The organism is Streptacidiphilus sp. PB12-B1b, from assembly GCF_014084125.1.
Lineage (GTDB): Bacteria > Actinomycetota > Actinomycetes > Streptomycetales > Streptomycetaceae > Streptacidiphilus.
In genome coordinates this window covers 6673659-6731329 of sequence record NZ_CP048405.1, presented here as the reverse complement: position 1 = coordinate 6731329, position 57671 = coordinate 6673659, and the positions used below count along the sequence as shown (strand labels likewise).

General features: G+C 72.6%; 49 protein-coding genes, 1 tRNA gene, 3 pseudogenes and 1 riboswitch (2 of these 54 cut by a window edge). Of the genes and pseudogenes, 41 read left to right on the top strand and 12 right to left on the bottom strand.

Translation table 11 applies throughout. From position 1 onward, the window contains the following. Positions 1-363: the 5' portion of an HAD family hydrolase gene (locus GXW83_RS29240; protein ID WP_182446045.1), read on the bottom strand. The gene continues 336 nt to the left of window position 1, outside the view; 363 of the gene's 699 nt are visible here — the first part of the coding sequence; it begins with the start codon at positions 361-363; its stop codon lies off the left edge, out of view. Positions 364-602: 239 nt separating this feature from the next. Between GXW83_RS29240 and GXW83_RS29235 the strand changes: the two genes are divergently transcribed. From GXW83_RS29235 to GXW83_RS29225, 3 genes and pseudogenes are all read left to right on the top strand, one after another. Then, a complete protein-coding gene (locus GXW83_RS29235; protein WP_225447315.1) occupies positions 603-1403 on the top strand; it encodes a DUF1684 domain-containing protein in 801 nt (266 codons plus the stop codon). Positions 1404-1460: 57 nt separating this feature from the next. Next, complete coding sequence (locus GXW83_RS29230) at positions 1461-2060, top strand: GNAT family N-acetyltransferase (protein ID WP_182446043.1); 600 nt, start codon at positions 1461-1463, stop codon at positions 2058-2060. A gap of 174 nt (positions 2061-2234) precedes the next feature. Continuing rightward, positions 2235-3097, top strand: a pseudogene (locus GXW83_RS29225) (fumarylacetoacetate hydrolase family protein). Positions 3098-3194: 97 nt separating this feature from the next. Here GXW83_RS29225 and GXW83_RS29220 read toward each other — a convergent pair. Then, a complete protein-coding gene (locus tag GXW83_RS29220) occupies positions 3195-4082 on the bottom strand; it encodes a TetR/AcrR family transcriptional regulator (RefSeq protein ID WP_182446042.1) in 888 nt (295 codons plus the stop codon). Between the two features lie 97 nt (positions 4083-4179). Further along, the gene (locus tag GXW83_RS29215; protein ID WP_182446041.1) at positions 4180-5088 is read right to left on the bottom strand and encodes a diiron oxygenase; all 909 of its coding nucleotides are present in this window, start codon (positions 5086-5088) and stop codon (positions 4180-4182) included. A 176-nt stretch (positions 5089-5264) separates the two neighbouring features. Here GXW83_RS29215 and GXW83_RS29210 point away from each other — a divergent pair, with 176 nt between their 5' ends. The 4 genes from GXW83_RS29210 (at position 5265) to GXW83_RS29195 (ending at position 11826) form a co-directional block, all read left to right on the top strand. Beyond that, on the top strand, positions 5265-6170 hold the full coding sequence (locus GXW83_RS29210; protein WP_182446040.1) for a rhomboid-like protein: 906 nt from the start codon (positions 5265-5267) through the stop codon (positions 6168-6170). Between the two features lie 15 nt (positions 6171-6185). Further along, positions 6186-7874 carry a DUF885 domain-containing protein gene (locus tag GXW83_RS29205; RefSeq protein ID WP_182446039.1) on the top strand — a complete coding sequence of 563 codons (1689 nt, stop codon included), beginning with the start codon at positions 6186-6188 and terminating at the stop codon, positions 7872-7874. 112 nt (positions 7875-7986) lie between these two features. Then, positions 7987-10134 (top strand): DUF4139 domain-containing protein, encoded by a 2148-nt coding sequence (locus GXW83_RS29200; RefSeq protein ID WP_182446038.1) that lies wholly within the window; start codon positions 7987-7989, stop codon positions 10132-10134. Positions 10135-10137: 3 nt separating this feature from the next. Further along, positions 10138-11826: a DUF4139 domain-containing protein gene (locus tag GXW83_RS29195; RefSeq protein ID WP_182446037.1), complete on the top strand. Its 1689-nt coding sequence runs from the start codon at positions 10138-10140 to the stop codon at positions 11824-11826. A gap of 46 nt (positions 11827-11872) precedes the next feature. Here GXW83_RS29195 and GXW83_RS29190 read toward each other — a convergent pair whose 3' ends face one another. Continuing rightward, on the bottom strand, positions 11873-13537 hold the full coding sequence (locus tag GXW83_RS29190; protein ID WP_182446036.1) for an NRAMP family divalent metal transporter: 1665 nt from the start codon (positions 13535-13537) through the stop codon (positions 11873-11875). 314 nt (positions 13538-13851) lie between these two features. Next, positions 13852-14024: riboswitch (M-box (ykoK) riboswitch) on the bottom strand. Positions 14025-14346: 322 nt separating this feature from the next. On the opposite strand from GXW83_RS29190, the gene GXW83_RS29185 reads away from it, so the two are divergent. Further along, positions 14347-14718 carry an STAS domain-containing protein gene (locus GXW83_RS29185; protein ID WP_182446035.1) on the top strand — a complete coding sequence of 124 codons (372 nt, stop codon included), beginning with the start codon at positions 14347-14349 and terminating at the stop codon, positions 14716-14718. Positions 14719-14740: 22 nt separating this feature from the next. Here the strand turns inward: GXW83_RS29185 and GXW83_RS29180 are convergent. Together GXW83_RS29180 and GXW83_RS29175 are read right to left on the bottom strand one after the other, a co-directional pair. Further along, positions 14741-15518: pseudogene (locus GXW83_RS29180) on the bottom strand (GntR family transcriptional regulator). Positions 15519-15983: 465 nt separating this feature from the next. Then, positions 15984-16055 (bottom strand) — tRNA-Arg (locus GXW83_RS29175). A gap of 137 nt (positions 16056-16192) precedes the next feature. On the opposite strand from GXW83_RS29175, the gene GXW83_RS29170 reads away from it, so the two are divergent. The 27 genes and pseudogenes from GXW83_RS29170 (at position 16193) to murA (ending at position 45859) form a co-directional block, all read left to right on the top strand. Further along, entirely contained in the window at positions 16193-16594 is a 402-nt protein-coding gene (locus GXW83_RS29170) for a PleD family two-component system response regulator (protein ID WP_182446034.1), read from the top strand. 203 nt (positions 16595-16797) lie between these two features. Further along, entirely contained in the window at positions 16798-18459 is a 1662-nt protein-coding gene (gene argS, locus GXW83_RS29165) for an arginine--tRNA ligase (RefSeq protein WP_182446033.1), read from the top strand. Between the two features lie 87 nt (positions 18460-18546). After that, positions 18547-19941, top strand: a complete 1395-nt coding sequence (lysA, locus tag GXW83_RS29160; protein WP_182446032.1) for a diaminopimelate decarboxylase — start codon at positions 18547-18549, stop codon at positions 19939-19941. A gap of 140 nt (positions 19942-20081) precedes the next feature. Then, positions 20082-21365 carry a homoserine dehydrogenase gene (locus GXW83_RS29155; RefSeq protein ID WP_182446031.1) on the top strand — a complete coding sequence of 428 codons (1284 nt, stop codon included), beginning with the start codon at positions 20082-20084 and terminating at the stop codon, positions 21363-21365. A 4-nt stretch (positions 21366-21369) separates the two neighbouring features. Next, a complete protein-coding gene (gene thrC, locus GXW83_RS29150; protein WP_182446030.1) occupies positions 21370-22533 on the top strand; it encodes a threonine synthase in 1164 nt (387 codons plus the stop codon). A gap of 364 nt (positions 22534-22897) precedes the next feature. Continuing rightward, entirely contained in the window at positions 22898-23818 is a 921-nt protein-coding gene (thrB, locus tag GXW83_RS29145) for a homoserine kinase (RefSeq protein WP_182446029.1), read from the top strand. Positions 23819-24397: 579 nt separating this feature from the next. Next, a complete protein-coding gene (gene rho, locus GXW83_RS29140) occupies positions 24398-26545 on the top strand; it encodes a transcription termination factor Rho (RefSeq protein ID WP_182446028.1) in 2148 nt (715 codons plus the stop codon). A gap of 221 nt (positions 26546-26766) precedes the next feature. Beyond that, a complete protein-coding gene (locus tag GXW83_RS29135; RefSeq protein WP_182446027.1) occupies positions 26767-28056 on the top strand; it encodes an LCP family protein in 1290 nt (429 codons plus the stop codon). A gap of 121 nt (positions 28057-28177) precedes the next feature. Then, positions 28178-28402, top strand: a complete 225-nt coding sequence (gene rpmE / locus GXW83_RS29130; RefSeq protein ID WP_182446026.1) for a 50S ribosomal protein L31 — start codon at positions 28178-28180, stop codon at positions 28400-28402. 168 nt (positions 28403-28570) lie between these two features. Then, a complete protein-coding gene (gene prfA, locus GXW83_RS29125; RefSeq protein ID WP_182446025.1) occupies positions 28571-29653 on the top strand; it encodes a peptide chain release factor 1 in 1083 nt (360 codons plus the stop codon). 44 nt (positions 29654-29697) lie between these two features. Then, positions 29698-30564 (top strand): peptide chain release factor N(5)-glutamine methyltransferase, encoded by an 867-nt coding sequence (gene prmC / locus GXW83_RS29120; protein ID WP_182446024.1) that lies wholly within the window; start codon positions 29698-29700, stop codon positions 30562-30564. 130 nt (positions 30565-30694) lie between these two features. Continuing rightward, positions 30695-31345 carry an L-threonylcarbamoyladenylate synthase gene (locus GXW83_RS29115; RefSeq protein ID WP_182446023.1) on the top strand — a complete coding sequence of 217 codons (651 nt, stop codon included), beginning with the start codon at positions 30695-30697 and terminating at the stop codon, positions 31343-31345. A 170-nt stretch (positions 31346-31515) separates the two neighbouring features. Then, the gene (locus GXW83_RS29110; protein WP_225447572.1) at positions 31516-32112 is read left to right on the top strand and encodes a protein-tyrosine-phosphatase; all 597 of its coding nucleotides are present in this window, start codon (positions 31516-31518) and stop codon (positions 32110-32112) included. An 88-nt stretch (positions 32113-32200) separates the two neighbouring features. After that, positions 32201-33483, top strand: a pseudogene (gene glyA / locus GXW83_RS29105) (serine hydroxymethyltransferase). A gap of 202 nt (positions 33484-33685) precedes the next feature. After that, positions 33686-35014 carry an MraY family glycosyltransferase gene (locus tag GXW83_RS29100; protein ID WP_182446022.1) on the top strand — a complete coding sequence of 443 codons (1329 nt, stop codon included), beginning with the start codon at positions 33686-33688 and terminating at the stop codon, positions 35012-35014. A gap of 221 nt (positions 35015-35235) precedes the next feature. Beyond that, entirely contained in the window at positions 35236-35697 is a 462-nt protein-coding gene (locus GXW83_RS29095; RefSeq protein ID WP_182446021.1) for a hypothetical protein, read from the top strand. A 282-nt stretch (positions 35698-35979) separates the two neighbouring features. Further along, a complete protein-coding gene (gene atpB / locus GXW83_RS29090; RefSeq protein ID WP_182446020.1) occupies positions 35980-36786 on the top strand; it encodes a F0F1 ATP synthase subunit A in 807 nt (268 codons plus the stop codon). A gap of 73 nt (positions 36787-36859) precedes the next feature. Further along, positions 36860-37114, top strand: a complete 255-nt coding sequence (atpE, locus tag GXW83_RS29085) for an ATP synthase F0 subunit C (protein WP_182446019.1) — start codon at positions 36860-36862, stop codon at positions 37112-37114. Positions 37115-37157: 43 nt separating this feature from the next. Further along, entirely contained in the window at positions 37158-37706 is a 549-nt protein-coding gene (locus tag GXW83_RS29080; protein WP_182447628.1) for a F0F1 ATP synthase subunit B, read from the top strand. Further along, positions 37703-38518, top strand: a complete 816-nt coding sequence (locus GXW83_RS29075; RefSeq protein ID WP_182446018.1) for a F0F1 ATP synthase subunit delta — start codon at positions 37703-37705, stop codon at positions 38516-38518. Before GXW83_RS29080 ends, GXW83_RS29075 begins: the two co-directional genes overlap by 4 nt. A gap of 161 nt (positions 38519-38679) precedes the next feature. Continuing rightward, positions 38680-40254 (top strand): F0F1 ATP synthase subunit alpha, encoded by a 1575-nt coding sequence (gene atpA, locus GXW83_RS29070; protein WP_182446017.1) that lies wholly within the window; start codon positions 38680-38682, stop codon positions 40252-40254. A 28-nt stretch (positions 40255-40282) separates the two neighbouring features. Next, positions 40283-41194 (top strand): F0F1 ATP synthase subunit gamma, encoded by a 912-nt coding sequence (locus GXW83_RS29065; RefSeq protein ID WP_182446016.1) that lies wholly within the window; start codon positions 40283-40285, stop codon positions 41192-41194. A 2-nt stretch (positions 41195-41196) separates the two neighbouring features. After that, the gene (gene atpD / locus GXW83_RS29060) at positions 41197-42642 is read left to right on the top strand and encodes a F0F1 ATP synthase subunit beta (RefSeq protein WP_182446015.1); all 1446 of its coding nucleotides are present in this window, start codon (positions 41197-41199) and stop codon (positions 42640-42642) included. A gap of 175 nt (positions 42643-42817) precedes the next feature. After that, a complete protein-coding gene (locus GXW83_RS29055; protein ID WP_182446014.1) occupies positions 42818-43189 on the top strand; it encodes a F0F1 ATP synthase subunit epsilon in 372 nt (123 codons plus the stop codon). Between the two features lie 191 nt (positions 43190-43380). Next, the gene (locus GXW83_RS29050; RefSeq protein WP_182446013.1) at positions 43381-43917 is read left to right on the top strand and encodes a DUF2550 domain-containing protein; all 537 of its coding nucleotides are present in this window, start codon (positions 43381-43383) and stop codon (positions 43915-43917) included. A gap of 38 nt (positions 43918-43955) precedes the next feature. Further along, positions 43956-44528, top strand: a complete 573-nt coding sequence (locus tag GXW83_RS29045) for a cob(I)yrinic acid a,c-diamide adenosyltransferase (protein WP_182446012.1) — start codon at positions 43956-43958, stop codon at positions 44526-44528. A 38-nt stretch (positions 44529-44566) separates the two neighbouring features. Beyond that, complete coding sequence (murA, locus tag GXW83_RS29040) at positions 44567-45859, top strand: UDP-N-acetylglucosamine 1-carboxyvinyltransferase (RefSeq protein ID WP_182446011.1); 1293 nt, start codon at positions 44567-44569, stop codon at positions 45857-45859. A gap of 30 nt (positions 45860-45889) precedes the next feature. Here the strand turns inward: murA and GXW83_RS29035 are convergent, their stop codons facing one another. Beyond that, a complete protein-coding gene (locus tag GXW83_RS29035) occupies positions 45890-46213 on the bottom strand; it encodes a hypothetical protein (protein ID WP_182446010.1) in 324 nt (107 codons plus the stop codon). Positions 46214-46378: 165 nt separating this feature from the next. On the opposite strand from GXW83_RS29035, the gene GXW83_RS29030 reads away from it, so the two are divergent. From GXW83_RS29030 to GXW83_RS29020, 3 genes are all read left to right on the top strand, one after another. Continuing rightward, positions 46379-47239 carry a 3-hydroxyacyl-CoA dehydrogenase family protein gene (locus GXW83_RS29030; RefSeq protein WP_182446009.1) on the top strand — a complete coding sequence of 287 codons (861 nt, stop codon included), beginning with the start codon at positions 46379-46381 and terminating at the stop codon, positions 47237-47239. 245 nt (positions 47240-47484) lie between these two features. Further along, entirely contained in the window at positions 47485-47868 is a 384-nt protein-coding gene (locus GXW83_RS29025) for an STAS domain-containing protein (protein WP_182446008.1), read from the top strand. Between the two features lie 155 nt (positions 47869-48023). Then, positions 48024-50618 (top strand): ATP-binding protein, encoded by a 2595-nt coding sequence (locus tag GXW83_RS29020; protein WP_182446007.1) that lies wholly within the window; start codon positions 48024-48026, stop codon positions 50616-50618. 7 nt (positions 50619-50625) lie between these two features. Here the strand turns inward: GXW83_RS29020 and nucS are convergent, their stop codons facing one another. Then, positions 50626-51285 (bottom strand): endonuclease NucS, encoded by a 660-nt coding sequence (gene nucS / locus GXW83_RS29015; RefSeq protein WP_182446006.1) that lies wholly within the window; start codon positions 51283-51285, stop codon positions 50626-50628. Positions 51286-51758: 473 nt separating this feature from the next. Here nucS and GXW83_RS29010 point away from each other — a divergent pair, with 473 nt between their 5' ends. After that, positions 51759-52151 carry an SCO5389 family protein gene (locus GXW83_RS29010; protein WP_182446005.1) on the top strand — a complete coding sequence of 131 codons (393 nt, stop codon included), beginning with the start codon at positions 51759-51761 and terminating at the stop codon, positions 52149-52151. Positions 52152-52234: 83 nt separating this feature from the next. Here the strand turns inward: GXW83_RS29010 and GXW83_RS29005 are convergent, their stop codons facing one another. Next, positions 52235-53335 carry an LLM class flavin-dependent oxidoreductase gene (locus tag GXW83_RS29005; RefSeq protein WP_182447627.1) on the bottom strand — a complete coding sequence of 367 codons (1101 nt, stop codon included), beginning with the start codon at positions 53333-53335 and terminating at the stop codon, positions 52235-52237. Positions 53336-53671: 336 nt separating this feature from the next. On the opposite strand from GXW83_RS29005, the gene GXW83_RS29000 reads away from it, so the two are divergent. Next, positions 53672-54013 (top strand): ATP/GTP-binding protein, encoded by a 342-nt coding sequence (locus tag GXW83_RS29000; protein ID WP_182446004.1) that lies wholly within the window; start codon positions 53672-53674, stop codon positions 54011-54013. A gap of 30 nt (positions 54014-54043) precedes the next feature. On the opposite strand, the gene GXW83_RS28995 is transcribed toward GXW83_RS29000, so the two are convergent. Continuing rightward, the gene (locus tag GXW83_RS28995) at positions 54044-54811 is read right to left on the bottom strand and encodes an ABC transporter permease (protein ID WP_182446003.1); all 768 of its coding nucleotides are present in this window, start codon (positions 54809-54811) and stop codon (positions 54044-54046) included. Position 54812: 1 nt separating this feature from the next. Further along, on the bottom strand, positions 54813-55889 hold the full coding sequence (locus GXW83_RS28990; protein ID WP_182447626.1) for an ABC transporter ATP-binding protein: 1077 nt from the start codon (positions 55887-55889) through the stop codon (positions 54813-54815). 96 nt (positions 55890-55985) lie between these two features. On the opposite strand from GXW83_RS28990, the gene GXW83_RS28985 reads away from it, so the two are divergent. Next, complete coding sequence (locus tag GXW83_RS28985) at positions 55986-56801, top strand: alpha/beta fold hydrolase (protein ID WP_182446002.1); 816 nt, start codon at positions 55986-55988, stop codon at positions 56799-56801. A gap of 113 nt (positions 56802-56914) precedes the next feature. On the opposite strand, the gene GXW83_RS28980 is transcribed toward GXW83_RS28985, so the two are convergent. Continuing rightward, positions 56915-57671, bottom strand: partial view of a cellulose-binding protein gene (locus tag GXW83_RS28980; RefSeq protein WP_182446001.1) — the 3' portion only. It continues 176 nt past the right edge of the window; 757 of the gene's 933 nt are visible here — the last part of the coding sequence; its start codon lies off the right edge, out of view; it ends in the stop codon at positions 56915-56917.

Sequence of the window (57671 nt, the reverse complement as noted above, 5' to 3'; positions counted from 1 at the left end):
CTCCTTGAGCACCGGCTCGGCGTCCGGGTAGGGCCGCCAGGCCTCCGGGGCCAGGTGCCGCAGGTAGAGCGCGGCGGCCAGGGCGTCCGCCCGCTCCGGGCCGGTGACCGGCAGCAGCGCGGCCCGGGCCTGCGCGGTGTAGGCCGCGCGGTGGTGGGCGGCGCTGGTGTCCCGCGCGCCCCAGCCGTCCGGCGCGTGCAGCGGCTGCGGGCCGCCCGGCTGCGCCCCGGCGGCGGTCAACCGCTCGATGCAGCGGGCCCGTTCGGACCCGGACAGGTCCAGGCCGAGGGTGTCGAACCACTCCGCCACCGTCTCGATGCGGAAGAGCGTCCCGGAGAAGTCGAACATCACGCCTTTGATCATGCGATCGATCCTGCCGGTGCGGCGCGGGCCCCGGCAAGGCCGCCTGCGCGGCCCGGCGCGCCCGGCGGCCGGGAATACCGGGAAGCCTGGCGGGTTGGGGAGGTATGGACGAGCACTCCGCCCGGGTAGGACTGGAAGGGCTGCGTGTCCTGAGACGCCGGTTTCCCCCGGGTGGGCCCACTGCGTGGACCGACCCCTTCGTCACCCCTTCGTCGGCCCGATTTTCCGGAGGTTCCGCAGTGAGCAGCAGTCTGGACGATTGGAAGCACTGGCGCGACGACCGCGTGGTGGCGGCCCGTGCCCCGCACGGTCCGCTCGCGCTCACCGGCACGCACTGGCTGGCCGACCTGCGCGGCGGTGTGCCCGGCGTCCCCGGGCGCTGGGAGCAGCAGGGGAGTTGCGTGGTCCTGACCGCCGCTCGGCACGACGGCCTCGAGGTCGACAGCGTCGCGCTGGACGGCTCGGTGAAGCTCTGTCCGGACACCGCCCCCAATCCCTCGCTGATCACCCACGGCGGCCGGCGGCTGGTGCTGATCCTGCGTGAGGGCGAGTACGCCGTGCGCGTCTACGACCCGGCCTCCCGCGCCCGCGCGGCCTTCGCCGGCATAGACGCCCACCCGTACGACGAGCGCTGGGCCCGCCCGGCCCGCTTCACCCCGTACTCCGGCGAGCGCACGGTCTCCGTCCCCAATGCGGACGGGCGCGAGCGCGGCCTTGCCCTGGCCGGGTCGGTCGCCTTCACCGTGCCGGCCGAGGGCGACGGGGGCGCCCCCGGGCCGGAGCACACGCTGCAGGTCGGCCGGGCCGGGGACGGCTCGCTGAGCGCGGTCTTCGCGGACGCCGGTGCGGCCGGGGCCCTCGGCTTCCGCTTCGTCACGCTGCCCGCGCCCGGCCCGGACGGCGCGACCGTGCTCGACTTCAACCGCGCCTACCTGCCGCCCTGCGCCTTCGCCGAGCACTTCATCTGCCCCTTCCCGCCGCCGGGCAACCGGCTGGAGACCGCCGTCCCGGCCGGGGAGACCCGCATCCTGACGCACTGACGCACTGACCCCGGTGCGGGAGGGGCGGGAGGTGCGCCGCCTGGGCAGACTGCGGGCATGGATGAACACGAGCAGTCCGCGCCCCGCCCCGACTTCCTGACCAAGCCGGTCCTGGTCGGGGAGTCGGTCACGCTGCGCTGCGTCACCGAGGCCGACCTGCCCGCCGTGCGGGGCATCTGGGAGGACCAGGAATGCCTCCGGCTGACCGGCAGCCACCCCCGGGGCGTGGCCAGCGAGGAGCAGCTGCGCGCCTGGTACGTCACCCGGGTCGGCCAGGACGACCGGCTCGACCTGGCCGTCGTCGACAACGCCTCCAGCGGCGCCGTGGGCGAGGCGGTGCTGAACCAGTGGGACGCCGCCAACCAGAGCTGCAACTTCCGCATCTCGCTGGCGCCCGGCAGCCACGGGCGCGGCCTGGGCACCGAGGCCACCCGGCTGATCTGCGGCTACGGCTTCGAGAAGCTCGGCCTGCACCGCATCTCGCTGGAGGTGTACGCCTTCAACCCCCGCGCCCGGCGGGTCTACGAGAAGGCCGGGTTCGTCGCCGAGGGCGTGCTGCGGGACGCCCTGCTGTGGGACGGCGCCTGGGTGGACGCGACGGTGATGTCCATCCTGGCGGGGGAGTGGGAGCGGCACCACGGCCGCCCCACCGGGTGAGCGGACGGGCGCGGACCGCGCCGACCGGCCTCCGACTGCGCCGACCGGCCGCCGACCGCCCGCTGTCCGGATGGCGGGCAGCTCTGGACGGTGCCGCTGCCGATTGATATACATCGGATCTCCTGGCGACGGTGGACGACCGGACCGTCTCGATCGCAAAGGTGGTGATGGCAGGTGCGATTCCTGCGCGTGGGGCCCCTCGGGGCGGAGCGGCCGGTGCTGCTGGCCGACGACGGGACGACCGGATACGACCTCTCGCAGGTCACGGCGGAGATCGACGGCCCCTTCCTGGAACGGCTGCTGGACGGCGCGGGCGCGGAGATCGCGGCCCTGGCCCGGCAGGGCCGGCTGCCGCGGGTGGAGCTCGCCGGGCAGCGTCTGGGCGCGCCCGTCGCCCGGCCGCCCAAGGTGGTCTGCGTGGGGCTCAACTACCGTGGTTACGCCGCCGACACCGGGCAGGACATCCCGGCCGAGCCGGTGCTGTTCATGAAGGCCGGCAATGCCGTGGTCGGCCCCCACGACCAGGTGCTGATCCCCAGGCGCAGCGACCGGACCGACTACGAGGTCGAGCTGGCCGTGGTCATCGGCCGCACCGCCCGCTACCTGGACTCCCCGCAGGAGGCGGCCTCGGTCGTCGCCGGGTACGCGGTCAGCAACGACGTCTCCGAGCGGGAGTTCCAGCTGGAGCGCGGCGGCACCTGGGACAAGGGCAAGTCCTGCGAGACCTTCAACCCGCTCGGCCCCTGGCTGGTCAGCGCGGACGAGGTGGCCGACCCGCAGCGGCTGGGCCTGCGCACGCTGGTCAACGCCGAGGTCCGCCAGGACAGCGGCACCCACGACATGATCTTCCCGGTCGACTACCTGGTCTGGTACATCAGCCAGTTCATGGTGCTCGAACCCGGTGACGTGATCAACACCGGCACCCCGGCCGGGGTGGCGATGGCCCTCCCGGGACGCCCTACCTGCGGCCCGGGGACGTCATGGAGCTGGAGGTCGAGGGGCTCGGCCGGCAGCGGCAGGTGCTCGGCGCGGCCTGAGCCCGGGCGCGGGCGGCGGCCCGGACACGTCAGACCCGGGCCGCCGCCCTCTTGGACGATCCACCAAGAACCGTCAGACATCGGATGTCTTGCTTCGTCAGTGGGGTGACCCGCCGGTAGCTTCGGCCCCCAGCAGCAGCCCGCCCAGCCGGGCCACCAGCTGCGCCCCCGGCCCGGTCCCGGCGAACCCGGCGAACATGCCCCGCAGCACCCGCTCCGTCTGCGGATCGTGCAGCGCCGCCGCCGCGAACATCACCACGAACTCGTCCACCAGCCAGTCCCGCAGCTCGGCGGCCGAACCCACGCCGGGTCGGCCGGGCGCGCGGCCCTCGCCCTCCTCGCCGCTCGCGGGCACGCCGCGCCGGGTGTCGTCCAGCCAGGTCAGCGCGGTCACCTCGACCACCGATATCCACGAGCGGACCAGCAGCGTCAGCCTCGGTCCCGGCTGCTCCACGCCCAACTGGTCGACGATGCTGCGGTAGGCCGCCCGGCGCACCTCGTCCACGATGGCGGTGGTCCGCTCGTTCTCGGCGACCGAGCCGCCGCGCAGCAGCGCGCCGTACCCGGCCGCGTGCTCGCCGACGAAGGCGAAGTAGCGGTCCAGCACATGGCCCAGGCGCTCGGTCGGGGTTCCGCGCACCGGCTCCACGAAGCGCGAGGCCAGCTCCTCGGCGGCGGTGCGCAGCGCGGCCTCGTACAACTGCTGCTTGCCGCCGGGGAAGTACCGGTAGACCAGCGGGCGCGACGCCTCCGCCGCGGCGGCCACGTCGTCCAGCGACACCTCCTCCGGCGCCCGCCTGCTGAACAGCTCCAGCGCCACCGCGATCAGCTGCTCCCGGCGCTGCTCCACCGGCAGCCGCCGGTACGGTCCGCGCCGGGCCCGGCGCGCGCGGGCCGCGGGCGCGGCGGCGTCGGCCGCATCCGCCGCCTCGGCGGCGTCCGCCGACGGGGCTGCGGCCAGGGGATCTGCGATGGGGGCGTCCATGCGCCCACCCTACGTGGCCGATCGCCCGCCCCGGCGACTGGTCGGCCGCCCGCTGCCGGGCTCGGCGGCGGTGCTCGGGCGGTGCTCCGCCGTACGGTCAGAGCAGCCCGGAGCGCCGCCAGGCCGCCCGGTCCAGGGCGCTGTGGATGATGCCGATCTCCTGCAGGAAGCCGGTCAGCTTCTCCGCCGACCAGCGCATGGTCTCCTGCCGGTGCCCGCTCTGCCGGACCTGCCGCCGGGCCTCCTCCACGTCCAGGCCGACCGCCGCGTACACGCCCGGGTGGATCAGGGCGCGGGCGACCACCACCGACGCCTCGCCGGAGACGGTGCGGGTGAACTGCCGCTCCCAGGCCGGGCAGGTCGCCATCTGTCGCCGCAGCTCCTCGCGGGCGTAGCGCACGTGCCGGGCCTCCTCCACCACGTGGATCCGGGTGATCCCCTGGATCAGCGGCTGCACGCTCTGGTCCGGGAAGGTCAGCCGCTGGAAGCGGTCGAGTATCTCCTCGACCAGCAGCGTCGCGGTGAACGCCCCCGGCGTGGTCGCGGTGGTCTTCAGGATCCGCCCGAGGAAGCGGGTGACGCCGCCGGGGCCGTAGTACGGCGTGCCCAGCTTGGTCACCGCGCGGGCGAACATCCGCGAGTGGCGGCACTCGTCGGCCATCTCGGTGAGCGCGTACGTGACATGGCTGCTGCGCGGGTCCAGGTCGTAGATGTGCCGGGTGAGCAGCTGCATCAGGATGATCTCGAACCACACCCCGGCCGACGCCATGCTGGCGAACTCGTGCCGGGACAGCTCGATCCGCTGCTCCTCGCCCATCTGCCGCCACAGCGGCGTCCCGTACAGGGAGACCAGGTGCTCGGGCAGGAACCACTTGCCCGGCTCCAGCTCGGCGTCCCAGTCCAGTTCGGTGTCCGGGTCGTAGGAGTGCTTGGCCGAGGCCTCCAGCAGCCGGTCGGCCACCTGCTCACGGTCCTTCAGCAGTGCCGTTCCGCCCGTGCGTTCCATGGTTCCGCCCTCCTTCGGTCGCCGTGCAGCCATGGCGCGGCTACGGCATCGCCATCCTTATGAGACTCCATGTCAGCAACGGCGTCAATCCCCTGCCACGCACGGCCGCCGCCGGTCGCCCGGGAGAAGGGCGGGTCGGGGTCCGGGCGCCCGTCCCGGGACCGCAGAATGGGCCCATGACGACGGCAGACCCCGCAGGGCCCGGCGGCCCGTGCGGCCCGGCGGGCCCGTCCGCCGCGGCCGAAGCGGAAGGCCCCGGCCGGGGCACCCCCGACGGCCCCGACAGCTCGGCAGGGCACGGCAGCTCACCAGGGCGCGGCCGTCCGACCGGCCGCACCGAACCGGCAGGCCGCCCCGAACCGGCAGGCCGCGGCGGTCCGGTGGGGGCCGGCGGGCGTCCGGGACCGCGCCGCCGCGCCGCCCGGATCGCCGCCGCCGTCGGCCGCTATCTGGCGGCCGCCCCGGGCACCTTCGTCTGGCTGGCCATCCTCGGCGTCAACACCTTCCTCCTGGTCCGGATGTCACCCCGGTTCCGCCGGTACTTCCTGATCACCCACAGCACCAACCTGGACGAACTCAGCCACCACCCCATCAAGGTGCTGATCGCCAGCGCCCTGTGGACCGAGACCCCGAGCTTCCTGTTCTGGTTCGTGGTCTTCAACCTGTTCCTCGTCCCCACCGAGCGCTGGCTGGGGACGCTGCGCTGGCTGGCCGTGGTCGCCATCGCGCACATCGGCGCGACCCTCGTCAGCGAGGGGGCCGTCGCCTACCTCATCCACGCCGGAGACCTGCCGCACCGGACCAAGCACACCATCGACATCGGCGTCAGCTACGGCGTCTCCGGCGCGGTGGGCGTGCTCACCTGGTTCCTCGCCCGCCCGCTGCGCTGGTACTACCTGGGCGCGGCCACCGCCTTCTACCTCCTGCTGTTCGGCCTCTCCCGCGACTTCACCAACCTCGGCCACCTGACGGCCTTCGTGCTCGGGGTCGCCTGCTACCCGATCACCAGCGGCGTCCCCGGCGGCAACTGGCGGCCGCGAAAGGGGAGCCCACCCGGCTCTGTCCTCCGCTTTCCCGGGTAGGCCAGGATGAGGACCATGGCTGACACATCAACCCCCCTCACCCCGCGGCAGATCGCCGACGCCTACCTCGACGCGCTGGCCGCGCACAACCCGGTCGTCGCGGCAGGGCTCGGTATCAACCTCGACGACGACCGGCAGCCGGACCTCTCCCCGGCCGGATTCGAGGCCGAGGCCGAGCTGGCCCGCAGAGCCCTCGCGGACCTCGCCGCCGCGACCGGCGGAGCCGAACCGGCCGACCCCGCCGAAGCAGCCTGCGCCCGACTGCTGCACGAGCGCCTCACCGCCGAACTCGCCTGCCACGACGCCGGAGACCACCTCCGCTCGCTCAACAACATCTCGTCCCCCCTGCACTCGGTGCGCTCGGTCTTCACCATCATGGCAACCGCCACTGACAACGACTGGTCGGTCATCGCCGGACGCCTGCGCAACGTCCCCGGAGCCGTCGAGGGCTACCGGCAGACGCTCGCCGAAGGCGTCCGCCGCGGGCTGCTCTCCGGCCCCCGCCAGGTCGAGACCGTCATCGGCCAGCTCGGCAGCTGGATCAGCGAGGACGGCCGGACCGGCTGGTTCGCCGAGTTCGCCGCCGACGGCCCCGAGGCCCTGCGCGCCGAGCTGGACGCCGCCGCCGACCAGGCCGGCGCCGCCGCCGCGCGCTTCCGCGACTGGCTGCGGGACGAGTACGCCACCGCCGCCGCGGACGCCTCCGACGTCGCCGGACGCGAGCTGTACCTGCGCTCCGCCCGCCGGCTCACCGGCGCCGACCTGGACCTGGACGAGGCGTACGGCTGGGCCTGGGGCGAGTTCGCCCGGCTGGAGGCCGAGATGCGCGCCGAGGCCCAGCGGGTGCTCCCCGGAGCCGACCCGATGCAGGCCGTGGAGCACCTGGAGCAGCACGGCCACCGGGTCGGGGGCGCCGAGGGCATCCGCGCCTGGCTCCAGGGGATCATGGACGAGGCCATCGCCGCCCTCGACGGCGTCCACTTCGACCTGGACGGCCCGCTGCGCGAGGTCGAGTCGATGATCGCCCCCGAGGGCAGTGCCGCCGCGCCCTACTACACCGAGCCCAGCCTCGACTTCAGCCGCACCGGCCGCACCTGGCTGCCCACCCTCGGCCGCGAGGAGTTCCCGACCTGGCAGCTGGTCAGCACCTGGTACCACGAGGGCGTCCCCGGACACCACCTGCACCTCACCCAGCGGATGCGCTGCGCCGACCGGCTCTCCCGCTACCAGACCACCATCGGCGGCGTCAGCGCCGAGATCGAAGGCTGGGCGCTGTACTCCGAGCGGTTCATGGACGAGCTGGGCTTCTTCAGCGACCCCGGCCGCCGCCTGGGCTTCCTGGACGAGCAGATGCTGCGCACCATCCGGGTCATCATCGACATCGGCATGCACCTGGAGCTGGAGATCCCGGCGGACGCGCCGTTCCACCCGGGGGAGCGCTGGACGCCCGCCCTGGCGACCGAGTTCTTCGCCACCTACAACGGCTGCCCCGCCGAGATGCGCGAGAGCGAGATCACCCGCTACCTCGGCTGGCCCGGCCAGGCCATCGGCTACAAGCTGGGCGAGCGGGCCTGGCTGCGCGGCCGCGAGCAGGCCCGCGCGGCCCACGGCGCGGACTTCGACCTCAAGGCATGGCACATGAAGGCGCTCTCCCAGGGCGCCACCGGCCTCGGCGACCTGACGGCGCGACTGGCCGCGCTCTGACCGTCCGCACCGGCCCGACCACGGCCCCGGCTCGCCGCCGACGGCGGAACCGGGGCCGTTGTCAGCGGCGTGCTCTACCGTGGCTGCCACGACTCGGCGCAGGAGGGTGGCCATGGCCGAAGACGTCCAACTCGCATCCGTACTCGACTCCGTGACGGTGTACTCCGCCGGCGCGCTGTGCCGCAGGACGGCACACCTGGACCGACCGCCGGGCGACCGCCCCGGCGGCCCGTTCCGGGTGGTGCTGACCGGGCTGCCGCTCGCGCTGGACGAGCAGAGCCTGCGCGCCCGGGTGCTGCACGGGCCGCCGGGCCTGCGGGTGCTCGACGTCCGGCGCGCCATCGAGGTGGCGCTGCCCGCGCCCGAGGACCTCACGCCGCTGCGGCACGTCTGCGACCAGGCCGAGGAGGCGCTGGACGCCGCCCGCGCCGCCCGGGCGGCCGTGGCCGCCCAGATCGAGCACATCGCCGCCCTGCGCGCCGTACCGCCGCCGCCGCGCCGGGGCGATCCGCCGCGCCGCGCCCCGGTGCAGGCGCTGCTCGCCCTCGCCGACTTCGTCGACGCCCGGCTCGCCGGACTCGACCAGCGGCTGTTCGCGGCCGAGGACGCCCTCCGCGAGGCCGAGCAGCAGGCGCAGACCGCGCGCCGACGGCTGGGCGAGGCATCCGCCGCGCTCCCCACCGAGCAGGTCAGCAGCACCACCGGCGTGGTGCTCACGCTCCAGCCAGGCCCGACCGGCAGCGGCGCCGAACAGCCGACGTCCACCGGGCCGGGGCCGGGGCCGGGAGCTGGGCCGGGGGAGCCGGTGCCGGGAGCCGGGCCGTGGGCCGGGCTGGAGCTGGAGTACGCCGTCCCCGGCGCCACCTGGACGCCCGCCTACCACCTGCAGCTGACCGGGGTGGACGGCGACGCCCCCGGCGGCACGCTGGCCATGCGCGCCTGCGTCGCCCAGCGCACCGGCGAGGACTGGACCGGCGTCCGCCTCGGCCTGTCCACGGCCGATCTGCGCCGCCGGACCGACCTGCCGGTCCTGTCGTCGCTGCGCCTCGGCCGCAGACAGGCGGTACAGAGCCCGTCGCCCTGGCGGGAGCCGCCGGAGGGGCCGGGCGCGCTCTTCGCCGGGTACGACGCCTTCGTCCGCGCCTCCGCACCGCCCCCGCCGCCGCAGTCGGCGCCCCCGGCCGACGAGGAGTTCCTGCTGGGCGGCTCCCCGGTCACCGTCGCCTCGGCGGACGTGCCGCTCCGCTCCGCCCGCCCGAGCGGTTCGGCGCCGGTCGTGCACCGGGCCGCCATGGAGCGCAAACGCAGCGCGCCCGCGATCGCCTTCGGCGCGGCGTCGCCGCCCGCCGGGTCCGCACCCGCGCCGTCCGCGCGGCCGGCGGTCCCGCCGACCCCGCCCGGGCCGGGCGCGGCCGAGCGCGACCTGGGCCGGCTCACCCTCGCCGGGGCCGGGGAACCCGGCCCGGAGCGGGGCCGACTGCGCCCCGCCGAGAGCGGGGCCACGGCCGCCGCCACGGCCTCGCGTCACCGCGCCGAGTCCGTCACCGGCCTGGACCTGCCCCCTCGCTGCCTCCCGGTCCGGTACTCCGCGGGTTCCTTCGACTACCGCTACGACACCGCCGCCCGGGTGGACGTCCCGGCCGACGGCGCCTGGCACACCGTCCCGGTGCGGGAGTTCCCGGTCGGTCTGGCGATCGAGCACGTCTGCACCCCGTTCGCGGCCGGTACCGACGCCGAGGCCGCCCAGCAGGTCTTCGCCGCCCTCACCCTGCGCAACACCAGCGCCAACGCCCTGCTCGCCGGGGCCGCCGAGGTGACCGTGGACGGGGAGTACCTGCGCTCGGTGTCCCTGCCGACGCTCGCCCCCGGCGAACAGCGCCAGGTCGGCCTCGGCGTCGCCGAGGGCATCCGGATGGCCCGCCGGGTGCTGATGCGGGAGTCCACCGCCGGGCTGCGCGGCGGCACCACCGTCCTGGACCACGCCATCGAGATCGAGCTCGCCAACCGCCTCGGCCGCCCGGTCACCGTCGAGGTGCGCGAACGCGTCCCGGTCAGCGACGACAAGGACGTCCGGATCGAGGACAAACCCGCCTCACCGGCCTGGACGGCCGTGCCGCCGGAGCAGGACGACCGCCACCAGCGCGGCCTGCGGCTGTGGCGGGTCACCCTCGCCCCGCACTCCACCACGGTGCTGACCGGCGGATTCGAGATCCGCATCCCCGCGGCCAAGGCCCTCGCCGACGGCAACCGGAGGTTCTGAACCATGGACGCCACAACGGCCGCCCCCACCGCAGCCCCCACCGAGGGCCCGCTGCCGGTCACCGCGGTGACCCTGCTGGAGGACCGCGCCGAGGTCGAACGCCAGGCGCTGCTCGACCTCGCCCCCGGCATCCACCGGCTCCGGCTCGGCCCGATCACGCCGCTCGCCGTGGACCACTCGCTGCGCGCCGAGTTCGTACCCGCCCCGCCCGCCGACCGCCCCGACACAGCCGACGCTGCCGCTGGTGCCGTCGACGCCGCGCCGACCGTGGTGGACGCCCGCATCGTCCGCCGCTACACGCCCCCGCCGACCGGCGAGCCGGGCCCCGAGGACTCCGCCCTGCAGCACCGGATCCACGAGCTGACCGGCCAGGTCCGCACGGCCGAGGCCGAGGAACGGCGGGCCGCCGGCCGCCTCGGCGTGCTGGAGCAGCTCCTCGGCGAACTGCTCCGCGACGTCGCCGAGACGGCCGGAGCCGACGAGGGCGAGCCCGACCGCTGGTCGGCCGAGCTGGACCGCGCCTACGCGGCGCACACCGGCCAGGCCGAGGCGCTGCGGCAGACCGGCCGCCGGCTGTCCCGGCTGCGCACGGAGCTGTCCCGGGCGGAGGCGGCACGGGAGGCGGCGGAGGAACGGCCGCCGGTCCTGTCCGCCTTCGTCGACCTGGTCGTCCGGGTGCCGGCCGCGTCCCCGGCCGCCCGGCTGCGGCTGCGGCACCTGGTGCCCTGCGCGCTTTGGCGTCCCGCCTACCGTGCCACCCTGGCCGTCGACGGCTCCGCGCTGGAGCTGGAGTGCGAGGCGGTCGTCTGGCAGCGCACCGGCGAGGACTGGCCGCAGGTCGGGCTCGCCCTGTCCACTGCCCGTTCGGCCCAGGCCGCCGAGCCGCCCGCCTTCGTCGAGGACGCGCTGAGCCTGGTGGACCGCACGCCCGAGGAGCGCCGCACTGTCGAGGTGGACATCCGCGAGGTCGAGATCCAGTCGGTGGGCCCGGCCGAGGGGGCCGAACCGGCCTTCTCTCCGGCCATGTCCCCGGACGCCGGGCCCGGGCCGCTGGCCCTGCCCGGGGTGGACGACGGCGGCGAGACCCGGCTGCTGGCCGCGCCGACGCCGGTCTCGGTGGCCGGCGACGGCCGTCCGCACCGGGTGCGGCTGACCGCCGCGACGCTCCCGGCCCGGACCGAGTACCTGTCCGCCCCGGAGCTCTCCCCGCTGGTCACGCTGGTGGCGCGGTTCCGCAACGGCACCGGGCAGCCGCTGCTGTCCGGCCCGGTGGACCTGGTCCGGGGCAGCGGCTTCGTCGGCCGCGGCGATCTGCGCTTCACCGCGCCCGGCGCCGAGGCGGAGCTGTCCTTCGGCAGCGAGGACAGCTTCCGGGTGACCCGCAGCGTCCAGGAGTCCCGCGACACCTCGGGCCTCAGCGGACGCACCGTCATCGCCCGGACGGTACTGCTGAACGTCTCCCGGTTCGCCCCGCCCGGCGCGCCTCCGGTCACCGTCACCGTCCGCGAGCGCATCCCGGTGTCGGAGATCTCGGCGGTGGAGGTCCGCCTCGCCAAGGAGGGCTGCGAGCCGCCGCCGGAGTCGGCGGACGCCGACGGGCTGCTCCGCTACGAGCTGCGGCTGGCCCCGGACGAGCGCCGGGTGCTGACGCTCGCCTACGAGATAAGCGCCGCCCGCTCGGTGGCGCTCTGACCGGCTGGGCCGGGGGCCGGGCCCGGGCGCGCCGGGCCCGGTGCGCTCAGCCCGCGGAGCCCGACAGGGCCAGCTGCACCAGCCGGACCACCACCAGGACGGTCGCCGCCAGCAGGTAGGACCGCAGCACCGCCATGCCGATCCGGTGGCCGGTGGCGAACACCGGCCGGGTCAGCGTCTCCACCGGCGGCATCCGCCAGTCGTCCCGGCCGGTGCGGTCGATCGGCTCGACCGCCCGTCCGCGCTGCCGCCACAGCCGGAACCCGGCCAGCAGCAGGCCCGCCACCCCGGAGGCGCCCAGGATGTCGAAGATCGCACCGGCGGTGATGTCCGGGAAGACCACCGAGGCGGTCAGGATCAGCGACAGCGCCACCAGCACGCCCACGACCAGCGCGGTGAACGCGTTGGTGCGCGGCCCGTTGGCCCACGGGCCCAGGACCTCGCGGTCGTTGCACAGCATCAGCAGGTAGACCGAGGCGGACGGCAGCAGCACCCCGGCCAGCGCCTGCACGCCCATGGTGAGCAGGCCCAGCGGCGACCCCGGGATCAGCACGATCACGGCCGCCACCAGCACCAGACCGGCGTACACGGCGTAGAAGCCCTTGGCGCCCTCGACGCCCCGGTGCAGCGAGTGCTTGATGCCGAAGACGTCGCCGATGGCGTAGGCGGTGGAGAGCGAGACGGCGAAGGCGCCGATGATCGAGGCGTCCAGCAGGGCGATGGCGAACAGCACCCCGGCGACCCTGCCCGCGTGGGCGGCGATGCCGTGGGCCAGCCCGGCGGCGTCGGTGAAGTGGCCGAAGGCGCTGGTACCGGCGAAGGCCGCGGTCGAGATCCCCATGACCGCCGCCGCACCGACGACCACGATGACGATCCCGAGCCACAGATCGGCCTTCTCGTACGCCATGAAGCGCGGCGTGATCCGCTTGTCGATGACGTACGACTGCTGGAAGAACAGCTGCCAGGGCGCCACGGTGGTGCCCACGATGCCGATGACCAGCAGCATCACGGTGGCCAACTGCCCGCTGCCGCCGGGCAGGTCGGGCGTCACGAAGGAGCGGGCCATCTGCGAGGAGGCGGGGTGGATCAGGAAGTACAGCGGCACCAGCAGCAGCGAGCCGACGCACAGCGCCATGGCGATCCGCTCGAACCGCTTGAAGGAGCCGGTGAACGCGGAGGCGATGATGATGGCCGCCGCGAGCAGCACCGCCGGGATCTTGGGCAGCCCCAGGTAGCCGGTGGCCAGGGTGATCCCGATGAACTCGGTGACCAGCGTCAGCGCATTGAGCAGCAGCAGATCGATGACCGAGAACGCGCCCCAGAACTTGCCGAAGCGGCTGAAGATCAGCCGGGCGTGGCCGACGCCGGTGACCGCGCCCAGTCGCAGCACCATCTCCTGGTTGACGTAGAGCACCGGGACGAGCAGCAGCAGCGTCCACATGAGGTGCGTGCCGTAGTTCTGCCCGGCCTGGCCGTAGGTGGCGAAGGCGCCGGCGTCGTTGTCGCCGACCATGACGATCAGGCCGGGGCCGACGATCGCCAGCAGCGTCCGCAGCTTGGCGGACATGCCGGTCGGCGCGTGGTCGTCGAGCCGGATGGTGCCGAAGGCGCCGTGGATGTCGCCGAGGTGCGCCTCGTCGAGCACGGCGGAGCGGGTTGCGGCGGCGGGCAGCGCCGTGGGCGGTGCAGTGGTGAGAGTGGTCTCGGTCATGACAAGCCTCCCGGCCCCCGAAAGGGGATGGTCGGGACACGAAGCAGCCATCAAAGCCCTGCATGAGGGCAGGGTCGGACAGTCGACGGGGCGCCACGACGCAGTGGTGCCACTCGATGGGTGGTTCGACGTCCGCTGAAGGGTGGTTACCGCGTGCCGGGTGAGAACAGGGACAGGCGGAAGAGGGGCCTATGGTGGCCCGGACTACTGCTGTCGCAGTCCATTGACTTTCGCCTCCTCCCGGCCGGGACGCTGTACGCGTCAGCGGACTCGCAAGGAGCGGACCGGTCCACCGACCACGACAGGCCGGTCCCGGTACACCCCAACTCGTCAGAGCTTTGGCACTCCACGGCGTGATCCCCCGACGGGGGAAGCCACTTGGGATCACCCCTTAGGTCGGGGAGATCTGTCCTGATCCGGAGCGTCTCTCGACGGGTGGGATCAGTGGCCTGTGTCCGTGAAGACGCCTCACCGAACGAGGTGCCAGACACAAAAATAAGAACGGCGTCAGTATAGACCCCGCTGAGGGCGCCCTGTGCCACTTTTCGCGGTTAGGACACGGCCGGGCCGAGTTCGTGAGCGGGCCTTCTGCAGAAACGTACGTCTGCAGAAACGTATCTGTGGGCGCACCCGGTCCGACCCCGCCAGATTCGGACGCGCGTGCTCACCCGCGCGGGCGTCTTCCTCCAGTACCGGTAACTCTCCGTGCCGAACCCCCTACCGGGCCCTAAGCTGTGCCTGCGTGGTCCAGGACCTCGGCCCCGCCTGCAGGGCCACTTCTCAGGCAGGCCAGGTTGGGAGCAGTCACGATGGATGTCGACGTCAACAGCACGGCCACCGGCGAGCGGTGTCGGATCGTCAGCCCCCACGGGGAGCTGGACCTCGCCAACGCCGTCGCCTTCCGCTCCACCCTGGAGGGCGCCGACGCTGCCGACCCCGGCTGGGACGTCCCCCGGGTCATCGTCGACCTCACGGCCGTCACCTTCATGGACGTCAGCCCGCTGCGCGAACTGCGCGCCGCCCAGGCCCGCGCCCACCGCCTCGGCGGCTGGGTCCGCCTGGTCCACGACCAGCCCGGCATCGACCGCCTCCTCCGCGGCACCGGCCTGATCCAAGCCTTCCCCCGCTACGCCACCCACGCCGACGCCCGCACCAACACCCCCGCCCGCAACCGCCCCTGACCCCGGGCGGGGCGGCTGCGGATCACGCGTCGAAGTCGTACTCCAGCACGTAGGAGGCCGCATCCAGGGTCATCTCATTGACCTCCACGGCCTGACCGCCTCCGGTGAACGCGGTGCGGCAGAGCGCGATGACGGGGGTTCCGGCGGCCAGTTCCAGCCGGGCGCCCTCATCCTTCGTGGGCATCCGTGAGCGGATCTCCTCGCGGAAGTGCACGGGCCACGGGCTCCGCACCGACTTCGGCGAGGCGGGCGTACGTGTCGCCGGGGCCGGTGTCGGGCTGGGTGATCCGGGTGCCCGCGACCAGGGCGGCGGGCAGGTACGACGTCGACAGCAGCACCGGCTTGCCGTCGAGCACGAAGCGCCGGCTCCGGATGCAGGCCGGTGCGCCCGGTTCCAGGTCGAGCACCCGGGCGACGTGCTCAGGCGTTCCCCCCTCGGTGACCGAGACCTGGTCGACGACCAGTGTCCGGTCCTCGGTGTCCGCCGACCAGATCGACCGCCCCGACCCCCACTGCTCCCGGGCAAGCCGCTGAATGCCCTGTCGGCGCAGCGGCCGGAACTCGCGGACGAACACCCCGACCCCCTTGCGGGCCTCCGCGATGCCCTCGCTCTGCAGCACTCCGAGCGCCTGGCGTGCCGTCATCCGAGCCACACCGTAGGACGCCACCAGGTCGTTCTCGCCCGGCAGCCGGTTGCCGGCCCGGTACTCCCCGGACGCGACGGCCGCCTTCAACGCCTCGGCGATCCGCTGGTACTTGGGCTGCCTGCGCCGTCGCCGGCCATAGTGCTCCTCCTTCATCTCTAGACGTCCTAGGTCGGACCTCCTGTGGCGGCGAACGACGCAAGGGGCGGCTGGCCCGAGGGCGTAGCTGCGACGCATACGCCGGTGTGCCTGCCCTGCGCCCGGTTGTCGGCCCGGCTCTGCCCGCACCTGCGCGGCGGCTCCGTCGCCGTGCGGGTCAGGGACTACAGGGTCGGGGCGTCTACGGAAGCCTCCACCGGCCGGTCGGCGCCGAGCTCCGGCCCACGGTGGATGCCCTGGTGTCCTCCCGTGACCGCCTGGCACGGTGGATCCTGGCCGCACAGATGGTCAGGATGTTGCGTGGCTGCACCTTCGTGGACCTCGACGCGGACGCACCGCCGGGAGTCGCCGGAGCCGAACGTCACAGATGGGACGCCGGCCATGCGGCGCCCCTGGCATGACGAAGGCCCAGGCTGGCGGGATATCCCGCTGACCTGGGCCTTGGCTGCACTTCTTGCGAAGTGCCCCCGGTAGGATTCGAACCTACGCACCCGCCTCCGGAGGGCGGTGCTCTATCCCCTGAGCTACGGGGGCCTGCCTTGCGACATGCAGAACACTACCAGCCCTGGCCTGCTGCTCGTGCACGGCTTCTTGGTTCGGGGGGTCGCCGGTTCGGGTGGAAGTGGGGAAAGGGCGGACGGGGAGTCACGGTTTCGCCTACCCTCAGTGATGTGTCCGGCGTCTCGGGGCGGGTCCTGGTTGTCGATGACAGCGAGGTGATTCGCCAGCTGATCAGGGTCAACCTGGAACTTGAGGGTTTCGAGGTGGTGACCGCCGCCGACGGCGCGGAGTGTCTGGAGATCGTCGGCGAGGTCCAGCCGGACGTGATCACGCTGGACGTCGTGATGCCGAGGCTGGACGGTCTGCGGACCGCCGCGCGGCTGCGGGCCGATCCTCGGACGCGTCACTATCCGATTGCCATCGTCAGCGCCTGCACCCCGGCGGATCTGGAGCGCGGGGAGTCGGTGGGGGTGGACGGCTACCTGGCCAAGCCGTTCGAGCCGATGGACCTGATCGACCTGGTCCGGCGGCTGGCGCGGCCGTCCGAGCAGCGGCGGAGCGCCGCGGGGTGAGGCTGAGGGCTCAGGGCTGCCGCCGGGCCCGAGGCCGGGCCGGGGCAGAGCCGGGGCAGGCTCGGGGCAGGGGACGCCGGCCCGGGGTTCGCCCTGGGTGAACAGCCGGATGAACAGGCCGGTGGGCAGGGCGTCCGGCGCGCGGCGTCTCAGCAGCCAAGCGGATTCCAAATCGCCCCCCCTTCTCGCCTACCCTTGCACCTGTGACACCCGCAGAGCTTTCCCAGGCAGTCCAGTCCGCCGTTCGCGCCGTCGTGGAGGCGGGCGACCTCACCGTCGCCGTGCCCGAGACGGTGACCGTCGAGCGACCCAAGAACCGGGACCACGGCGACTACGCCACCAACGTGGCCCTCCAACTGGCGAAGGCGGCCGGCAAGCCGCCGCGACAGGTGGCCGAGCTGGTAGCCGCGCGCCTGCGCGAGCTGCCGGGCGTGGCCACGGTCGACATCGCCGGGCCCGGCTTCCTGAACGTCACGCTGGACGCCGCCACCCAGGGCGAGCTGGCCCGCTCCATCGTCGCCGCCGGCGCCGTCTACGGGCACAACGACGCCTTCGCCGGGCAGCGGATCGACCTGGAGTTCGTCTCGGCCAACCCGACCGGCCCGATCCACATCGGCGGGGTCCGCTGGGCCGCCGTCGGCGACTCGCTCGCCCGGATCCTGCGGGCCTCCGGCGCCGACGTCACCAGCGAGTACTACATCAACGACGCCGGGGTGCAGATCTCCAAGTTCGGCGGCTCGCTGCTGGCGTCCGCCAACAAGCGGCCGGTGCCCGAGGACGGCTACGTCGGCGAGTACATCAACGACATCGCTGCCCGGATCGTCGCGGAGAACCCCGGCATCCTGGAGCTGTCCGAGGCCGAGCAGCTGGAGCGGTTCCGCACCGAGGGCCTGCGGCTGATGGTGGCCGAGATCCAGCGCTCCATGGAGGAGTTCGGCGTCCACTTCGACGTCTGGTTCTCGGAGAAGACGCTGCACGACTCCGGCGCGGTCGACAAGGCGATCGACCGGCTGCGCGAGCAGGGCCACGTCTTCGAGCAGGACGGCGCCACCTGGCTGCGGACCACCGACTTCGGCGACGACAAGGACCGGGTCCTGGTCAAGGCCGACGGCGAGAAGACGTACCTGGCGCCGGACGCCGCCTACTACCTGAACAAGCGCGACCGCGGCAACGACATCAACGTCTACATGCTGGGCGCCGACCACCACGGCTACGTCAACCGGCTGAAGGCCGTGGTGGCCTGCGCGGGTGACGATCCCGAGCACAACATCGAGATCCTCATCGGCCAGTTCGTGAAGATGCTGAAGGACGGCCAGGAAGTCCGCATGTCCAAGCGGGCCGGCAACATCATCACCATCGACGACGTCGTCGAGTGGATCGGCGTGGACGCCGCCCGCTACACCCTGTCGCGGTCGTCCACCGACTCCACCATCACCCTCGACATCGACGTGCTCACCAGCACCTCGAACGAGAACCCGGTGTACTACGTCCAGTACGCGCACACGCGTATGGCCGGGGTCGCCCGCAACGCCGCGGACCTGGGCATCGACAAGGGCTCCGCCGAGGACTTCAAACCGGAGCTCCTCAGCACCGAGTGGGAGTCGGACCTGCTGGGCGAGCTGGGCCAGTTCCCGGCCGTCGTCGCCAAGGCCGGCGAGCTGCGCGAACCCCACCACGTGGCGCGCTACTTGGAGAAGCTGGCGGGCAAGTACCACCGCTTCTACGTCGAGTGCCGCATCCTGCCCATGGGTGACGACGAGGTCACCGACCTGAACCGCGCCCGCCTCTGGCTGGCCGAGGCGACCCGCACGGTCATCGCCAACGGCCTGGCCCTGCTGGGCGTCTCGGCCCCCGAACGCATGTGAGCGACGCGAGGGGCGCGAAGGCGGGGGACCGTCCTTCGCGCCCCTCGGCGCTCCCTGCGCCCTAGTGGAGATAGTGGAGATAGTCCTATGAGCCGCTCCGCCCACCCTGCCGGCCCGCGCCACGGGGACGTCATGCCGGAGGGGCACTTCACCGCTCCGCCGGCCGACCTGAACACCCTCGACCCCAAGGTCTGGTCGCGCACCGTCTCCCGCGAGCCGTCCGGCGGCGTCGTCAGCGTCGGCGGCATCGACGTGCTGACCCTCGCCGAGCAGTTCGGCACCCCCGCCTACATCCTGGACGAGCAGGACTTCCGCTTCCGCTGCCGGGCCTGGCGGGACGCGTTCGGCCCGGGCGCCGACGTCTACTACGCGGGCAAGGCGTTCCTCTCCCGGGCGGTCGTCCGCTGGCTGCACGAGGAGGGGCTGAACGTCGACGTGTGCAGCGCCGGTGAGCTGACCGTCGCGCTGTCGGCCGGTATGCCCGCCGACCGGATCGCCCTGCACGGCAACAACAAGTCGACGGCCGAGCTGGGGTACGCGGTCAAGTCCGGCGTCGGGCACATCGTGGTCGACTCCTTCGAGGAGCTGGCCCGGCTCTCCTGGATCGCCGAGCAGCAGGGCGTCCGGCAGAAGGTGCTGATCCGGGTCACCGTCGGCGTCGAGGCCCACACCCACGAGTTCATCGCCACCGCGCACGAGGACCAGAAGTTCGGCCTGTCGCTCTCCGGCGGCCTGGCCGCCGAGGCGGTGCGCCGGGCGCTGACCCTGGACGGCCTGGAGCTGGTCGGCATCCACTCGCACATCGGCTCGCAGATCTTCGACACGGCCGGTTTCGACGTCGCCGCCCGCCGCGTGGTCGGGCTGCTCGCCGAGATCAAGGCCGAGCACGGCGTCGAACTGCCCGAGATCGACCTCGGCGGCGGCCTCGGCATCGCCTACACCAGCGACGACGACCCGCGCGAGCCCGCCGAGATCGCCGCCTCGCTGACCTCGATCGTCCAGCGCGAGTGCGCGGCGGCCGGTCTGACTCCGCCTCGCATCTCGGTCGAGCCCGGCCGCGCCATCGTCGGGCCCACCGCGTTCACCCTGTACGAGGTCGGCACGGTGAAGCCGCTGGAGGGGCTGCGCACCTATGTGAGCGTGGACGGCGGCATGTCCGACAACATCCGCACCGCCCTGTACGACGCCGAGTACAGCGTGGCGCTGGTGTCCCGCCGGTCGGATGCCGAGCCGATGCTGTCGCGGGTGGTGGGCAAGCACTGCGAGTCGGGCGACATCGTCGTCCGGGACGCCTTCCTCCCGGCCGACCTGGCCCCGGGCGACCTGCTGGCGGTCCCGGCCACCGGCGCCTACTGCCGCTCCATGGCCAGCAACTACAACCACGCGCTGCGGCCGCCGGTGGTGGCGGTGTCCGAGGGGGAGGCCCGGGTGATCGTCCGCCGGGAGACGGAGGAGGATCTCCTGCGGCTCGATATCGGCTAGTGAAATTCCCGTCTCAAAGTCTGGAACGGGCGAAGATTTCCCCGCCTTGTCGCCGAGACTAGGGGTGTTGTAGGGCAGAGCAGCACCCAGCACGCACCCATCCCGGAAGCCCCGGAAAGCCAGCAGAGCGGAGTCGGACGATGCGCACACTGAAGGTAGCGCTCCTCGGTTGCGGAGTAGTAGGCACCGAAGTGGCCCGCATCATGACGACGCACGCCGCCGACCTGGAGGCGCGCACCGGCGCCAAGCTGGAGCTGGCCGGGGTGGCCGTGCGCCGCGCGGGCCGCACCCGCCCGGGCATCCCCGACCACCTGCTCACCACCGACGCGGCCGAGCTGGTGAAACGCGACGACATCGACGTCGTGATCGAGGTCATCGGCGGCATCGAGCCGGCCCGCGGGCTGATCCTGACCGCCTTCGAGAACGGCGCCTCGGTCGTCAGCGCCAACAAGGCCCTGCTGGCGGCCGACGGCGCGGCCCTGCACGCCGCCGCCAGCCGGGCCGGGGTGGACCTCTACTACGAGGCGGCCGTGGCCGCCGCGATCCCGCTGGTCCGCCCGCTGCGCGAGTCCCTGGCCGGGGACAAGGTCAACCGGGTGCTCGGGATCGTCAACGGCACCACCAACTTCATCCTCGACAAGATGGACTCCACCGGCGCCGGCTATTCCGAGGCGCTGGAGGAGGCCACCGCCCTCGGCTACGCCGAGGCCGACCCGACCGCCGACGTCGAGGGCTTCGACGCCGCCGCCAAGGCCGCCATCCTCGCCGGGATCGGCTTCCACACCCGGGTGACCGCCGCCGACGTCTTCCGCGAGGGCATCACCGAGGTCACCGCCGCCGACATCGCCAGCGCCAAGGCCATGGGCTGCGTGGTCAAGCTGCTCGCCATCTGCGAGCGCTCGGCCGACGGCGCCTCGGTGACCGCCCGGGTCCACCCGGCGATGATCCCGCTGACCCACCCGCTGGCCTCGGTCCGCGGCGCCTACAATGCGGTCTTCGTCGAGGCCGACGCGGCCGGGCAGCTGATGTTCTACGGCCCCGGCGCGGGCGGCGCGCCCACCGCCAGCGCCGTGCTCGGCGACCTGGTCGCGGTCTGCCGCAACAAGCTGGCCGGTTCCACGGGCCCGGGCGAGTCGGCGTACGCTCGACTCACCGTAAGCCCCATGGACGATGTAGTGACCCGCTACCACGTCAGCCTGGATGTCGCCGACAAGGCGGGCGTCCTGGCCCAGGTCGCCACCGTCTTCGCCGAGCACGGCGTGTCCATCGACACCGTCCGGCAGACGGGACGGGAGGGCGACGCCTCACTCGTCGTAGTCACTCACCGCGCCACTGACGCCGCGCTGTCCGCTACGGTCGCCGCACTGCGCAGCCTGGACAATGTCCGCGGCGTGGCCAGCATCATGCGTGTCGAAGGGGAATGACCCAATGAGCACCATCACCAGCCAGTCCCCCGGTAGCGGGCAGGACGCCGCCCGGAGCGCCCGCACCCACCAGTGGCGCGGCCTGATCGAGGAGTACCGGGACCGGCTCCCGGTCAACCCGGCCACCCCCGTCGTCACCCTGCTGGAGGGCGGAACGCCGCTGGTCCCGGCCCAGCTGCTCTCCGAGCGCACCGGCTGCGAGGTGTACCTGAAGGTCGAGGGCGCCAACCCGACCGGCTCCTTCAAGGACCGGGGCATGACGATGGCCATCTCCCGGGCCAAGGAGGAGGGCGCGCAGGCGGTCATCTGCGCCTCCACCGGCAACACTTCGGCCTCCGCCGCCGCCTACGCGGTCCGGGCCGGGATGGTCTGCGCGGTGCTGGTGCCGCAGGGCAAGATCGCTCTGGGCAAGATGGGCCAGGCGTTGATCCACGGCGCGCGGATCCTCCAGGTCGACGGCAACTTCGACGACTGCCTGACGCTGGCCCGGGACCTCTCCGACAAGTACCCGGTCGCCCTGGTGAACTCGGTCAACCCGGTCCGGATCGAGGGCCAGAAGACGGCCGCCTTCGAGATCGTCGACATGCTCGGCGACGCGCCCGACATCCACGTCCTGCCGGTCGGCAACGCGGGCAACATCACCGCCTACTGGAAGGGCTACCGCGAGTATGCCCACCCGTCGCCCGCCACCGCCCTCGACGGAGGGGCTTCGCCCCGCATCCTTCCGGGCCCGGCCAGTCGGACCCCGCGGATGTGGGGGTTCCAGGCGTCCGGCTCGGCCCCGATCGTGGACGGCGCGCCGGTGCTGCAGCCGCAGACCATCGCCACCGCGATCCGCATCGGCAACCCGGCCTCCTGGGACTTCGCGCTGGCCGCGCGGGACGAGTCCGGTGGGCTTATCGATAAGGTGACAGACCGTCAAATCCTCTCGGCCTACCGGCTGCTGGCCGCGTCCGAGGGGGTGTTCGTGGAGCCGGCCTCGGCCGCGAGCGTGGCCGGGCTGCTGCACGCCGCCGAGCGCGGGCTGGTCGACCCCGGCCAGCGCATCGTCTGCACGGTGACCGGCAACGGGCTCAAGGACCCGGACTGGGCCGTCGCCGGCGCCCCCCGGCCGACGGTCGTCCCGGTGGACGCCGCCGCCGCCGCCGAACAGCTCGACCTGGCGTAACCGCCGCGGCGGCCGCAGTGGCCGCAGCCGACAGCCGCGCAGCCGCCCGCGCACCCCGCAGCAGGGGTGCGCGGGTGGCCCGCTCACCCGTACGGGCGACGGTCGCGGCCGGGCGGGGGCGGGGCGGACGCCGACCCGTCCCGGTCGGCCGCCGCAGGCAGTACGGTCTCAGCAGCCGCACCGGAACCAGCCCCACCAGCCCCACCAGCAGCAACAGCGGCACCACCGGCCGCACCAGCACCACCGGAACCATCAGCCACACCGGCACCACCCGTCACAGCAACACCCGCACCCGCACCACCAGCCACGCCCGCCACACCCGTACCGCCCGCCACCCCGCACCCACGTCAGGAGCGCCAGCGACATGCCCGGCCCCGCCTTCCGCGCCGCCGCCACCCGCGTGCGCACGCCCGCGACCAGCGCCAACCTGGGCCCCGGCTACGACTCCTTCGGGCTGGCGCTGGGCCTGTACGACGACGTCGTGGTCCGGGTGGCCGAGTCCGGCCTGCACGTCGACATCGCCGGTGAGGGCGCCGACAGCCTGGCCCGGGACGAGCGGCACCTGGTGGTCCGCGCCATGCGCACCACCTTCGACCGGCTCGGCGGCCAGCCCCGGGGCCTGGAGGTGGTCTGCGCCAACCGGATTCCGCACGGCCGGGGCCTCGGCTCCTCCTCGGCCGCCATCTGCGCCGGGATCGTCGCCGCCCGGGCGGTCACCGTCGGCGGCGCCGAGCAGCTGGACGACGCGGCGGTCCTGGCCCTGGCGTCCGAGATCGAGGGCCACCCGGACAATGTGGCCGCCTGCCTGCTGGGCGGTTTCACCATCGCCTGGACCGACGGCGACCACGACGCGCACGCGGTGGCGCTCACCCCGTCGGCGCTGGTCGTCCCGGTCGTCTTCGTGCCCTCGACGCCGGTGCTGACCGAGGTCGCCCGGGGCCTGCTGCCCGCGACCGTGCCGCATGCGGACGCCGCGGCCAACGTCGGCCGGGCCGCGCTGTTCGTCGAGGCCCTGACCCGCAGGCCGGAGCTGCTGTTTCCGGCCACCGAGGACCGGCTGCACCAGGACTACCGCTCCCCGGCCATGCCGCAGAGCGCCGCGCTGGTCGCCGAGTTGCGCGCGCAGGGCGTGGCTGCGGTGATCTCCGGCGCCGGGCCGACCGTGCTGGCCCTCGCCGACGCCGCCACCGCCGACAAGGTGACGGCCCTCGCCGGGCCCGACTGGGCCGCCCACCAGCTGGAACTCGACCACGACGGCGTCGCCGTGCTGCCGCTCGCCACCTGAACGGCCCACCGCCCGGCGACGCCCCCCGCCGCCGGGCCCGGTCGGGTCCGGCCGGGCCGCCCCCAGCCACCCCGGCGCGGGGTTGTGCGAAGTGTGAGCCGCAGGACACGATTGACCGACACAGTGCGGGGGAATGTTTGTTGGGTCCAGTAGTGTTAATCTCATGTCTGCACCAGGTGCCCTGCGGGGCCCGGTGCGCCGCGTCCCGATCCTGGCCTGCTCCGCTTCCGTGGGGTGACCGCTCCGGGACAGCAATTCTCCGGGAGCCCGCCACAGCGCGTACGCAGCCTGCCTGCGCAAGTGTGACCGCATCCCGAAGCCGTGTCGGTGCCTCAGTCCCGCATGTGACGCACAGCCCGTGCCGAGACTGCAGTCCGGGGAAGGGAAACCAGACACGCGACGGGGGCCCGGAACGCGGTGTGCATGAGTACCAAGGCACCGCAAGGGGACACCGCACTTTCGTATGACCGCCATCCGGCGGACCACCGCCCCGCACCTGCGAAAACGAGCGCAGATGCGGACAGCACAACCGGTCGCCGAGCCAGACAGGCCGACGTCCGCTCCAGGGAAGGACCCTTCGTGAGCGACACCACCGATCTGATGGGCGCGCGCCCGGACGCTGATGCGTCGGACGCAGACACGGCCTCCGCGCCGAAGCGCCGTCGGACCACGGGCACCGGGCTCAACGCCATGGTGCTCGCTGAGCTGCAGCAGCTCGCAACCGGCCTCGGCATCAGCGGCACTGGCCGGATGCGCAAGGGCGACCTGATCGACGCCATCAAGGCCAAGAGCGGCGGCGACCCGCTGCTCGCTGCGTCCGAGACGCCTGCCAAGCGGGCCCCCCGCGCGGCCAAGGCCGCCGCGGCCGCCCCCCAGGCGTCCGCCGAGCCCGCCGCAGCCGAGGCCGAGCAGGCCCCCGCGCAGGCCGCTCCGGCGCGCCGCACCGCCCGGGCGCGCGCCGTCGAGCAGCAGCAGATCGACATCCCGGTGCAGGTCGCGGGCGACGCCCCGGTGGCGGAGCGCGCTCCGCGCCGCAGCCGCCGGGCCACCGCGCCGGCCACCTCGCTGACCGCCGCGCCGGAAGCCGCGCAGCAGTCCGCCCCCGCCGCAGCGCCCGCCGAGGCCGCCGCCGCACCGGCCGCGGTCGCCACCGAGGTGCGCGAGCGCCCGGCGTCCGAGGGCCGTACGGACGGCGCCGAGGGCCGTGAGGGCCGCCGTGAGCGCCGCGACCGCCGCGGCGACCGCGGCCAGGTCCAGGACGGCGGCGCCGGTTCGGCCGCCGCGCCCGCCGCCGACGCCGAGGGCGGCGACAGCCGCCGCGACCGCGCCGCCGGCAACGAGCGGGGCGAGCGCGGCGAGCGCCGCAACCGCCGTGACCGCGACCGCGGCAACCAGTCCCAGGACGGCCAGGGCAACCAGGGCCGCCAGCAGGGCCAGGGCAACCAGGGCCAGCAGCAGGGGCAGCAGGGCCAGGGCGGCTACCAGGACGACGACGAGTTCGGCGGCCGCCGCCGCGGGCGCTACCGCGACCGCAACCGCCGCAACCGCCGGGACGGCTTCGACGCCCCGACCGAGCAGCAGGTCAACGACGACGACGTGCTGATCCCGGTGGCCGGCATCCTGGACATCCTGGACAACTACGCCTTCGTCCGGACGTCCGGCTACCTGTCCGGCCCGAACGACGTGTACGTGTCGCTGGCCCAGGTCCGCAAGAACGGCCTGCGCAAGGGCGACGCCATCACCGGCGCGGTCCGCCAGCCCAAGGACGGCGAGCGCCGCGAGAAGTTCAACGCGCTGGTCCGGCTGGACTCGGTGAACGGCAGCGAGCCGGACTCCGGCCGCAACCGTCCGGAGTTCAACAAGCTCACCCCGCTGTACCCGCAGGAGCGGCTGCGCCTGGAGACCGACCCGGGGGTCATCACCACCCGGATCATCGACCTGGTGACGCCCATCGGCAAGGGCCAGCGCGGTCTGATCGTCGCCCAGCCGAAGACCGGCAAGACGATGATCATGCAGGCGATCGCCAACGCGATCACCCACAACAACCCCGAGTGCCACCTGATGGTCGTCCTGGTCGACGAGCGTCCGGAAGAGGTCACCGACATGCAGCGCTCGGTCAAGGGCGAGGTCATCTCCTCGACCTTCGACCGGCCCGCCGAGGACCACACCACCGTCGCCGAGCTGGCCATCGAGCGGGCCAAGCGGCTGGTGGAGCTGGGCCACGACGTGGTCGTGCTGCTGGACTCCATCACCCGTCTGGGCCGTGCCTACAACCTGGCGGCCCCGACCTCCGGGCGCATCCTGTCCGGCGGTGTCGACTCGACCGCGCTCTACCCGCCGAAGAAGTTCTTCGGCGCGGCGCGCAACATCGAGAACGGCGGCTCGCTGACCATCATCGCCACCGCGCTGGTCGACACCGGCTCGCGGATGGACGACGTGATCTTCGAGGAGTTCAAGGGCACCGGCAACATGGAGCTCAAGCTCGACCGCAAGCTGGCCGACAAGCGCATCTTCCCGGCGGTGGACGTGGACGCGTCCAGCACCCGCAAGGAGGAGATCCTGTTGGGCTCGGACGAGCTGTCCATCGTCTGGAAGCTGCGCCGGGTGCTGCACGCGCTCGACTCGCAGCAGGCGATCGAGCTGCTGGTGGACAAGATGAAGAAGACCTCCAGCAATGCCGAGTTCCTGATGCAGATTGCGAAGACGACGCCCGGCCAGGGCGACTGACCCCGCTCGCAGCACCGCCGCAGCCCCGGACCCAGCGGTCCGGGGCTGCGGCGTTCTCGCCTGCGGACCGGGTGAGGCTCGCGTACGCTCATTCAAGATCGGACATATCAGTACAAAATCAGTCAGGAGTCACGACCGCAGACCCGCGAGGATGGGCGGCCAGCAGCACGGGCAGGACGAGCAGGCCGACGCGCCGACAGCGAAGGACGGTCCACGCCGCGATGAACGAGCAGCCCAGGGACGACCAGCCGAGCGACGACCAGCCACGCGACGACCGTCCACGCGACGGGCAGCCGGGGCAGCCGCAGCCGTCGGCGCAGCCCGGCAGCGCCCCGCCGCAGCGCGCGCCGCGCACCCGCCGCCCGCTGACCGGCCGCCGCATCGTACGCATCCTCGCCTGGACCACGCTGGGGGTGGTGCTGGTCTGCGCGGCGCTCGGCGGCTACCTCTTCTGGCGGCTCAACCACAACATCAGGACCGTGAACATCTCCGCCGCCCTCGGCAGCGACCGTCCGGCCGCCTCCACCAAGGGCGCGATGAACATCCTGGTGCTGGGCTCCGACTCGCGTTCCGGGGCCAACGGCCGGCTCGCGGGCGGCGCCACCGACGGCACGGCCCGCTCGGACACCGCCATCATCGTCCACGTCAACCAGTCGCACAGCCGCGCCGACGTGGTCAGCATCCCCCGCGACACCCTGGTCACCCGGCCCTCCTGCACCAGCACCGGGGCCACCGACCGGGGCGCCGTGCTGCCCGCCGCCAGCGGGGTCATGTTCAACACCGCGTACGAGGTCGGCGGCCCTGCCTGCGCGGTGAAGACCGTGGAGTCCATGACCGACCTGCGGATGGACCACTTCGTCGAGGTGGACTTCGCGGGCTTCGCCAAGCTGATCGACTCGCTGGGCGGGGTGACGGTCACCACCACCGTCCCCATCGACGACGACCTGAGCGGCCTGCACCTGGCCGCCGGCACGCACCACCTCGACGGCACGGACGCGCTGGCCTTCGTCCGCACCCGGCACGGCGTCGGCGACGGCAGCGACCTGGGACGGATCGAGCTGCAGCAGCAGATGATCAGATCGATCATGACCCAGGCCGAGAGCCTGGACCTGCTCGGCGACCCCGGCAAGCTCTACGACATCGCCGACACCGCCACCAGCTCGCTCACCACCGACAGCGACCTGGGCTCGATCACCTCGCTGATCTCCTTCGCCGAGGCCCTCAAGGGCATCTCCGCCGCCGACGTCACCTCGGTGACCATGCCCACCATGACCGCCCCCAGCGACCCCAACCGGCTGGTGCCGCTCAACCCGCTGGTGACCGAGCTGTGGACGGCCCTGGCGCACGACCAGGCGGTCCCGGCGTCCGTGCTGAACGTCCAGATCACCAACCCGGCCGACAGCACCACCCCGACCCCCACGCCCTCGGCGAGGCCGTCCTCCACCGCGCCGCCGACGCCCTCGGCGGCCGCCTCCGGGGCCGGGCCGGTGGCCGGGGCCGGGCAGGAATAGCCGACCGGCCCGCGCGGTTTTGGGGTATGCGGCCAGTCCTGGCAGACTGGTACGTCGGTCCCGGTTCACGAACGGCAACCCGCCGTCCGACCCGGAGCCCTCCCGAACCTAGGAGCACCCCTTGAGGCCCGAGATCCACCCGACCTACGTGGTCACCCACGTCACCTGCACGTGCGGCAACGAGTTCACCACCCGCAGCACCGAGCCCTCCGGCGTGATCCGCGCCGAGGTCTGCTCCAACTGCCACCCCTTCTACACCGGCAAGCAGAAGATCATGGACACCGGTGGCCGCGTCGCGCGCTTCGAGGCCCGCTTCGGCAAGAAGCACGCCGCCAAGCAGGGCTAGCGCACAGACGGCGCCGGCCGGACGCGTCCCCACTGCACTGCTTCCGTTCAGTCCAGTAGGGTCCGCCCGGTCGGCGTCGTTCGCATTGCCCAGACGCACCGGACGCCCCGCGGCCGGTCACGCCCGCCAGGTCACGCACCCACGCACGTCGGAAGAAGGCACAGCCCCATGTTCGAGGCAGTCGAGGAGCTCCTCAGCGAGCATGCGGTCCTGGAGGAGCGGCTCGCCGACCCGGCCGTCCACGCCGACCAGGGCGAGGCCCGCCGGCTCTCCAAGCGGTACGCCGAGCTGACCCCGATCACCGCCGCCTACCGGGCCTGGCGCCAGACCGGCGAGGACATCGAGACCGCCCGCGAGCTGGCCGCCGACGACCCGGACTTCTACGCCGAGATCAAGCAGCTGGAGCTGCGCCGGGGCGAGCTGACCGAGGACCTGCGGCTGCTGCTGGTCCCGCGCGACCTCAACGACGACAAGGACGTCCTGCTGGAGGTCAAGGCGGGCGAGGGCGGCGAGGAGTCGGCGCTGTTCGCCGGAGACCTGCTGCGGATGTACCTGCGCTACGCCGAGAAGGTCGGCTGGAAGACCGAGATCATCGACGCCAACGAGTCCGACCTCGGCGGCTACAAGGACGTCCAGGTCTCGGTGAAGGCCCGCGGCGGCGTGGTCGAGCCCGGGCAGGGCGTGTGGGCGCGGCTGAAGTACGAGGGCGGCGTGCACCGGGTGCAGCGGGTTCCGGCGACCGAGTCGCAGGGCCGGATCCACACCTCCGCCGCCGGCGTGCTGGTCACCCCGGAGGCCGAGGACGTCGAGGTCGAGGTGAACGCCAACGACCTGCGGATCGACGTCTACCGTTCCTCCGGCCCGGGCGGACAGTCGGTCAACACCACCGACTCGGCGGTCCGGATCACCCACGTGCCGACCGGCATCGTCGCCTCCTGCCAGAACGAGAAGAGCCAGCTCCAGAACAAGGAGCAGGCCATGCGCATCCTGCGCTCGCGGCTGCTGGCCGCCGCCCAGGAGGCCGCCGACCAGGAGGCCAGCGACGCCCGCCGGAGCCAGGTCCGCACCGTGGACCGCTCCGAGCGGATCCGCACCTACAACTTCCCGGAGAACCGGATCTCGGACCACCGGACCGGCTTCAAGGCGTACAACCTGGACCAGGTCCTCGGCGGCGAGCTGGACCCGATCATCCAGTCCGCCGTCGACGCCGACGCCGCGGCCCGGCTCGAAGCGGCCGCCCAGAACGGCTGAAGCCCCGACCACCCGACGCACACCCGGATCCGAGGAGGTACGCAGTGAACCTGCTGCTCGCCGAGGTGGCCCAGGCCACCCAGCGGTTGGCTGCCGCAGGCGTGCCTTCGCCGCGGTTCGACGCCGAGGAACTGGCCGCGTACGTGCACGAGGTCAAGCGGGGCGAGCTGCACACCGTCGCCGACGCCGACTTCGACGCCCGCTACTGGGAGGTCATCTCCCGCCGCGAGGCCCGCGAGCCGCTGCAGCACATCACCGGCCGGGCCTTCTTCCGCTACCTGGAGCTGCAGGTCGGCCCCGGGGTGTTCGTGCCCCGGCCGGAGACCGAGTCGGTGGTGGGCTGGGCCATAGACGCGCTGCGCTCCATGGACGTCGCCGAACCGCTGGTGGTGGACCTGTGCACCGGCTCCGGGGCGATCGCGCTGGCGCTGGCGCAGGAGGTCCCGCGCAGCAGGGTGCATGCCGTGGAGCTGTCCGACCAGGCGTACGCCTGGGCCCGGCGCAACGTCGACGCCAGCCCGGACGCCTCCCGGATCAGCCTGGTCCAGGGCGACGCCACCAAGGCCTTCGCCGACCAGCCGGAGCTGGTCGGCCGTTTCGACCTGGTCATCAGCAATCCGCCGTACATCCCGCTGACCGAGTGGGAGTATGTGGCCCCCGAGGCCCGGGACCACGACCCGGAGCTGGCGCTGTTCTCCGGCGAGGACGGCCTGGACACCATCCGCGGCATCGAGAAGGTCGCCGCCCGGCTGCTGCGCCCGGGCGGGGTGGTGGTCGTCGAGCACGCCGACACCCAGGGCGGGCTGGTGCCGTGGATCTTCCGCGAGGAGGCCGGCTGGACGGACGCCGCCGACCACCGGGACCTGAACAACCGTCCGCGCTTCGCCACGGCCCGCCGAGCGGCGCCGTGAACCGCCGCACCACGACTTACCGCACCACGCACGACCGCACGACGAACGACAGCAACACGCACGACCGCACGACCGCCGACCGCACCGAGACCTGCACCGCCGTGTCCGCCCAGGGAAGGGGCCAGCACCGATGAGCCGCCGCTATGACTGTGCCGATCCGAGCGACCGAGTCTCAGGACTGCGCGAGGCCGCCTCGGCGATCCGCCGGGGCGAGCTGGTCGTGATGCCCACCGACACCGTCTACGGGCTCGGCGCGGACGCCTTCAAGCCGGACGCCGTGGCCGACCTGCTGGCCGCCAAGGGCCGGGGCCGCAACATGCCCACGCCCGTCCTGGTCGGCTCCCCGACCACCCTGCACGGCCTGGTCAGCGACTTCAGCGAGTCCGCCTGGGAGCTGGTGGACGCGTTCTGGCCCGGCGGCCTGACCATCGTCACCCGGCACCAGCCGTCGCTGCGCTGGGACCTCGGCGACGCCCGCGGCACGGTCGCCATCCGGATGCCGCTGCACCCGGTCGCCATCGAGCTGCTGAACACCACCGGCCCGCTCGCGGTCTCCAGCGCCAACCTGACCGGCGGCCAGTCCCCGGCCGACTGCGACGAGGCCCAGCAGCAGCTCGGCGACCGCGTCTCCATCTATCTGGACGGCGGCCGCACCGAGCACGCCGTGCCCTCCTCCATCGTCGACGTCACCAGCAAGGTCCCGGTCCTGCTGCGCGCGGGTGCGGTGACCGCCGCACAGCTGCGCGAGGTGGTACCCGACCTGGTGGAGGCCGGCAGGTGACCGACCCCAGTCGGACCGGCCGCAGCGGCGCGCACGCCATCGGGCCCCAACGGGGGCCCGGGGCGGGTTCTGTCGTTCCCCTGGGCGGTTCGCTGTCGGTCGGACGCCATGCCCGCCCCGCGCCGCGGCCGTACTACGGCGGCGGGGAGCCGAGGCACGGCGCCTTCACCATCCTCTACGTGTGCACCGGCAACGTCTGCCGGTCGCCGATCGCCGAGCGGCTCACCCGGCACGAGCTGGACCACCGGCTCGGCACCAGCGCCGGCGACATCCTGGTGGAGAGCGCCGGGACCTGGGGCCACGAGGGCGCGCCGATGGAGTCCAACGCCGCCGAGATCCTCGGCGAGTACGGCGCCGACCCGCGCGGCTTCATCGGCCGGGAGCTGCTGGACGAGCACGTCATCGGCGCCGACCTGGTGCTGACCGCCACCCTGGACCACCGCGCCCAGGTGATCTCCATGGGCCACGCCGCCGGGCTGCGCACCTTCACCCTCAAGGAGTTCACCCGGCTGGTGCGGGCCATAGACCCGGCCACCCTGCCGGACGCCTCCGACCGCCCGGGCGACGTCGCCGAGCGCGCCCGGGCCCTGGTCCGCGCCGCCGCCGCACTGCGCGGCTGGCTGCTGGCCGCCACCCCGGAGGCGGACGAGGTGGACGATCCCTACGGCGCGCCACTGGGCATGTTCCGCAACTGCGGCGAGGAGATCTTCGACGCGCTCGACCCCATCGTCACCGCACTGACCGGTGTCGCCCGGGTGAGCGTCTAGACCGCGCAGGACCGTTTCTCCCGACCTAGAGTTGCCTCATCCGGACGTTGCGTCGCGCCCCGCCCGGGCCCCCGCAGGGAATGAGGCGATGGCAGTGGTCACCAGGTCTACGGACCGCCCGGCTTCCTCGCTCGCCGAGCGCGACCCCGCGCTCGCCGCGCTGCTCGACGCCGAGGACGAACGGCGCCGCACCCAGATCCACCTCCTCGCCGGGGAGAACCTCTCCTCGCCCGACGTCCGCTCCGTCCTCGGCGGCTCCCTGGCCGACAAGTACGCCGAGGGCTACCCCGGCCGCCGCCACCACACCGGCTGCGAGCAGGCCGACGCGGTCGAGCAGCTGGCCGTGGAGCGGGCCAGGTCGCTGTTCGGCGCCGAGCACGCCAATGTGCAGCCGCACAGCGGCACGGCCGCCGTGCTCGCCGCCTACGCCGCGCTGCTGCGCCCCGGGGACGCGGTGCTGGCCATGTCGCTGGCGCACGGCGGGCACCTGACCCACGGCTCCCGGGCCAACTTCTCCGGGCGCTGGTTCGACTTCGGCAACTACGGGGTCCGCCGCGAGGACGGCCTGATCGACCTGGACCAGGTGCGCGACCTGGCCCGCGCGGCCCGGCCCAAGGCGATCCTGGCCGGGGCCATCTCCTACCCGCGGGGCATCGACTGGCCTGCCTTCCGGGAGATCGCCGACGAGGTCGGGGCCTACCTGGTGGCGGACGTCTCGCAGACCCTGGGCCTGGTCGCGGCCGGGGTGCTGCCCTCGCCGGTGCCGTACGCGGACGTGGTGGTCGGGGCGACGCACAAGGTGCTCGGCGGCCCGCGCGGCGGCCTGCTGCTGTGCCGGGCGGGCCTGGCCGAGCGGCTGGACCGGGCGGTGTTCCCGTTCACCCAGGGCGGCCCGGCGATGAACGTGGTGGCGGCCAAGGCGCTGGCGCTGGGGGCGGCGGCCGGACCGGAATTCACGGCATACGCACAGCACTGCGTGGCCAACGCCCAGGTTCTGGCCGGGGCGCTGGCCCGGCTGGGGCTGCGGCCACTGACCGGAGGCACCGACACCCACCTGGTCACCGCCGACGCCCGGGGCCTGGGGCTGACCGGCAGGCAGGTCGAACAGCGCTGCGAGGCGGCCGGGCTGCTGGTCGGCCGCTGCGCGGTGCCCTTCGAGGACGTCCCCCGGCGGCCGCCTCCGGGGTCCGGCTGGGCACCGCCTGCGTCACCACCCAGGGCATGGGACCTGCGCAGATGGAGCAGCTCGCGGAGCTGGTGGGCCGTGCGCTGCGGGCCGGCGGCACGGGCGGGCCGGGCCGGGACGGGCAGGGCGGCGGGGGAGCGGTGGCGGCCGAGGTGCGGACGCTGCTCGAACGCTTTCCGGCCTGAACGGGGAAGGAGCCCCGGGGCGGTGGGCGCGGCGCTGCCGAGAAAGCATCGCTGTCGACAAAACCGCAATGGTGGTTATCCGCGTCCCTGTAACTAAGGTGGTCCGTCGTGAGGCACCTTCAGGCACATCCCGACCCCCAGTCACTGACGCTATGCTCTGCCGGAGTCACGGGGGTGCCGACCGCGGTTGAGGAGGGCGCTGGTGCGTGAGTTCCTGTTGACGCTGTGCGTCACGGCTGCGGTCACCTATCTGCTGACCGGGCCCGCCAGGAAGTTCGCCATCCTCGCCGGGGCGATGCCGGAGATCCGCGCGCGGGACGTCCACCGCGAGCCCACGCCGCGGCTGGGCGGCATCGCCATGTTCGGCGGGCTGTGCGCCGGCCTGCTGGTGGCCTCCAGGCTGACCACCCTCAGCAGCGTCTTCCACAACAACACCGACGTGACGGCGCTGCTGGCGGGCGCCGGGATCATGTGGGTGATCGGCGTCCTGGACGACAAGTGGGGCGTGGACGCGCTGGTGAAGCTGGGCGGGCAGATGGTCGCCGCGGGCGTCATGGTCTACCAGGGCGTGACCGTGTTCTGGCTGCCGGTGCCCGGTTTCGGCCCGGTGCTGATGCCGCAGTGGTGGGGCACGCTGCTGGCGGTGCTGCTGGTGGTGCTCAGCGTCAACGCGGTCAACTTCATCGACGGCCTGGACGGCCTGGCGGCCGGGATGGTCTGCATCGCGGCGATGGCGTTCTTCGTCTACGCCTACCGCCTCTCCTACGGCTACGGCCTGACCGACGCCACCCCGGCGACGCTGTTCAGCGTGATCCTGGTGGGCATGTGCGTGGGCTTCCTGCCGCACAACCTGCACCCGGCCCGGATCTTCATGGGCGACTCCGGCTCGATGCTGATCGGCCTGGTGCTGTCGGTGTCGATGATCTCGCTCACCGGCGGGGTGGACCCGGGCGCGCTGGCGGCCAACTACAACAACTCGCAGACGGTGGCCACCCACGCGATGGTGCCGGTCTACATCCCGCTGCTGCTGCCGCTGACCGCCATCGCCATCCCGCTGGCGGACCTGCTGATCGCGGTGGTCCGCCGGACCTGGCAGGGGAAGTCCCCGTTCGCGGCCGACCGCCAGCACCTGCACCACCGGCTGCTGCAGATCGGGCACTCGCACAGCCGGGCCGTCATGATCATGTACTTCTGGGGTGCGCTGATCGCGTTCGCCACGGTCGCCTTCTCGGTCAGCCGGACCGAGCTGTACGCGGTCCGGGTCGGCATGGCGCTGTGCGTGCTCGGCATCCTCTTCCTGCTGATGCCCCGGTTCAAGCCGCACGCCCCCCGGATAGCGGAGCGCTTCCTGCCGCCGCGCTACCGCCGTACGGCGGCGGCCGACCCGGAAGCGCTGAACGAGCCGCTCGACCCGGCCGAGCTGGACGCGGCCACGCTCTCCCGTGAGGACGAGGAGATGCTGCGGAGGATCGGGACCGGGGCACACGCCACCGGCCGTCATTCGGGCGTATCCGGGCGAAACGTGCGTTAATCCCTGCGGGTGGGGCTCGTGTGGCAAGAAGCACACCCGAAGAGTAAAGACCTGACCAAATAGCTTGTGATACCGTTCACGACATCAGGAGAAGAGCCGAAGGACCTTATGGGAGAAGGTCGTTCGGTCGCGGTCCGCCTCGCGGGCCTGTGACGCCGTGCTCAGTCTCCGCCTTCACCGGATCATCCTTCTTTCCACCCATCGCGCCGGAGTTGACGACGATGCTGTCCAACGACGCCCGGATTCTCCGGGGAGCCGCTGCCGCGGCCGTCCCTGTGGGAGTCGTCGCCGTTATCGTCAGTGCGCTCGTCGCCGGCGAGAAGGGCCTGATCGGCGGTCTGGTGGCGGTGGCCGTGGTCGCCGTCTTCTTCGGCCTCGGGTTCGCGGTGCTGATGCGCCTGACCCGGGACCGGCCGCAACTGGTGATGACCGCCGGGCTGCTGGTCTACACGGTGCAGATCCTCCTGGTGGGCGTCTTCATCATCGTCTTCCGCAACACCACGCTGTTCAACGGCAGGGCCTTCGCGCTCTCGCTGCTGGCCACTGCCCTGGCCTGGGTGGGTGGGCAGGTGGTCTACACCATGCGCACCAAGATGCTCTACGTCGACCCGCAGCCCTCCGTCCCTGCGAAGGAACGCAAGGAGACGCCTCCGGGGAAGACGGGGTCCCGTGATGGGACGTAAGGGCGGACTAAAGACGCTTCATCCCGATCTGCTATCGTCCGGAATCACATCCGGCCGAGACGGGCACAGCCCCCTCGGTCGGCGACGTGCCCGGATCGAGCGCTGGAGCCACAGCACAGATCACGGGGGTGCCCGGTCCTCGGCCGCGGAGCGCAGTGCTCACGGACGGGTCGACTGCGGCGGCGCCGCCACCCCAACGTCCCCAGTGCCGACCAGCGGCCCCACCAGCCGCGCCGACACCCAAGGTTGCTGTTCCTATGCGTCACGACGAAGGAGTCACGGGTGAGTGCCCACAAGTTGCTCGCTGAGAGCGGGTGCCACATCAATGCGAACTGTGGCTTCCCCGCGCCGGGCCTCAACTCATTCAACTTCAAGCCGATCTTCTCGGTCGGGAGCTTCGACTTCACCAAGCCGATGCTGCTTGCGATCATCTGCCTGGTGGTCGTCGTCGGCTTCTTCTGGGTCGCCTTCAGCAAGCCGAAGCTCGTCCCCGGGAAGATCCAGCTGGTCGGTGAGATCGGGTACAACTTCATCGCTCGGGGCATCGCCCGCGACGTGATCGGCAAGAAGGGCGACAAGTTCGTCCCCTTCCTGACCTCGATCTTCTTCTTCGTGTGGCTCATGAACATCATGTCCATCATCCCGCTGGCGCAGTTCCCGGTGGCCTCGCGGTACGCGTACCCGGTCGCCCTCGCGCTGCTGGTCTGGCTGACGTACATGTACCTGACGTTCAAGACCCACGGCTTCAAGGGCGGCGTCAAGAACCTGGTCTGGCTCGACGGCCTGCCCAGCTACATGGTTCCGCTGATCGTCTTCCTCGAGTTCCTGCAGAACGTGATCCTGCGTCCGTTCACCCTCTCGGTGCGGCTCTGGGCCAACATGTTCGCCGGACACATGCTGATCGTCATGTTCAGCGTCGCCAGCTGGTACCTGCTGACCCCCTCGATCATGTCGGCCTTCGCCGCCGGCTCCTTCGTGATGGCCGTCGGCATGACCGCCTTCGAGGTGCTGATCCAGTTCCTGCAGGCGTACATCTTCACGCTGCTCGCCTCGATCTACATCAGCGGAGCACTCGAAGAGGGTCACTGACCCCGCCCGTCCCCACCAGATTTCCGCTTGGGAAGCCCCCCAACGGACCGCATCACATAGGAAGACAGGAAAAATGTCTGCCGAGCTTCTCGCTGCCTCCACCAGCAACATCAGCATCCAGGGCAACCTCGGCGCCATCGCCTACGGTCTTGCCGCGATCGGCCCCGGCGTCGGCATCGGCGTGGTCTTCGGCCACTCCATCGAGGCCATGGCCCGTCAGCCCGAGGCCATGCCGGTGATCCGCACCAACATGTTCCTGGGCTTCGCGCTCTGTGAGGTTCTGGCCCTCCTCGGCCTGGTCGCGCCGTTCATCTTCCCGGCGAAGTAACCAGACCAGCCAGTAGCCACACTCGACGAAAGGTTCAGACATGATGAACATCCTGGCGGAGGGGGCGAGCCAGAACCCGCTCATTCCCGACACGTCGGAACTGATCATCGGCCTGCTCTGCTTCTTGATCGTCTTTGGCGTCCTCGGAAAGAAGCTCCTGCCCAACATCCAGAAGACCCTGGAGGAGCGGCACGACGCGATCGAGGGTGGCCTGGAACGGGCGGCAACGGCTCAGGCCGAGGCCAACCGCACGCTTGAGGAGTACAAGGCCCAGCTCGCCGAGGCCCGCCACGAGGCGGCCCGGATCACCGAGCACGCCCGCGAGCAGGGTTCGGCGATCATCGCCGAGATGCGCGAGGAGGGGCAGCGCCAGCGCGAGTCCATCATCGTCGCGGGCCACGCGCAGATCGAGGCGGACCGTCGGCAGGTGACGACCGCGCTCCGGCAGGACGTCGGCCGCATCGCCACCGACCTGGCCGGCCGGGTCGTCGGCGAGTCCCTCGAGGACTCCGCGCGCCAGAGCCGGATCATCGACCGCTTCCTCGACGAGCTCGAGGCGAAGGCAGCCGAGTCGCAGGGCGCCGCCAAGTGAGCAGCGCCACGCGTCAGTCGAACGCCGCAGCCCGTGAGCGCCTGGAGGCGCTGACCGACAACGCGTCGGTCGACGTCACCGCCCTCGCGGCGGACCTGCTCGCCGTCACCGGCGTGCTGGACCATGAGGTCACGCTTCGCCGGATCCTCACCGACCCGGCGACCGAGGGCCAGCGCAAGGCCGACCTGATCGGTTCGCTGTTCGGCGGCAAGATCGGGGCGGACGCCCAGGACCTGCTGTCCGGCATGGTCCGCTCCCGCTGGTCCGCCCCGCGCGACCTGGTCGACGGGATCGAGCAGCTGGCCGCCTACGCCGAGATCATCGGCGCGGACCGGGCCGGTGCGCTGGACGAGGTCGAGGACGAGCTGTTCCGGTTCGGGCGGGTCGTCGCCGGCAGCAACGAGCTCCGCTCGGCGCTGACCGACACCGCCGCGGGCAACGCCGCCAAGGCCGAGCTGGTGCAGCGGCTGCTCGGCGGCAAGGCCAAGCCGGCCACCACCCAGCTGGTCGCCTCGCTGGTGACCCAGCCCCGGGGACGTAGCCTGGAAGGCGGCCTGGAGGACTTCTCCCGGCTCGCCGCCGCTCGCCGCGGTCGCGTGGTCGCCCTGGTGACCGTCGCGGTTCCGCTGTCGGACGCGCAGAAGGACCGCCTCGCCGCGGCCCTGGCGCGGCTGGCCGGGCGTCCGGTCCACCTGAACATCGACGTGGACCCCGCGGTCCTCGGCGGCGTCCGGGTCCAGATCGGCGACGAGATCATCGAGGGGACGATCGCCAACCGCATGGACGGCGCCCGTCAGGGCCTCGTGAGCTAGGCAGCAGTAAAGCGGTACAGCAGTACAGCGGGCTAAGCCCCATGCAGCATCCGACCCTCGGTCGGTAAATACGGTCAGTCCATACCGCTGGCCGAGAGTCGAATACTTGCGGCCCTCCACGGGCGGGCCGAGGATCGCAACTAGGAGAGCAGGGAACCCAGATGGCGGAGCTCACGATCCGGCCGGAGGAGATCCGGGACGCGCTGGACACCTTCGTCCAGTCGTACCAGCCGGACGCCGCCTCGCGTGAAGAGGTCGGCACTGTCACCTACACGGCTGACGGCATCGCCCGGGTCGAGGGTCTGCCCTCGGTCATGGCGAACGAGCTGCTCAAGTTCGAGGACGGAACCCTCGGGCTCGCGCTGAACCTCGACACCCGCGAGATCGGTGTCGTCGTCCTCGGCGAGTACAGCGCAATCGAGGAGGGCCAGACGGTCCGCCGCACCGGCGAGGTCCTGTCGGTCCCCGTGGGCGAGGGCTACCTCGGCCGCGTCGTGGACCCGCTCGGCCAGCCGATCGACGGCCTCGGCGAGATCGAGTCCCACGGCCGCCGCGCCCTGGAGCTGCAGGCTCCCGGCGTCATGGTCCGCAAGTCGGTGCACGAGCCGATGCAGACCGGCATCAAGGCCATCGACGCGATGACCCCGATCGGCCGCGGCCAGCGCCAGCTGATCATCGGCGACCGCCAGACCGGCAAGACCGCGGTGGCGATCGACACGATCATCAACCAGCGCGACAACTGGCGCTCGGGCGACCCGAAGAAGCAGGTCCGCTGCATCTACGTCGCCATCGGCCAGAAGGGCTCGACCATCGCCTCCGTGCGCGGTGCGCTGGAGGAGGCGGGCGCGCTGGAGTACACCACCATCGTGGCCGCCCCGGCGTCCGACCCGGCCGGCTTCAAGTACCTCGCCCCGTACACCGGTTCGGCCATCGGCCAGGAGTGGATGTACGACGGCAAGCACGTCCTCATCATCTTCGACGACCTGAGCAAGCAGGCCGAGGCGTACCGCGCCGTGTCGCTGCTGCTGCGCCGTCCGCCGGGCCGCGAGGCCTACCCGGGCGACGTCTTCTACCTGCACTCCCGCCTGCTGGAGCGTTGCGCCAAGCTGTCGGACGAGCTGGGCGCGGGCTCGATGACCGGTCTGCCGATCATCGAGACCAAGGCCAACGACGTCTCGGCGTACATCCCGACCAACGTCATCTCCATCACCGACGGCCAGTGCTTCCTGGAGTCCGACCTGTTCAACGCCGGCATCCGCCCGGCCGTGAACGTCGGTATCTCGGTCTCCCGCGTCGGTGGCTCCGCGCAGATCAAGGCCATGAAGTCGGTGGCCGGCCGCCTGCGTCTGGACCTCGCCCAGTACCGCGAGCTGGAGGCGTTCGCCGCCTTCGGCTCCGACCTGGACGCGGCCTCCAAGGCGCAGCTGGAGCGCGGCGCCCGCCTGGTCGAGCTGCTCAAGCAGGGCCAGTACCAGCCGTTCCCGGTCGAGGAGCAGGTCGTCTCGGTCTGGGCCGGCACCACCGGCAAGCTGGACAACGTCCCGGTCGCGGACATCCGCAAGTTCGAGCGCGAGTTCCTCGACTACCTGCGCCGCGAGCACAAGGGTGTGCTGACCACCATCGTCGAGACCAGCAAGCTCGAGGACGGCACGATCGCCTCCCTGACCGAGGCCATCGCTTCGTTCAAGAAGGAGTTCACCACCTCTGAGGGCGCGCTGCTCGGCGACTCGGCCTGACGAGAGACGGAAAGGACGGTAACGACCCATGGGAGCACAGCTTCGGGTCTACAAGCGCCGGATCCGCTCTGTCACCGCGACGAAGAAGATCACCAAGGCGATGGAGATGATCTCCGCGTCGCGCATCATGAAGGCGCAGCGCGCGGTGGCAGCCTCCTCCCCGTACGCGGACGAGCTGACCCGCGCGGTCACCGCGGTGGCGACGAGGTCCAACGCCAAGCACCCGCTCACCTCCGAGCCGGAGTCCCCGGTGCGGGTGGCGGTGCTGGTGGTCACGGCCGACCGCGGTCTGGCCGGCGGCTACTCGGCCAACGCGCTCAAGGCGTCGCAACTGCTGGTCGACCGGCTCACGGCCGAGGGCAAGCAGGTGCAGCAGTACGTCGTGGGCCGCAAGGGCGTGGGCTACTTCGCCTTCCGCAACCGCGAGGTGGCGAAGGCGTGGACCGGGTTCTCGGACAAGCCGACGTACCAGGACGCCAAGGATGTCTCGGCCGACCTGATCGACGCGTTCGTGACCGACACGGCCGAGGGCGGCGTCGACGAACTGCACATCGTGTCGACCGAGTTCGTGTCCATGCTCACGCAGAACGCGGTGGACGTGCGGCTGCTCCCGCTCCGGCTGGAGGAGACGCAGGCCGCGGCGCAGGAGCAGGGCCCCTTCCCGCTGTACGACTTCGAACCGTCGGCCGAGGGCGTCCTGGACGCCCTGCTGCCGCGGTACGTCGAGAGCAGGATCTACAACGCGCTGCTGCAGTCGGCCGCCTCGGAGCACGCCGCCCGCCGGCGTGCGATGAAGAGCGCGACCGACAATGCGGGAGACCTCATCAAGTCGCTCTCGCGGCTTGCCAACTCGGCCCGACAGGCCGAGATCACCCAGGAAATCAGCGAGATCGTCGGTGGCGCCAGCGCCCTGGCCGACGCGAACGCGGGGAGTGACTGACAATGACTGCCACTGTTGAGACCGCGACGGCCACCGGCCGTGTCGCGCGGGTCATCGGTCCGGTCGTCGACGTGGAGTTCCCCGTCGACGCCATGCCGCCGATGTTCCACGCCCTGCACGTCGACGTCGACGCGCCCGACGGCACCGGCCGCAAGGTGCTGACCCTCGAGGTCGCGCAGCACCTCGGCGACGGCCTGGTCCGTGCCATCTCGATGCAGCCCACCGACGGCCTGGTCCGCGGCGCCGGTGTCACCGACACCGGCAGCGCGATCTCGGTGCCGGTCGGCGACATCACCAAGGGCAAGGTGTTCAACGCCCTCGGCGAGGTCCTGAACGTGGACCGGGCCGAGTTCGACGCCCAGGTCGAGACCCGCTGGCCGATCCACCGCACCGCCCCCCGCTTCGACCAGCTCGAGTCGAAGACCGCGATGTTCGAGACCGGCATCAAGGTCATCGACCTGCTCACCCCGTACGTCCAGGGTGGCAAGATCGGCCTGTTCGGCGGTGCCGGTGTCGGCAAGACCGTCCTCATCCAGGAGATGATCTACCGCGTCGCCGAGAACTTCGGTGGTGTGTCGGTCTTCGCCGGTGTCGGTGAGCGCACCCGTGAGGGCAACGACCTCATCGAGGAGATGAAGGACTCCGGCGTTCTGGACAAGACCGCGCTGGTCTTCGGCCAGATGGACGAGCCCCCGGGCACCCGTCTGCGCGTCGCCCTGTCGGCCCTGACCATGGCCGAGTACTTCCGCGACGTGCAGGGCCAGGACGTCCTGCTGTTCATCGACAACATCTTCCGGTTCACCCAGGCCGGTTCCGAGGTGTCGACCCTGCTGGGCCGCATGCCCTCGGCCGTGGGTTACCAGCCGAACCTGGCGGACGAGATGGGCCTCCTGCAGGAGCGCATCACCTCGACCCGCGGTCACTCGATCACCTCCATGCAGGCGATCTACGTCCCCGCGGACGACCTGACCGACCCGGCCCCGGCCACCACCTTCGCCCACCTCGACGCGACGACGGTTCTCTCCCGTCCGATCTCCGAGAAGGGCATCTACCCGGCCGTCGACCCGCTGGACTCCTCGTCCCGCATCCTGGACCCGCGCTACATCGCGCAGGACCACTACGACACGGCCGTCCGCATCAAGGGGATCCTGCAGAAGTACAAGGACCTCCAGGACATCATCGCCATCCTCGGTATCGACGAGCTGAGCGAGGAAGACAAGACCACCGTCTACCGCGCCCGCCGCATCGAGCGCTTCCTCTCGCAGAACACCTACGTGGCGAAGCAGTTCACCGGCGTCGAGGGTTCGACCGTCCCGCTCGACGAGACCATCCACGCGTTCAACGCCATCGCCGACGGCAAGTACGACGCCGTTCCGGAGCAGGCGTTCTTCATGTGCGGCGGCATCGACGACCTGGAGCGCAACGCCGCCGAGCTGGCGAAGAAGTAACCGCTTCTTCCAGGGCCCGGCACCGAGGGGCGGCCCCGTACGGGACCGCCCCTCGGCGCGCTTCCGGTGAGCTGATCACCGGACACCTCCCCGGGTGCACCGCCGGCCGGGGGGAACGTTATTCTTTCCGCAACCCGGGCTTCACGGCACGGGCATCAAGACCGAGGAGCCCACTGTGGCTGAGCTGCATGTCGAGCTGGTCGCGGCCGACCGCAAGGTCTGGTCGGGCGAGGCCACGATCGTCCTTGCCCGTACCAAGTCCGGTGACATCGGCATCCAGGCCGGGCACACCCCCGTCCTGGGCGTCATGGAGTCCGACCCGGTGACCATCCGGCAGGCCGACGGCACGACCGTGGTCGCGGCCGTCCACGGCGGCTTCCTGTCCTTCGCGGACAACAAGCTGTCGATCCTGGCCGAGGTCGCCGAACTCGCCGACGAGATCGACGTCGAGCGTGCCGAGCGTGCCCTGGCGGCGGCCAAGTCCGATGCGGAGGCCGCGGCCCAGCGCCGCGCCGCCGTCCGGCTCCAGGCCGCGACCAACCGCTAGGCGCTTCTCGAACTACTTGTACGATCAGTGCACGCTGTACGACCGGTCCCGGGGCACGCGAGTGGCCCCGGGACCACTGCGTCCCCGCACGGGAGAACGAGAGTTACCCCAAGGGCGGCGCGGCAGTTGAAGAGGCACAGAAGTCATAGCGGTTTCCGGGCGCCGGCCGACACGCGAGGAGGTGGCAGGGCATGGTCCTCGCAGTGGTGATCGTCATCGCGGTCCTGCTGGCCGTCCTGATCGGGCTGGGCGCGTTCGCGCTCCGGCGCCGGCTGATCCAGCGGGCCGGCGGCACCTTCGACTGTTCGGCGCGGCTGCGGATGCCGCCGCTCACCCCGGCCGGCCCGGACGCCCCCGCCGAGGCGGGCGCCGCGCCCGCCGACGCCCCGCTGCCCTCCGGCTCCGCGCCCGCGCCGGTCTCCGCCGACGACGGCGGCAAGGGCTGGGTGTTCGGCATCGCCCGCTACAACAACGACTCCGTCGAGTGGTTCCGGGTCTTCAGCTACGCCCCCCGGCCGCGCCGGGTGTTGCAGCGCTCCCGGATCGAGGTGCTGTACCGGCGCACCCCCGAGGGCCAGGAGGAGCTGGCGCTGCTCTCCGGAGCGGTCGTGCTGACCTGCCTGCACGCCGGTGAGCCGCTGGAGCTGGCGATGAGCGAGGACGCCCTGACCGGCTTCCTGGCCTGGCTGGAGGCGGCCCCGCCCGGCCAGCGGGTCAACGTCGCCTGACACCCCTGCGCCACAGACCCCCGCGCTACGCTCGCGGCATGGTCAACCTCACCCGCATCTACACCCGTACCGGCGACGACGGCTCCACCGCGCTCGGCGACATGAGCCGGACCCGCAAGACCGACCCCCGGCTGGCGGCCTACGCCGACAGCAACGAGGCCAACGCCGCCATCGGCGTGGCGATCGCCTGCGGCGGCCTGGACGAGGACGTCACGGCCGTGCTGACGCGCATCCAGAACGACCTGTTCGACGTCGGCGCCGACCTGGCCACCCCGGTCGTCCCCGACCCGGAGTACCCGCCGCTGCGGGTGCTGCAGAGCTACGTGGACCGGCTGGAGCAGGACTGCGACCGCTTCAACGCCGAGTTGGAGAAGTTGCGCAGCTTCATCCTGCCCGGCGGCACCCCCGGCGCGGCCTACCTGCACGTGGCCTGCACCGTGGTCCGCCGGGCCGAGCGCAGCACCTGGGCCGCGATCGAGGCCCACGGCGACAGCGTCAACCCGCTTGCCGCGACCTACCTCAACCGCCTGTCCGACCTGCTGTTCATCCTCGCCCGCAGCGCCAACAAGGCCGTCGGCGACGTGCTCTGGGTGCCCGGCGAGAACCGCTAGCCGCCGACGGCGCCCGGCACTGCCCGTACGATGCCGGGATGGAACGCTTGCGAGTGGTGGGTGGATCGAGGCTCGCGGGGCGGGTGCAGGTCCCCGGCGCGAAGAACAGCGGGCTCAAGCTGATGGCTGCGGCGCTGCTGGCGGAGGGGGAGACCCGGCTGGGCAACCTGCCGCGGATCCTCGACGTGGAGATCATGGCGGAGCTGCTGCGCCGCATGGGCTGCACGGTCACGCTGGAGTGGTCGGCCGAGCCCGGCGACCACACCGGCACGGCCGTCATCGACGTCCCCGCCGATCCGGGCCACGAGGCCGACTACGACCTGGTCCGGCGGATGCGGGCGTCCATCGCCGTGCTGGGCCCGCTGCTGGCCCGCTGCGGCCGGGTGAAGGTGGCCCGGCCGGGCGGGGACGCCATCGGCTCGCGCGGCCTGGACATGCACATCGACGGGCTCACCAGGCTGGGCGCGGAGATCACCAACGAGCACGGCTTCCTGCTCGCCTCCGCCCCGGCCGGGCTCCGCGGCAGCACCGTCGAGCTGGACTTCCCCAGCGTCGGCGCCACCGAGAACATCCTGATGGCGGCGGTGCTGGCGGAGGGCGGCACGGTCATCGACAACGCCGCGCGCGAGCCGGAGATCGTCGACCTGTGCCGGATGCTGGAGGCCATGGGCGCGAAGATCGGCGGCGCGGGCAGCTCCACCATTGAGGTGCAGGGCGTGGACCGGCTCTCGCCGGTGGCGTACGAGACGCTGTCGGACCGCATCGTCGCCGGGACCTTCGCGGTGGCCGCGGCGATGACCCAGGGCGACATCAGCATCGGCCACGCGCACGCCGAGCACCTGCGGATCGCCCTGGACAAGCTGGTGGCCAGTGGCGCCGAGGTGACCGACCTGGACGACGGCTTCCGGGTGGTGATGGAGCGCCGCCCGCGCGCGGTGGACGTGGTGACGCTGCCCTACCCGGGCTTCGCCACCGACCTGCAGCCGCAGTTCGCCGCACTGAACTCGGTCGCCGAGGGTGTGTCGATGATCACAGAGAACATCTTCGAGGCCCGCTTCGTCTTCCTCCAGGAGCTGGCCCGGCTCGGCGCGCAGGTGCGCACCGACGGCCACCACGCGGTGCTGCGGGGCATCCCGCGGCTCTCCGGCGCGCCGGTGCGCTCCACCGACATCCGGGCCGGGGCCGGGCTGCTGCTGGCCGGGCTGGTCGCCGAGGGCCCGACCCTGGTCTCCGAGATCCACCACATCGACCGGGGCTACGCGGGCTTCGTGGAGCAGCTCACCGGCCTGGGTGCGGACGTCACCCGGGAGCCCGACCCGGACCCGTTCTGACGCCGCCTCCGACCCCGCCGACCGGCCCGGTCAGGTCTGGTTGCGGCCGTGCAGCAGGCTGCGGGCCTGCGGGGCCTGGTCGCCCCAGACCATGATCCGCAGGCCGTGGGTGGTGCGCACCAGGGTGTTGCGCACGCCCGCCCGGTCCAGCAGCGCGCCCAGCCGCAGCGCCTCGGCGTCGTCGGCGGGTGCGGCCACCGGCACCAGCAGGCCGTACTCGTCCGGGCTGCCGGGGCGCGGCACCCGGGGGACGAACGAGCGGCCGCCGCGCGCGGCCCAGCGGTACAGCACGATGATCACGCCCACCACGGCGAACGGCAGCACCAGCTGGAGCAGGGGGTCGAGTCGGCTCACCCTCCTATTCTCCGGCGTTCGGGCCCGCGCCAACCCTGTCGAGGGCCTGCTTTCGGCCGACTTCCGGACATCCCGGGGCCGCCGGGCCACCGGTCCGGGCGCGGGGGCGCTGCGGCCGGGCGCTAGATTCCTCCGGAGGCACTCAACGACGAGAGGGACACCACCGTGGCCGAGCAGATCGCTGTCATCGGAGCCGGGCTCATGGGCTCGGGCATCGCCCAGGTATCCGCGCAGGCGGGGTACGACGTGGTCCTGCGCGATGTGACCCAGGCGGCGCTGGACCGGGGGGTGGCCGGGATCACGGCCTCCTACGAGCGCTTCGTCGCCAAGGACAAGCTCACCGCCGAGGCCGCCGAGGCGGCGCTGGCGCGGATCACCACCACCACCGAGCTGGAGGACGTCGCCGGGGCGGACATCGTCGTGGAGGCGGTGTTCGAGCAGCTGGAGGTCAAGCAGGAGGTCTTCCGGGCGCTCGACCGGATCGTCAAGCCGGGCGCGGTGCTGGCCACCAACACCTCGGCCATCCCGATCACCCACATCGCCGCGGTGACCGAGCGCCCGGAGTCCGTGGTCGGCGTCCACTTCTTCTCGCCGGTGCCGATGATGCAGCTGTGCGAGCTGGTGCGCGGCTACAAGACCAGCGACGCCGCGCTGGCCGCCGCCCGGGCCTTCGCCGAGGGCGTGGGCAAGACCTGTGTGGTCGTCAACCGCGACGTGGCCGGCTTCGTCACCACCCGGCTGATCACCGCCCTGGTGGTGGAGGCGGTCAAGCTCTACGAGTCCGGCGTCGCCACCGCCGAGGACATCGACACCGCCTGCCGGCTGGGCTTCGGCCACGCCATGGGCCCGCTGGCCACGGCCGACCTCACCGGCGTGGACATCCTGCTGCACGCGGCCCGCAACATCTACAACGAGACGCAGGACGAGAAGTTCGCCGCGCCCGAGATCATGGCCCGCATGGTCACCGCCGGGGATCTGGGCCGCAAGAGCGGCCGCGGCTTCTACGGCTACGACGCGGCCAAGTAACCGGCGTCGCCGTAACGGTCGTCACAACGGGCCGCAGTCCCGGGTGAGCTTGATCACCTGGGACTGCCGCGCCGTGCGCGATGCACAATAATCGGCCGTACTTGCGACATGGGAGGAAAAACCCTCACTCGAACGAGTGATTTCCCGTCAGATTTCGCCGTGGCCAGCAACTCGGACAGCTGGTTCCGCGTCAGATGGGAGAAGCAAGGACACTTGGACCCTCGGCATGCCACGAAGGAGCGGATATGCGGATCAGGGGTGACCACGACGAGCTGGCCATCGAGGGGCGCCTGGACGTCCGCACCGCCGCCGACGCCCGCTCCGTGCTGCACCGCGCCGTCGACCACGGCCACGGCGACCTGGTCCTGGACCTCTCCGGCCTCGACTCCTGGGACGCCACCGGCCTGGGCGTGCTGATGGGCACCCACCGCCGGGCCGGCCGCTGCGGGCGGCGGATGGTGCTCCGCGGCATCCCCCCGCAGCTGCAGCGGCTGCTGGTGGCCACCAAGCTGCACCGCATCCTGGCCATCGAGGGCTACGTCCCGGACGCCCCCGAGCTGAGCGCCGACCTGGCCGTCGGCCTCGCCCCGGAGCTGTCCGCACCGGCCCTGCCGGTGTCCACCGGGTGACCGTCCCGTAACGGTGTGACGGCTGCCCTCGCCTCCGGTGCGCAAATGGTGAAGAGTGTGCAACGGTCTGCGTCACGGCGCCGGAACGCCGCGCGCGGACGGGAGAATGTGCCCGCACTGCGCACTGCGTACGTAACCGGGGGCGAAAGAGGAACATGAACCCGCATGTGGTGGGGGATGGCGACGACTCCGCGACCCGATCCCTTCCCGAGAGCCAGGCTTCGACCGAGCCCCCGGCCGAGACCCCGACCGTCTCCATGCCGACCGTCGAACGCGCCCCCGGAGCCGAGTACGAGCACGGGTCCATACCCGACGGCGCCGCCGCCAACCTGCCCGTGCGCTACGCCGCCACGGCCTCCACCGAGGTCGCCCGCAGCGCCGGGACCGCCACCACCGTGCAGACCTCGCTGCTCGCCGTCGAGCCCTCCTGGGACGATGCCGTCGACGGACCGGCCGACGGCAGCACCCGCACCGGCAGCATCGTCGTCGGCGACCTGCTGGTCCACGTCAACGCCCCCGACGGCACCTCCGTCGGCGACTGCCCGGCCGACCGGCGCCCGCAGCCCTCGCTGATCGCCCCCGACGCCTCCGCCCGCCCCCGCGCCACCGGCGGCCACCTGCTGGAGCGCGACGCCCTCTGCGACCGGCTCCGGGACCGCCTCGGCCAGGGCCGCTGCGTCCGGCTCACCGGCCCGGCCGGCTCCGGCCGCACCGCCGTGCTGGACACCGTCGCCGCCGCCTGCGCCGGGGTCGCCCCGGCGGGCGTCGTCCAGCTCTCCGGCTACCGCCGGACCGCCGCCGACCTGCTCCAGGAGCTGTTCGCGGCCACCTACCGCGCCCCCGGCTACCGGCCCGGCCGCGACCGGCTGCCCGCGCTGCTGCGCGGCGTCGGCGCGGTCGTGGTGGTGGACGACATCGAGTTCGGCGCCGAGGCGCTGGAGGAGCTGCTCTCCGCCGCCCCCGAGTGCGCCTTCCTGGTCTCCGCCACCCCGGACGTCAGCGCCCCGGTCGCCAGCTCGCGGATGGAGGAGGTCACCATCCCCGGGCTGTCCCGGCAGGCCAGCCTCTCGCTGCTGGCCCGGCTGGCCGGACGCTCGCTGGACGAGACCGAGCGCGCCTGGGCGGTGGACCTGTGGTTCGAGTCCGAGGGGCTGCCGCTGCGCTTCGTCCAGGCCGGGGCGCTGCTGCGGCACCGCGAGGCCGCCATCGAGGCGCTCGCCGCCGGGCTCCCCGGGCCCGACTGGGAGGGCATCGGGCCCGTCGAGGGCGTGGAACTGCTGGACACGCAGCGGGTCTCCGGCACGCTGGTCGATCCGGCGGCCGGCCCCCGGCCCACACCCGGCGGCTTCGACGCCTACGTCAGCCAGCACGAGTCGGTGGGCGAGCCGCCGCCGGACCCGGTGCCGCTGCCCTCGGTCGCCGAGAGCGCCGCCCCGGCCGTCCGCATCGCCCGCGGCCTCAGCGACCCCGCCCGCCGCACCCTGCGGCTGGCCACCGCGCTCGGCGGCGAGTGCCCCACCGCCCCGCACCTGCCGGCCCTGGTCGACGTCGGCCACGGCGAGGCGGCGCTGGAGGAGCTGGTCGAGGCCGGGCTCGCGGTCGCCACCGGGGTGCACCACCGGCTGGTGGACGGCGTGTGCGAGCTGCTCGCCGACGAGTGGCCCGGCAGCGACGCCGCCCGCGAGGCCGGGCAGCACTTCGTCTGGTGGACCGGCCACGCCTCGGTGACGCCGGAGCAGATCGCCGACGAGGCCGAGGTGCTGCTGGCCGCCATGCGCGCGGACCGGGAGGCGGGACGCCACGCCAAGGTCGTCCTGCTGGCCCGCGCCGCCGCGCCCTCGTTCGCGCTGTCGCTGCGCTGGGGCGCCTGGGAGCGGGCGCTGCGCTTCGGCCTGGAGTCCGCCCGGGTGACCGGCGCGGTCGCGGAGGAGGCGTGGTTCCACCACGAGCTGGGCGTGCTCGGGCTGTGCGTGGGCGCCTACGACCGCTCACGCGCCGAGCTGGAGGCCTCCATCGCCCTGCGGGCCGCCCTGGGCGACGTCAGGGCCGCCAGTGCCGGACGCACCACCCTGGCCCTGCTGGAGGGCTCCATGCGGGCGCTGACGGCGGGCCCGGTCGTGCTCGCCGCCGCCGGACCGCCCCGCGGCGGCCTGCGCCGGCTCGCCGGGCGGTCGGACCGCGCCCCCGGCGACGACGCGCCGGTGAGCCGCCGTCAGATCGCCGCGGCGGTGGCCGGTGTCGTCCTGATGGGCGCACTGGGCTCCGGCATCGCCCTGGCCGTGGGCGCGTTCCGGCACCCGGACAACAGCGCCGGGGTGAAGACCGTCCCGGTGGTCACCCAGACCGGCGCGCCGAGCACCCCCGGCGGCGGCAGTGCGGGTCCGGGCGGCGCGAGCGGTTCGGCCTCCGCCTCGGCGTCCAGTCCGGGCGCGGTGGGCGCCCCGCAGACCCAGCCCGCCGGGGCCACTCCCGACGCCGGTGCCACGGCCACCACCACGCCCAGCCCCAGCACCACCCCCAGCCCCCCGCAGTCGAGCGCCCCGGTGACGCCCCCGCCGACCCACGCGTCATCCCCGCCGCCGACGAAGTCGCCGACCGTGCCGCCGCCCACCACGCCCCCGCCGACGACTCCGCCGCCGACGACCCCTCCGCCGACCACGCCGCCGCCGACCACGACGCCTCCGGTGAGCACCGGCGGCACCGGGACCACCGGGACCACCGGCACCGCCGGTACCTCCGCCACCCCCTGAGGCCGGGTCAGAACAGCTTGAGCTTGTCGTCCTCGATGCCGCGCAGCGCGTCGTAGTCGAGGACGACACAGCCGATGCCGCGGTCCAGGGCCAGCACCCGCGCCTGCGGCTTGATCTGCTGGGCGGCGAAGACGCCCTTGACCGGCGCCAGCAGCGGATCGCGGTTCAGCAGCTCCAGGTACCTGGTCAGCTGCTCGACGCCGTCGATCTCGCCGCGGCGCTTGATCTCGATGGCGACGGTCACGCCCTCGCTGTTGCGGCACAGGATGTCGACCGGGCCGATCGCGGTGGGGTACTCGCGCCGGATCAGCGTCCAGCCCTCGCCGAGGACCTCCATCCGGTCGGCGAGGAGTTCCTGCAGGTGCGCCTCGACGCCGTCCTTGATCAGTCCGGGGTCCACGCCGAGTTCGTGCGAGGAGTCGAGGGCGACCTCCTCCAGGGTGATGATCAGTTTCTCCCCGGCCTTGTTCTCCACCGTCCACCGGCCCTCCTCCTCCTTGAGGGTGCAGGGCGGCGACATCCAGTTGAGGGGCTTGTAGGCGCGGTCATCCGAGTGGATGGCGACGCTGCCGTCGGACTTCACCAGGATGAGCCGCTGGGCGGACGGCAGGTGGGCGGTGAGCCGTCCTGCGTAGTCGACGGAGCAGCGGGCAATCACGAGACGCATGGCCGACCACGCTAGCCCACGGAGGCCATTCGGAGCGATTCGGCGGCGGACCGGCCCGGGCGGAAACCGTCCGGGCGCGCGGGCGCGTTCAGCCGGAGAAGTGAGCCGTCCGGTCCGGACGCGCGCCGCGGTCGTGCTCCTGTCAGATCAGGAGTGGCCAGATCCGCATGCGGCGATCTGGTGCAACTGCGTTCGGCGGCCTACGGTGAGTAACGGCCTGGTGCGGAGAGGGGGCACGCAGCCAGTGGAGATCCCCTTGTGTCCCACTTGATCACCGGTGGCCCGGCAGAGGGGGAATAGTCCGTTCCGCCCCGTCGGATGCCGGATTCCTGGGACGCTTGTTCGTGCGCATCAACCGCACGGCATGCGTGACAGGTTCGGTTCAAAGGCACGTCCGTCCAGCGCCAAAACGTTCCGCCCCGCACCACCACCTCGAGGCCGCCCGGTCTGCGAGGTCCGCGAGAGGAGAACCCATGTCGCTCGACGTCTCACCGGCCCTGCTCGAAAAGGCCGAGCGAGGCGAGGTCGATGAAAGGGAATTCGTCGACTGCGTCCGCGTCTCCCTGCCCTACGCCTGGGGACTCATCAGTTCGCTGGTGGCCCAGCAGAAAGTCGACGGCAGTGAGTTCGCCGACAACCAGGTTCCGCCGCCCTCGGAGCAGGCCCGTGGCCAGTTGCTCCGCGCGTTGGCGAGTGATGCGATCAGGGGATCGCTGGAGCGGCACTTCGGTGTCCGCCTGGCGTTCCAGAACTGCCACCGGGTCGCGGTCTTCCCGCTCGGACCGGGGTCTGACGACCGCTATGCGCTCTTCACCTCGATCCGTGCCCAGGTGCTCAACCAGTCGGAGGAACTGAGGGACTGCTAGCCCCCGCCCTCCCAGCAAGCCGATCGACCCGTCGGTGTAGGCCGCGTACGAGACCGGCCCCCACCGACGGGCCGGGCCACGGCTCACAGCAGCAGCGGCAGGACCTCCGAGCCCAGCCGCTCCACGTTCCGCAGGGTGGACTCCCGGTCACCCGAGCCCTCGACCAGCAGCGCGAAGCGCCGCACCCCGGTCCGCTCGGCGGTCGCCGCCAGCCGGTCCGCACACAGCTGCGGGGTGCCCACGGCGTGCAGCCCGCAGAGCAGCTCGGTGTACTCGCGCGGATCGCGCATCCGGCGCTCCCGGCCGTCCACCGTGCGGTGCGCCGACAGGCCGTAGTGGAACCAGGCGGGCATGGACTTGAGCAGCACCCGCTTGGCCTCCGCGCCGCTGTCCTCGACCTGGGCCACCCCGGCGGCCATGTGCTCCGACTCGATCCGGTCGATCTCGTCGGGCGTGCGCCCGGCCTCGCGCGCCGCCGTCCGGTACGCGGCGACCATGCCGGCCTTGTCCTCGTCCCCGGAGTGCATGCCCAGCAGCATCGGCACGCCCTGCTGCGCCGCCAGTCGGACGGTGCCCAGCGAGGTGCAGGCGACCATTACCGGCGGGCCGCCCGCGGTCGCGGCCGCCGGGCCGCGCGCACCGGCGTACTCGGGGCCCCGGCGCCCGCCGGGGGCCGGGAACGGCAGCGGGTGCTCGTCCGCCCGGGGCACCACCGCCACCTCGGGGAAGCGGTAGCGCGGGCCGTCGGCCCCGACCCGCGCCGAGCGCAGCCAGCGCAGCAGCAGCTCCAGCGACTCGGCGAAGCCGTTCTCGTAGGCGTCCACGCCGGTGCCGAAGACGTCCAGGTCCACCCAGGGGCCGCCGCGGCCGACGCCCAGGGTGAACCGGCCGCCGGAGGTGAGGTGCAGCAACGCGGCCTGCTCGCCGAGGGAGACCGGGTGCTGCGTCGGCAGCACGCTGACCGCCGTGCCGACCCGGATCCGCTGGGTACGGCCCAGCAGCAGCGCGGCCAGCGTGGTCGCGGACGGGCAGACGCCGTACGGCACGAAGTGGTGCTCCGCCAGCCAGACGCTGTCCAGGCCCGCCTCCTCGGCGGCGACGGCGGCCGACACGGCGCGGTCCAGCGCCTCGGCGTGGCCCTGGCCCGGGAACTGCGCGGCCAGCAGGAACGCCCCGGTGCGGATGGGCGGCGGCTTCACGGCGGTGGGGCCGGGGACGGCCCTGGGGGCCACCCGCTGCCTGGGCACCCGCACGGTGGCGACGGCGCCTTCATGTCCGGCTCTGGCCGACATGGGAATCAACTCCTCGGTCCCGCGGGGAACTTCGGTCCCGCGCCTCCCTCTGGAGTAACTCATGTCATGTGCCGGTGGCACCATGATTTGGGCTCGCCGACCGCGATTACGGGTGGAATTGGGGTCCGGCCCTGGTGCACCTGAGCAACCTGTGCTAATGCGGACTTTTCGCCGGTGTCACCTCGTACCCTGGTGGGGACCAGCATGCCTGCCTGCCCAGGGAGAAACGTGTCACCGCGCCGAAGCCGCCCCCGTGGGAGCGAACCCGAGAAGCCGCGTTCGAGCGAGGGCGGCAGCGGCGGGGGCTGGTTCCTGGAGCAGACGCAGAGCTACCGGGGCGAGGACTGGATGGTCCGCCCGGTCGCCGGGGACAGCGGCAAGTTCTACCGCTGCCCCGGCTGCGACCAGGAGATCCCGCCCGGCGTCGGCCACCTGGTGGCCTGGCCGACCTCCGGCGTCGGCGGGCTCGGCGGGGTCGAGGACCGCCGGCACTGGCACCGGGCCTGCTGGAACGCCCGCGAGCGGCGCGGCGCGGCCGTCCAGCGCGGGCGCAACGCGCCGAGGCACTGACCTCGGCCGCTGCCGGGCGGGGTCAGTGCCTCAGGCGTCCCGCTGGCGCAGCAGCAGGTAGCCGCCGGCCAGGCAGACCGCCACCCAGGCCAGGCAGACGAAGAAGCCCTCCACCGGCCCGTAGGGGGAGTTGGTGCCCGCCACCACCTGCACCATCTGCTGGCCCGCCCGGTCCGGGAAGTACCGGGCCACGGTCTTGACCTTGGGGACGTTGCCGAGGATCGGCGAGATCAGGAAGAAGAACGGCATCAGCAGCCCCAGCGAGGCCACCGGCTTGCGCAGCATGAAGGCCACGCCGAGCGACAGCTCCGCCAGCAGGGTCATGTAGACCGCCATGGCCAGGACCGCGCGCAGCACGTGCGGGGCGCCCAGCGAGGTGCTGTGGCTGCCGAGCAGTGCCTGGCCGATGAAGAACGCGGTGAAGCTGGTCACCAGCGCCACCGGCAGCACCAGTGCCAGCACCACGGCGGCCTTGCTCAGCAGCAGCGTCCAGCGCCGGGGCACGGCCGACAGGGTGGTCCGGATCATCCCGGTGCTGTACTCGTTGCCGACCACCAGCACCGCGAAGACGATCAGCGCCAGCTGCCCCAGCAGGATGCCGGAGAAGCTGGTGGAGGTGGCGTCGAAGGTGGCCCGGTCGGTGGGGCTCATGGTGTGCCACTGGCTGTTGGTGAGCGCGGAGATGCCCGCGCCCAGGCCCACGGTGACCACGAAGGTGATCGCCAGCGTGATGACGGTGGATCTGACCGTCCTGACCTTGGTCCACTCGGAGAGCAGGACCGCTCCGGAGTTGGCCATCTCAGCTCTCCTTCTTCCATCCGGCGCCCCAGCCGGAGCCCGGCTCGGCGGTGACCGCCCCGGTCGGCGCGGCGGTCCGGGTCTCCCCGTTCGGCCGGGTCTCCCCGTTCGGGCCCTGGTGCGCGTGCCGGTCCGGCTGCGGGGCGGCGCCTCGGTCCGGGCCGGCGCCGGTGCGGTAGACCACCGAATCGGCCGTCATCCGCATGAACGCCTCCTCCAGCGAGGCCCGCTGCGGGCTCAGCTCGTGCAGCGCCAGGCCCCGGTCCCGGGCCAGGTCGCCGATGACCGCGGCGTCGGCGTCCGGCACCTCGTACGCGCCCGCGTGCGCGCTGTCCGTGGACGGCTTGACGCTCAGCCCGGCGCCGGTGAGCGCGTCCAGCAGGGCCTCCGGCTCGGGGCTGCGGACCCGGACGTAGCTGTGCGAGTTCTGGTCGATGAAGTCGTCCATCGAGAGGTTGGCCAGCAGCCGGCCCTGCCCGATGACGACCAGGTGGTCGGCGGTGACGGCCATCTCGCTCATCAGGTGCGAGGAGACGAAGACCGTGCGGCCCTCCTCGGCCAGCGACTTCATCAGGTTGCGGACCCACAGGATGCCCTCCGGGTCCAGCCCGTTGACCGGCTCGTCGAAGAGCAGCACCCGCGGATCGCCGAGCAGCGCGGCGGCGATGCCCAGCCGCTGGCCCATGCCCAGCGAGAAGCCCCCGGAGCGGCGCTTGGCGACCTCCCGCAGCCCCACCAGGCGCAGCACCTCGTCCACCCGGCGGGTCGGGATGCGGTTGCTCTGGGCCAGCCAGAGCAGGTGGTTGTAGGCGCTGCGGCCCGGGTGCACGGCCTTGGCCTCCAGCAGCGCGCCGATGTGCTTGAGCGGCTCGTTGAGCTGGGCGTAGTGCTTGCCGTCGATGCTGACCCGGCCGCTGGTGGGCCGGTCCAGGTCCAGCATCATCCGCATGGTGGTGGACTTGCCCGCGCCGTTCGGGCCGAGGAAGCCGGTGACCACGCCCTGCGGCACCTGGAAGCTGAGGTGGTCCACGGCGAGCGTGTCGCCATACAGCTTGGTCAGCTCGTGGACCTCGATCATCGCCGCTCCCTGCTCGCCGGTCACTCTCCGTCAGACTAGGACAAAGCAGCGGGACGCGCCCGACAAGCACGCCCTGCGCCACCTAGGGTGGCCGACATGACGACCGAGCCGCTACCCCCTCTCTCCGCCCTCGCCGTCCGCGAGTCCGGTTCCGGCACGCCGCTGGTGCTGCTGCACGCCTTCCCGCTGTCCTCGCGGATGTGGCAGGCGCAGCTGGACGACCTGCCCGGCCGGGACGGCAGCGGGGCCCGGGTCCTCGCGGTGGACCTGCGCGGCTTCGGCGGCACCGACCTCGGCCCGGACCGCCCCTCGCTGGACCTGCTCGCCGACGACCTGGCGCTGCTGCTGGACCGGGCCGGCATCGACCGCGCGGTGGTCGGCGGGCTCTCGCTCGGCGGCTACACCGCCATGGCCCTGGCCCGCCGGCACCCGCACCGCCTGGCCGGGCTGCTGCTGGCGGACACCAAGGCCGCCGCCGACACCGAGCAGCAGCGCGCCAACCGGGAACGGATCGCCGCCGCCGTCCTCGCCCGCGACAGCGTCCGGCTGCTGGTGGACGAGCAGCTGCCGTCGCCGCTGCTGGGCGCGGGCGCCGCCGAGCGCGATCCGGGGCTGGTCGAGCGGGTCCGGGCGATGATCGAGGAGGCCGCGCCGGCGAGCGTCGCCTGGATGCAGCGGGCCATGGCCGCGCGCCCCGACAGCCTGGCGGCGCTGGCCCGGCTGGAGGTGCCGGCCGCGGTCGTGGTCGGCGAGCTGGACGCGATCACCCCGCCGGCGGACGCCGAGGCCATGGCCGCGGCGCTGCCCGACGCCGTTCTGACCGTCATCCCGCAGGCCGGGCACCTCTCCGCGCTGGAGGCCCCGGACGCCTTCAACGCCGCGGTACGGGCGCTGCTGCGGCGCGTGGGCTGACCGCCCCGCTCAACGCCCGGCCTGACGCGCCCGGCAGACGCCGAAGGCCCCTGGACCGCGCCCTGGCGGGCGGGGTGAGGGGCCTTCGGCGTCGTACCCGGGGTGACGCCGGGTCAGCGCGACTGCTGCGCGGGCACACCGCGGGTCAGGTCGTCGTCCGGCAGGGACGCGGCGGCGACCGCGGCACCCGTCAGCGTCGCCAGCATCTCGCGGACGTTGGTGAGCTGCGCGTTGATGCTGTCCCGACGGTTGGTCAGGGCGGCCAGCTCGCGCTCGGACTCGCTGCGGATCCGGTCGGCCTTGGCGTTGGCGTCGGCCACGATGTCCTCGGACTGGCGCTGCGCCGTCTCGACGGTCTGACGGGCCCGGCGCTCGGCGTCGGTCCGCAGCTTCTCGGCCTCCAGCCGCAGCTGCTCCGCGCGGTGCTCGATCTCCGCGAGGCGCTTCTCGGCCTTGGCCTGACGGGCGGCCAGGTCGCGCTCGGACTGCTCGCGGCGCTTGGCCAGGTTGGTCTCGAAGTCGTGCGCGGCCTGGGAGGCCTTGGTGCGGGTCTCCTCGAAGAGGGCGTCCGCCTCCTCGCGCTTGGTCTGCGCGTCCTTGGTCGCCTCGGCGCGCAGCTGGGTCGAGTCGCTCTTGGCCTTCTCGACGATCAGCTGGCCCTCGTCCTCGGCCTTGGCCTTGCGGTCCTTGGCGTAGGACTCCGCCTCGCTGCGGACCTGCTGCGCGGCGGCCTCGGCCAGCTCGCGGTGCTGCTCGGCGGCCCGACGGGCCTCCTCGCGCAGGTCCTTGGCCTCCTCCTCGGCCAGACGCAGGATCTTCTCGACCCGCGCGCCGAGCCCGGCGTACGAGGGCTCCGCGTCGGAGACCTGG

Bases quoted from the DNA above. Each gene is read 5' to 3' on its own strand.
- GXW83_RS29230 (WP_182446043.1), top strand. From the start codon at position 1,461: ATGGATGAACACGAGCAGTCCGCGCCCCGCCCCGACTTCCTGACCAAG.
- GXW83_RS29050 (WP_182446013.1), top strand. From the start codon at position 43,381: ATGGTCCTCGCAGTGGTGATCGTCATCGCGGTCCTGCTGGCCGTCCTG.
- atpA (WP_182446017.1), top strand. From the start codon at position 38,680: ATGGCGGAGCTCACGATCCGGCCGGAGGAGATCCGGGACGCGCTGGAC.
- GXW83_RS29215 (WP_182446041.1), bottom strand. From the start codon at position 5,088: ATGGAACGCACGGGCGGAACGGCACTGCTGAAGGACCGTGAGCAGGTG.
- GXW83_RS29010 (WP_182446005.1), top strand. From the start codon at position 51,759: ATGTCGCTCGACGTCTCACCGGCCCTGCTCGAAAAGGCCGAGCGAGGC.
- GXW83_RS29045 (WP_182446012.1), top strand. From the start codon at position 43,956: ATGGTCAACCTCACCCGCATCTACACCCGTACCGGCGACGACGGCTCC.
- GXW83_RS29025 (WP_182446008.1), top strand. From the start codon at position 47,485: ATGCGGATCAGGGGTGACCACGACGAGCTGGCCATCGAGGGGCGCCTG.
- prfA (WP_182446025.1), top strand. From the start codon at position 28,571: ATGTTCGAGGCAGTCGAGGAGCTCCTCAGCGAGCATGCGGTCCTGGAG.
- nucS (WP_182446006.1), bottom strand. From the start codon at position 51,285: ATGCGTCTCGTGATTGCCCGCTGCTCCGTCGACTACGCAGGACGGCTC.
- GXW83_RS29135 (WP_182446027.1), top strand. From the start codon at position 26,767: ATGAACGAGCAGCCCAGGGACGACCAGCCGAGCGACGACCAGCCACGC.
- GXW83_RS29190 (WP_182446036.1), bottom strand. From the start codon at position 13,537: ATGACCGAGACCACTCTCACCACTGCACCGCCCACGGCGCTGCCCGCC.
- thrC (WP_182446030.1), top strand. From the start codon at position 21,370: ATGAGCACCATCACCAGCCAGTCCCCCGGTAGCGGGCAGGACGCCGCC.
- GXW83_RS29195 (WP_182446037.1), top strand. From the start codon at position 10,138: ATGGACGCCACAACGGCCGCCCCCACCGCAGCCCCCACCGAGGGCCCG.
- GXW83_RS29115 (WP_182446023.1), top strand. From the start codon at position 30,695: ATGAGCCGCCGCTATGACTGTGCCGATCCGAGCGACCGAGTCTCAGGA.
- murA (WP_182446011.1), top strand. From the start codon at position 44,567: ATGGAACGCTTGCGAGTGGTGGGTGGATCGAGGCTCGCGGGGCGGGTG.
- atpE (WP_182446019.1), top strand. From the start codon at position 36,860: ATGTCTGCCGAGCTTCTCGCTGCCTCCACCAGCAACATCAGCATCCAG.
- GXW83_RS29220 (WP_182446042.1), bottom strand. From the start codon at position 4,082: ATGGACGCCCCCATCGCAGATCCCCTGGCCGCAGCCCCGTCGGCGGAC.
- GXW83_RS29210 (WP_182446040.1), top strand. From the start codon at position 5,265: ATGACGACGGCAGACCCCGCAGGGCCCGGCGGCCCGTGCGGCCCGGCG.
- GXW83_RS29020 (WP_182446007.1), top strand. From the start codon at position 48,024: ATGAACCCGCATGTGGTGGGGGATGGCGACGACTCCGCGACCCGATCC.
- GXW83_RS28995 (WP_182446003.1), bottom strand. From the start codon at position 54,811: ATGGCCAACTCCGGAGCGGTCCTGCTCTCCGAGTGGACCAAGGTCAGG.
- GXW83_RS29080 (WP_182447628.1), top strand. From the start codon at position 37,158: ATGAACATCCTGGCGGAGGGGGCGAGCCAGAACCCGCTCATTCCCGAC.
- thrB (WP_182446029.1), top strand. From the start codon at position 22,898: ATGCCCGGCCCCGCCTTCCGCGCCGCCGCCACCCGCGTGCGCACGCCC.
- lysA (WP_182446032.1), top strand. From the start codon at position 18,547: ATGAGCCGCTCCGCCCACCCTGCCGGCCCGCGCCACGGGGACGTCATG.
- GXW83_RS29065 (WP_182446016.1), top strand. From the start codon at position 40,283: ATGGGAGCACAGCTTCGGGTCTACAAGCGCCGGATCCGCTCTGTCACC.
- GXW83_RS29095 (WP_182446021.1), top strand. From the start codon at position 35,236: ATGCTGTCCAACGACGCCCGGATTCTCCGGGGAGCCGCTGCCGCGGCC.
- atpD (WP_182446015.1), top strand. From the start codon at position 41,197: ATGACTGCCACTGTTGAGACCGCGACGGCCACCGGCCGTGTCGCGCGG.
- GXW83_RS29200 (WP_182446038.1), top strand. From the start codon at position 7,987: ATGGCCGAAGACGTCCAACTCGCATCCGTACTCGACTCCGTGACGGTG.
- GXW83_RS28990 (WP_182447626.1), bottom strand. From the start codon at position 55,889: ATGATCGAGGTCCACGAGCTGACCAAGCTGTATGGCGACACGCTCGCC.
- GXW83_RS29185 (WP_182446035.1), top strand. From the start codon at position 14,347: ATGGATGTCGACGTCAACAGCACGGCCACCGGCGAGCGGTGTCGGATC.
- GXW83_RS28985 (WP_182446002.1), top strand. From the start codon at position 55,986: ATGACGACCGAGCCGCTACCCCCTCTCTCCGCCCTCGCCGTCCGCGAG.
- GXW83_RS29155 (WP_182446031.1), top strand. From the start codon at position 20,082: ATGCGCACACTGAAGGTAGCGCTCCTCGGTTGCGGAGTAGTAGGCACC.
- GXW83_RS29205 (WP_182446039.1), top strand. From the start codon at position 6,186: ATGGCTGACACATCAACCCCCCTCACCCCGCGGCAGATCGCCGACGCC.